48 protein-coding genes, 1 tRNA gene, 3 pseudogenes and 1 riboswitch are annotated in these 57,350 nt (G+C 70.0%); of the genes and pseudogenes, 22 read left to right on the top strand and 30 right to left on the bottom strand.

Translation table 11 applies throughout. From position 1 onward, the window contains the following. Positions 1 to 30 precede the first annotated feature (30 nt). The 5 genes from AB0915_RS09435 to AB0915_RS09415 form a co-directional block, all read right to left on the bottom strand. A complete protein-coding gene (locus AB0915_RS09435) occupies positions 31 to 1,740 on the bottom strand; it encodes a helix-turn-helix domain-containing protein (protein WP_366690511.1) in 1,710 nt (569 codons plus the stop codon). A 76-nt stretch (positions 1,741 to 1,816) separates the two neighbouring features. Next, complete coding sequence (menC, locus tag AB0915_RS09430; protein ID WP_366690510.1) at positions 1,817 to 2,920, bottom strand: o-succinylbenzoate synthase; 1,104 nt, start codon at positions 2,918 to 2,920, stop codon at positions 1,817 to 1,819. After that, positions 2,917 to 3,768, bottom strand: a complete 852-nt coding sequence (locus AB0915_RS09425; RefSeq protein WP_366690509.1) for a GNAT family N-acetyltransferase — start codon at positions 3,766 to 3,768, stop codon at positions 2,917 to 2,919. The genes menC and AB0915_RS09425 overlap by 4 nt, the downstream gene beginning before the upstream one ends. Before the next feature lie 130 nt (positions 3,769 to 3,898). Continuing rightward, positions 3,899 to 5,011: a M20 family metallopeptidase gene (locus tag AB0915_RS09420; RefSeq protein WP_366690508.1), complete on the bottom strand. Its 1,113-nt coding sequence runs from the start codon at positions 5,009 to 5,011 to the stop codon at positions 3,899 to 3,901. After that, positions 5,008 to 6,483, bottom strand: a complete 1,476-nt coding sequence (locus AB0915_RS09415) for an amidohydrolase family protein (protein ID WP_366690507.1) — start codon at positions 6,481 to 6,483, stop codon at positions 5,008 to 5,010. The genes AB0915_RS09420 and AB0915_RS09415 overlap by 4 nt, the downstream gene beginning before the upstream one ends. 501 nt (positions 6,484 to 6,984) lie before the next feature. Here AB0915_RS09415 and AB0915_RS09410 point away from each other — a divergent pair. Beyond that, positions 6,985 to 7,308, top strand: coding sequence for a hypothetical protein (locus AB0915_RS09410; protein WP_366690506.1), 324 nt, complete (start codon positions 6,985 to 6,987; stop codon positions 7,306 to 7,308). After that, entirely contained in the window at positions 7,305 to 8,690 is a 1,386-nt protein-coding gene (locus tag AB0915_RS09405; protein ID WP_366690505.1) for a serine hydrolase domain-containing protein, read from the top strand. Before AB0915_RS09410 ends, AB0915_RS09405 begins: the two co-directional genes overlap by 4 nt. 116 nt (positions 8,691 to 8,806) lie before the next feature. Here the strand turns inward: AB0915_RS09405 and AB0915_RS09400 are convergent, their stop codons facing one another. Next, positions 8,807 to 9,760: a serine hydrolase gene (locus AB0915_RS09400; protein WP_366690504.1), complete on the bottom strand. Its 954-nt coding sequence runs from the start codon at positions 9,758 to 9,760 to the stop codon at positions 8,807 to 8,809. Positions 9,761 to 10,229: 469 nt separating this feature from the next. Beyond that, a tRNA-Pro gene (locus AB0915_RS09395) sits at positions 10,230 to 10,303 on the bottom strand. A gap of 127 nt (positions 10,304 to 10,430) precedes the next feature. Here AB0915_RS09395 and AB0915_RS09390 point away from each other — a divergent pair. The 4 genes from AB0915_RS09390 (at position 10,431) to AB0915_RS09375 (ending at position 16,731) form a co-directional block, all read left to right on the top strand. Further along, positions 10,431 to 11,132, top strand: a complete 702-nt coding sequence (locus AB0915_RS09390; RefSeq protein WP_366690503.1) for a transketolase — start codon at positions 10,431 to 10,433, stop codon at positions 11,130 to 11,132. A 57-nt stretch (positions 11,133 to 11,189) separates the two neighbouring features. After that, the gene (locus tag AB0915_RS09385; RefSeq protein ID WP_366690502.1) at positions 11,190 to 12,092 is read left to right on the top strand and encodes a transketolase; all 903 of its coding nucleotides are present in this window, start codon (positions 11,190 to 11,192) and stop codon (positions 12,090 to 12,092) included. Positions 12,093 to 12,355: 263 nt separating this feature from the next. Beyond that, positions 12,356 to 15,844: a ThuA domain-containing protein gene (locus tag AB0915_RS09380; RefSeq protein WP_366690501.1), complete on the top strand. Its 3,489-nt coding sequence runs from the start codon at positions 12,356 to 12,358 to the stop codon at positions 15,842 to 15,844. Between the two features lie 29 nt (positions 15,845 to 15,873). Next, positions 15,874 to 16,731 (top strand): sugar phosphate isomerase/epimerase, encoded by an 858-nt coding sequence (locus tag AB0915_RS09375; protein ID WP_366690500.1) that lies wholly within the window; start codon positions 15,874 to 15,876, stop codon positions 16,729 to 16,731. 324 nt (positions 16,732 to 17,055) lie between these two features. On the opposite strand, the gene AB0915_RS09370 is transcribed toward AB0915_RS09375, so the two are convergent. The 3 genes from AB0915_RS09370 to AB0915_RS09360 all read right to left on the bottom strand — a co-directional run bounded on the left by AB0915_RS09370 (position 17,056) and on the right by AB0915_RS09360 (position 19,845). Next, positions 17,056 to 17,892 carry an ABC transporter ATP-binding protein gene (locus AB0915_RS09370; protein ID WP_366690499.1) on the bottom strand — a complete coding sequence of 279 codons (837 nt, stop codon included), beginning with the start codon at positions 17,890 to 17,892 and terminating at the stop codon, positions 17,056 to 17,058. Continuing rightward, complete coding sequence (locus AB0915_RS09365) at positions 17,889 to 18,908, bottom strand: ABC transporter substrate-binding protein (RefSeq protein WP_366690498.1); 1,020 nt, start codon at positions 18,906 to 18,908, stop codon at positions 17,889 to 17,891. The genes AB0915_RS09370 and AB0915_RS09365 overlap by 4 nt, the downstream gene beginning before the upstream one ends. A 73-nt stretch (positions 18,909 to 18,981) precedes the next feature. Continuing rightward, on the bottom strand, positions 18,982 to 19,845 hold the full coding sequence (locus AB0915_RS09360; RefSeq protein ID WP_366690497.1) for an ABC transporter permease: 864 nt from the start codon (positions 19,843 to 19,845) through the stop codon (positions 18,982 to 18,984). Positions 19,846 to 20,107: 262 nt separating this feature from the next. Here AB0915_RS09360 and AB0915_RS09355 point away from each other — a divergent pair, with 262 nt between their 5' ends. Further along, positions 20,108 to 21,151, top strand: a complete 1,044-nt coding sequence (locus AB0915_RS09355; protein ID WP_366690534.1) for a LacI family DNA-binding transcriptional regulator — start codon at positions 20,108 to 20,110, stop codon at positions 21,149 to 21,151. 109 nt (positions 21,152 to 21,260) lie between these two features. Here AB0915_RS09355 and AB0915_RS09350 read toward each other — a convergent pair whose 3' ends face one another. From AB0915_RS09350 to AB0915_RS09320, 7 genes are all read right to left on the bottom strand, one after another. Continuing rightward, complete coding sequence (locus AB0915_RS09350) at positions 21,261 to 22,145, bottom strand: aminoglycoside phosphotransferase family protein (RefSeq protein ID WP_366690533.1); 885 nt, start codon at positions 22,143 to 22,145, stop codon at positions 21,261 to 21,263. Positions 22,146 to 22,362: 217 nt separating this feature from the next. Continuing rightward, positions 22,363 to 23,082, bottom strand: a complete 720-nt coding sequence (locus tag AB0915_RS09345) for a hypothetical protein (RefSeq protein WP_366690496.1) — start codon at positions 23,080 to 23,082, stop codon at positions 22,363 to 22,365. A 315-nt stretch (positions 23,083 to 23,397) separates the two neighbouring features. Then, a complete protein-coding gene (locus AB0915_RS09340; protein ID WP_366690495.1) occupies positions 23,398 to 24,012 on the bottom strand; it encodes a GAF domain-containing protein in 615 nt (204 codons plus the stop codon). Further along, positions 24,009 to 24,659 carry an ATP/GTP-binding protein gene (locus AB0915_RS09335; protein ID WP_366690494.1) on the bottom strand — a complete coding sequence of 217 codons (651 nt, stop codon included), beginning with the start codon at positions 24,657 to 24,659 and terminating at the stop codon, positions 24,009 to 24,011. Before AB0915_RS09335 ends, AB0915_RS09340 begins: the two co-directional genes overlap by 4 nt. Beyond that, positions 24,637 to 25,008, bottom strand: a complete 372-nt coding sequence (locus tag AB0915_RS09330; protein ID WP_366690493.1) for a DUF742 domain-containing protein — start codon at positions 25,006 to 25,008, stop codon at positions 24,637 to 24,639. Before AB0915_RS09330 ends, AB0915_RS09335 begins: the two co-directional genes overlap by 23 nt. Positions 25,009 to 25,010: 2 nt before the next feature. Then, a complete protein-coding gene (locus tag AB0915_RS09325; RefSeq protein WP_366137160.1) occupies positions 25,011 to 25,445 on the bottom strand; it encodes a roadblock/LC7 domain-containing protein in 435 nt (144 codons plus the stop codon). 7 nt (positions 25,446 to 25,452) lie between these two features. Beyond that, the gene (locus AB0915_RS09320; RefSeq protein WP_366690492.1) at positions 25,453 to 27,327 is read right to left on the bottom strand and encodes an ATP-binding protein; all 1,875 of its coding nucleotides are present in this window, start codon (positions 27,325 to 27,327) and stop codon (positions 25,453 to 25,455) included. 605 nt (positions 27,328 to 27,932) lie between these two features. On the opposite strand from AB0915_RS09320, the gene AB0915_RS09315 reads away from it, so the two are divergent. The 3 genes from AB0915_RS09315 (at position 27,933) to AB0915_RS09305 (ending at position 30,496) form a co-directional block, all read left to right on the top strand. Next, entirely contained in the window at positions 27,933 to 29,576 is a 1,644-nt protein-coding gene (locus AB0915_RS09315) for an alpha/beta hydrolase (RefSeq protein WP_366690491.1), read from the top strand. 243 nt (positions 29,577 to 29,819) lie between these two features. Further along, the gene (locus AB0915_RS09310; protein WP_366690490.1) at positions 29,820 to 30,068 is read left to right on the top strand and encodes a hypothetical protein; all 249 of its coding nucleotides are present in this window, start codon (positions 29,820 to 29,822) and stop codon (positions 30,066 to 30,068) included. Beyond that, complete coding sequence (locus AB0915_RS09305; RefSeq protein ID WP_366690489.1) at positions 30,068 to 30,496, top strand: hypothetical protein; 429 nt, start codon at positions 30,068 to 30,070, stop codon at positions 30,494 to 30,496. Before AB0915_RS09310 ends, AB0915_RS09305 begins: the two co-directional genes overlap by 1 nt. Before the next feature lie 267 nt (positions 30,497 to 30,763). On the opposite strand, the gene AB0915_RS09300 is transcribed toward AB0915_RS09305, so the two are convergent. After that, positions 30,764 to 32,722, bottom strand: a complete 1,959-nt coding sequence (locus AB0915_RS09300; RefSeq protein WP_366690488.1) for a hypothetical protein — start codon at positions 32,720 to 32,722, stop codon at positions 30,764 to 30,766. 286 nt (positions 32,723 to 33,008) lie between these two features. Here AB0915_RS09300 and AB0915_RS09295 point away from each other — a divergent pair. Beyond that, positions 33,009 to 33,481: pseudogene (locus AB0915_RS09295) on the top strand (carbon-nitrogen hydrolase family protein). Between the two features lie 16 nt (positions 33,482 to 33,497). Here the strand turns inward: AB0915_RS09295 and AB0915_RS09290 are convergent. Further along, positions 33,498 to 34,742 (bottom strand): MBL fold metallo-hydrolase, encoded by a 1,245-nt coding sequence (locus AB0915_RS09290; protein ID WP_366690487.1) that lies wholly within the window; start codon positions 34,740 to 34,742, stop codon positions 33,498 to 33,500. Positions 34,743 to 34,845: 103 nt separating this feature from the next. Continuing rightward, a complete protein-coding gene (locus AB0915_RS09285) occupies positions 34,846 to 35,286 on the bottom strand; it encodes a PPOX class F420-dependent oxidoreductase (protein ID WP_366690486.1) in 441 nt (146 codons plus the stop codon). A 113-nt stretch (positions 35,287 to 35,399) separates the two neighbouring features. Between AB0915_RS09285 and AB0915_RS09280 the strand changes: the two are divergent. The 4 genes and pseudogenes from AB0915_RS09280 to AB0915_RS09265 all read left to right on the top strand — a co-directional run. After that, positions 35,400 to 35,531 (top strand): annotated as a pseudogene (locus AB0915_RS09280) (carboxymuconolactone decarboxylase family protein); the annotation flags it as partial. 118 nt (positions 35,532 to 35,649) lie between these two features. Next, positions 35,650 to 37,293: a thiamine pyrophosphate-dependent enzyme gene (locus tag AB0915_RS09275; RefSeq protein WP_366690485.1), complete on the top strand. Its 1,644-nt coding sequence runs from the start codon at positions 35,650 to 35,652 to the stop codon at positions 37,291 to 37,293. Next, positions 37,290 to 38,513, top strand: a complete 1,224-nt coding sequence (locus AB0915_RS09270) for a Glu/Leu/Phe/Val dehydrogenase dimerization domain-containing protein (protein WP_366690484.1) — start codon at positions 37,290 to 37,292, stop codon at positions 38,511 to 38,513. The genes AB0915_RS09275 and AB0915_RS09270 overlap by 4 nt, the downstream gene beginning before the upstream one ends. A 429-nt stretch (positions 38,514 to 38,942) precedes the next feature. Further along, entirely contained in the window at positions 38,943 to 39,533 is a 591-nt protein-coding gene (locus tag AB0915_RS09265; RefSeq protein ID WP_366690483.1) for a TetR/AcrR family transcriptional regulator, read from the top strand. A gap of 49 nt (positions 39,534 to 39,582) precedes the next feature. Here the strand turns inward: AB0915_RS09265 and AB0915_RS09260 are convergent, their stop codons facing one another. After that, complete coding sequence (locus tag AB0915_RS09260; protein ID WP_366690482.1) at positions 39,583 to 40,584, bottom strand: DUF6745 domain-containing protein; 1,002 nt, start codon at positions 40,582 to 40,584, stop codon at positions 39,583 to 39,585. Positions 40,585 to 40,707: 123 nt separating this feature from the next. After that, positions 40,708 to 41,034, bottom strand: a complete 327-nt coding sequence (locus tag AB0915_RS09255) for a hypothetical protein (RefSeq protein WP_366690481.1) — start codon at positions 41,032 to 41,034, stop codon at positions 40,708 to 40,710. Between the two features lie 164 nt (positions 41,035 to 41,198). Between AB0915_RS09255 and AB0915_RS09250 the strand changes: the two genes are divergently transcribed. The 6 genes from AB0915_RS09250 (at position 41,199) to AB0915_RS09225 (ending at position 47,438) form a co-directional block, all read left to right on the top strand. Next, entirely contained in the window at positions 41,199 to 42,155 is a 957-nt protein-coding gene (locus AB0915_RS09250) for an STM4015 family protein (protein WP_366690480.1), read from the top strand. 6 nt (positions 42,156 to 42,161) lie between these two features. Further along, positions 42,162 to 43,133, top strand: coding sequence for an STM4015 family protein (locus AB0915_RS09245; protein ID WP_366690479.1), 972 nt, complete (start codon positions 42,162 to 42,164; stop codon positions 43,131 to 43,133). Beyond that, positions 43,114 to 44,268 carry an STM4014 family protein gene (locus AB0915_RS09240; protein ID WP_366690478.1) on the top strand — a complete coding sequence of 385 codons (1,155 nt, stop codon included), beginning with the start codon at positions 43,114 to 43,116 and terminating at the stop codon, positions 44,266 to 44,268. The genes AB0915_RS09245 and AB0915_RS09240 overlap by 20 nt, the downstream gene beginning before the upstream one ends. A 70-nt stretch (positions 44,269 to 44,338) precedes the next feature. After that, positions 44,339 to 45,154, top strand: coding sequence for an STM4013/SEN3800 family hydrolase (locus tag AB0915_RS09235; RefSeq protein ID WP_366690532.1), 816 nt, complete (start codon positions 44,339 to 44,341; stop codon positions 45,152 to 45,154). Then, on the top strand, positions 45,151 to 46,512 hold the full coding sequence (locus AB0915_RS09230; RefSeq protein ID WP_366690477.1) for an STM4012 family radical SAM protein: 1,362 nt from the start codon (positions 45,151 to 45,153) through the stop codon (positions 46,510 to 46,512). The genes AB0915_RS09235 and AB0915_RS09230 overlap by 4 nt, the downstream gene beginning before the upstream one ends. 8 nt (positions 46,513 to 46,520) lie before the next feature. Beyond that, entirely contained in the window at positions 46,521 to 47,438 is a 918-nt protein-coding gene (locus tag AB0915_RS09225) for an STM4011 family radical SAM protein (protein WP_366690476.1), read from the top strand. 50 nt (positions 47,439 to 47,488) lie between these two features. Here AB0915_RS09225 and AB0915_RS09220 read toward each other — a convergent pair whose 3' ends face one another. From AB0915_RS09220 to AB0915_RS09210, 3 genes are all read right to left on the bottom strand, one after another. Next, positions 47,489 to 48,334: an SGNH/GDSL hydrolase family protein gene (locus tag AB0915_RS09220; RefSeq protein ID WP_366690475.1), complete on the bottom strand. Its 846-nt coding sequence runs from the start codon at positions 48,332 to 48,334 to the stop codon at positions 47,489 to 47,491. Positions 48,335 to 48,500: 166 nt separating this feature from the next. Then, complete coding sequence (locus AB0915_RS09215; protein WP_366690474.1) at positions 48,501 to 49,421, bottom strand: LysM peptidoglycan-binding domain-containing M23 family metallopeptidase; 921 nt, start codon at positions 49,419 to 49,421, stop codon at positions 48,501 to 48,503. Between the two features lie 3 nt (positions 49,422 to 49,424). Next, positions 49,425 to 49,582, bottom strand: a riboswitch (cyclic di-AMP (ydaO/yuaA leader). A gap of 282 nt (positions 49,583 to 49,864) precedes the next feature. Then, entirely contained in the window at positions 49,865 to 51,970 is a 2,106-nt protein-coding gene (locus tag AB0915_RS09210; RefSeq protein ID WP_366690473.1) for an alpha-galactosidase, read from the bottom strand. 196 nt (positions 51,971 to 52,166) lie between these two features. Here AB0915_RS09210 and AB0915_RS09205 point away from each other — a divergent pair, with 196 nt between their 5' ends. After that, positions 52,167 to 52,979 (top strand): tyrosine-protein phosphatase, encoded by an 813-nt coding sequence (locus tag AB0915_RS09205; RefSeq protein WP_366690472.1) that lies wholly within the window; start codon positions 52,167 to 52,169, stop codon positions 52,977 to 52,979. Between the two features lie 22 nt (positions 52,980 to 53,001). Here the strand turns inward: AB0915_RS09205 and AB0915_RS09200 are convergent, their stop codons facing one another. The 5 genes and pseudogenes from AB0915_RS09200 to AB0915_RS09180 all read right to left on the bottom strand — a co-directional run. Beyond that, the gene (locus AB0915_RS09200) at positions 53,002 to 53,175 is read right to left on the bottom strand and encodes a DUF6126 family protein (protein WP_366690471.1); all 174 of its coding nucleotides are present in this window, start codon (positions 53,173 to 53,175) and stop codon (positions 53,002 to 53,004) included. A 33-nt stretch (positions 53,176 to 53,208) separates the two neighbouring features. Further along, on the bottom strand, positions 53,209 to 53,817 hold the full coding sequence (locus AB0915_RS09195; RefSeq protein ID WP_366690470.1) for an XRE family transcriptional regulator: 609 nt from the start codon (positions 53,815 to 53,817) through the stop codon (positions 53,209 to 53,211). Between the two features lie 62 nt (positions 53,818 to 53,879). Next, entirely contained in the window at positions 53,880 to 55,277 is a 1,398-nt protein-coding gene (locus tag AB0915_RS09190; protein WP_366690469.1) for an aspartate aminotransferase family protein, read from the bottom strand. Further along, the gene (gene dxs / locus AB0915_RS09185) at positions 55,274 to 57,175 is read right to left on the bottom strand and encodes a 1-deoxy-D-xylulose-5-phosphate synthase (RefSeq protein WP_366690468.1); all 1,902 of its coding nucleotides are present in this window, start codon (positions 57,173 to 57,175) and stop codon (positions 55,274 to 55,276) included. The genes AB0915_RS09190 and dxs overlap by 4 nt, the downstream gene beginning before the upstream one ends. Positions 57,176 to 57,201: 26 nt before the next feature. After that, a pseudogene (locus AB0915_RS09180) lies at positions 57,202 to 57,350 on the bottom strand (4-hydroxy-3-methylbut-2-en-1-yl diphosphate synthase); the annotation flags it as partial.

Genomic DNA, 57,350 nt, shown 5'->3' with positions numbered 1-57,350 from the left:
TGGAGCGGGTTCGTGGAGTTCCACAAACCTTCAGGTGAGGTTCGGGCGGTGCGGACGAACGTTGACTCGATGCGGTGTCCGGCTTCTGCTCATGGTGCCGGTTGGGTGGAGCCGGAGTTGCAGCATCGCCGCGAACCGCTCGCCAGGGTCGTCGAGGTTGATCTCACCGACCTCTGCGACCCGTCGCAGTCGGTACCGGAAGGTGTTGGGGTGCACATATGCCGCGGCGGACGCGGCGGCCACGTCGCCGAAGGCGTCCAGCCAATGCCTCAGCGTGTCGACGAGTTGCGACTGATGCCGGGCGTCGTAGTCGAGCAGGCGGGCGACGGGCCCGGTCGCCACGGCCCCGCGCGCGGCGGCCAGATCGGCGAGGTCCAGCATGAGCGCCTCGACGTGGACGTCCTCCGCTGTGGCCACCCGCCGGGCGCCCCCGTTGGTGAGCAGCACCCGCAGCGCCCGGTCCGCGCCGTCGCGCGAGCGGCTGAGTCCGGAGCCGTCGAGTGCGGGCGGGCCGATGCCGATCGCCGCGTCCGCGCGCTGCCCGATGCGCTCCAGGAAGGTCGACGCGACGCGGATCGACCGCTCCTGGCAGTCCGCCTGGACTCCCGGCATCGGCACGATGCCGTAGGCCACGTCGCCCACCAGCGCCACGGCCGAGCGCGCCTGGACCGCACTCAGGTGCATGGCCAGCGCGTCCGCGACCCGCTGACGATCCACGACCCGGCGCAGACCGTCCTCCGTCGACGGCTCGGCGTCCGGACCGCCGAACAGACCCAGTGCCAGCACGATCGCGGGCTGCCCCACCAGCCCGAGCCGCGCAATCGCCTCCGTTGCCCCCGCGCCGCCTTCGAGCGCGGTGCTCACCAGGTCGGCACGCAGGCGGCGTTCGACATCGGCGCCCGCACGCAGACGCAGCATGTGGAGTGCGACGAGCTTGCCCGCGTCGATCAGCGCCTGCGTCCGCTCTTTGGACAAGGGCCCGGGCACCGCCGCCCAGATCGAGCCAAGGATCTCGTCGCCGGCCCGCACAGCCAGCGCCACCCGGGGAACGGTCATCGTCTCGTCGTGAAGCGGATCGACGTACACGGGCTCATGGCCGCGATGGAGACGCTCGAAGACACCGTTGCGCGCCAGGTCGAGCGTGAACCGTTCCGGTACCTGGCGGCCCAGGATCGTCTCCACTCGGGACTGGTCGGCCTCGTCCTGGCGGCCGGAGAAGGCGAGCACCCGTGAGCTGCGGTCCTCGATGGTGACTGGTGCGTCCAGCAGCGCGGCCACGGCGTTGGCCAACGCGAACAGGTCGCCCGACGGCATGCCGCCCAGCGTCTGCGGTGAGATGTCGCCGATGTCTCCCTCGACGAGCAGGGTGCGGAGCATGGCGGCCACCTGCGCCCACGAGGCGCCTCGGGTGAGTCCGAGCAGTGCGACGCCGGACTCGTCGGCGGCCCGCCGGATTTCCGCGGTCACGGTGAAGGGTGACCGGACGACGAGCGCCGCAGCGCCCTTGCGGCCGAGTTCGTACAGGAGGCGGACCACGTCGTCCGGTTCGTGGACGCCCACCCCCAGGACGACGGTCTGGGCGAAGAACTGGGCCTCGTCGAGCGGGTCGTGGATGACTACGCCGCTCAGTTGCCGGCGCGTGCCCCCGCCGCCGGCGATCGACTCCAGCAACACGTCCCCGAGGTCTTCGAGAACGCGTGCCAGGCTTGTGTATGAGTTGCCAGACGTCGGTGTCAGCACCTCCCAAAGGTAACTCCGGTCACACCGGAACCTGTTGGTCCGATCCGACCGGATTTCACGGCGAGTTCGTCGCGTGCTACGAACCGAGCCACACCGTCGAGGTGGTGACCTCCGCCAGCAGGTCGGGAATCGGGGTGACACCGAGGCCCGGCCCCTGGGGCACGGACAGGTGTCCGTCCTTCAGGACGAACGGTTCCGTGATGTCGGTCCGGTAGAACCGGTCCGACGCCGAGGTGTCGCCGGGCAGGGTGAACCCCGGCAGCGAGGCGAGCGCGACGTTGGCCGCCCTCCCGAGCCCGGTCTCGATCATGCCACCGCACCACACGGGGATCCCGTGGGCGGCGCAGACGTCGTGCACCCGCCGTGCCTCGAGGTAACCACCGACCCGGCCGGGTTTGATGTTCACGATGCGACAGGCACCCAGCGTGATCGCGTCGGCAGCGGAACGGGCGGACACGATCGACTCGTCGAGGCAGATCGGCGTGCGGATGCGACGGGCCAGCTCGGCGTGGCCCAGGAGGTCCTCCTCGTCCAGGGGCTGCTCGATGAGGAGGAGCTCGAAGGGGTCCAGACGGGCGAGCTGGGACACGTCGGACAGCGTGTACGCCGTGTTGGCGTCGACCTGCAGCAGCACATCGTCGCCGAAGCGCTCCCTCACCGCTCGCACCGGCTCGACGTCCCAGCCGGGTTCGATCTTCAGCTTGATCCGCACGTAGCCGGCGTCGAGATAACCGCCTACGACGTCCAGGAGTTGTGGGACGGAGTCCATGATGCCCACCGAAACCCCGCAGGGCACGGAGTCCCGGGTGGACCCGAGCGCGGTGGCGAAGGACAGGTCGTGTGCTCGGAGTTCAGCGTCGAGCACGGCCATTTCAAGTGCGGCCTTCGCCATCCGATGACCCTTGAACCTGGCCAGGCGGGGCGCGACCAGGCTCCCGGTGACCTCGCCCTCCATCAGGGCCGGGACCAGGAAGTTCTGCAGCACGTGCTCAGCCCCGTCGACGTACTCCGAGGAGTAGAGCGGCTCCCCCATGGTGACGCACTCGCCCCAACCCTCGCCATTCGGTGTCACGACTCGTATGAGCAGCAGTTCCCGTACGTTCTGCGTACCGAACGACGTCCGGAACGGCGCCACCAAAGGCATCTGGACACGCAGAAGTTCCACACCACTGGGCTTCACGACGACTTCTCCCTCGAGACCACGTACCAGCCGGCACGATCGAATCCGATGACCCTGGCTTCCTCCGCCATCAGGCCTCCCAACACCTCACGCAGCGCGACGCGCCACGCCTGGCCCTTGTCCGGGTCCGTGCGCCGCAGTGTCTCGATGTCGGGCGGCACGGCGACGAGCACGACCGGCCCGTCGGCCACTGCGGTCAGCACCCCCCCGTCAGGGGCGACCGACAGGGCAGGAGCCGCACCGCGCCCTCGCAGCGCGTCGACTTCGACTCGGGCAGCCTCGCCGAGCGAAGCGGCGGACGCCGCCGGGCCGAAAAGCTCCCAACGGACCATCAGCCGGTCCGTGTCACCGGCGCCGTTGATGCCGTCGCGCATCGGCCCGTAGAAGTCGGGCAGGTAGCGCGCCGGGCCGGCGCCGAGTTTGGCCAGGTTGAAATACGCGTTCCGCCGCACCAGGGGATCGAATGTCCAAGTGATCAGCGAGACGTCCTGGCGCAACGCCCAGGCGCGCTGGTGCAGTTTGAGGGCGAATCCGATCCCCCGCCCGAGCCCTCGCGGTGCCACGCCGGCGATGTGGCTGTGCAGGCTCGCCTTGGCCGGGCTGCCGAAGAAGCCGAGGCAGGCTCCCAGCAGCTCCTCCCCTTCGTACGCGCCCGCGACATAGTTCCCCGCGGCGGCCATCGCCCGCAGCAGCTCTGTCGTCACCGGTTGGGCACCGGCACCCGGCTGCCAGATCGATGCGAAGAGCCGGCAGACCTCGGTCAGGTCGGACACCTCGGTCAGGTCCCGGATTTCCACACGTGAGGCGGCGGCAGCAGCGGCCGCGGCGGCCAGCGCAGCTGCGCTCACGGCCGGGGAAACCAGGCCTGACTCATATGCCGCAAGATCTGTCACGGGACTTTCCTTTCCGGGCTTACCGGGTGGGTCACCGTGGTGCCGCACCAGGGTTGCCCGCCACGTTCGTCGTAGCGCACAGAGTTCATTTCGCCAGCACGGCGTCGATCAGGGCGGTGAGCAGGGCGGTGCGCCGTGGCAGTTCGGCGACGACGACGTGTTCGTCGTCCGCGTGCGCACCGCCGCCCACGCCGCCGAGGCCGTCGAGGGTGGGGATCCCGAGGCCGGCGGTGAAGTTCCCGTCCGAGGCGCCACCGACAGCGGCGGCGGTGAGAGCTCCGAGGCCGAGTTCGGCAGCGGCCTTTGTAGCGAGGTCGAACAGCCCCGACGACGCGTCCGCCTGCAGCGGCGGGCGGTTGATGCCGCCCGAGATCCGGATCCGCGAGCCCTCGAGTACGGGGCGGAGGTCCCGCACGGCCCGGTCGACCCGCCACTGCTCCGCCTCGTCCCACACACGTACGTCGACCGCCAAGCTGGCGCCTGCGGGAACCGTGTTGGTCGTCGTGCCGGCGGAGAGTGCCGTCGGCACGACGGTGGTGCCCCGCCCGGCGTCGGCCAGTGCGGTGACGGCGAGGATCTGGTGTGCCGCCTCCACTCCGGCGTTCACGCCCTTCTCCGGTTCGAGCCCGGCGTGCGCGGCCCGGCCGTCCACTTCAATCCGGTACAGGGAGGCGCCTTTGCGGCGGCACTTCAACGCTCCGCCGCCTGCCGACGCCTCCAACACGAACACCGCGTCGCAGCCGCGAGCCTCTTCCTCGATCAGCCGCCGCGACGACAGCGAGCCGATCTCCTCGTCACCGGTGACCAGGATCGAAAGACCCGACCGGTTCCCGGCGGCAGCGGCGGCGTGCAGCGCCATCACGACACCCGCCTTCATGTCGAAGCAGCCCGGCCCGCGCAGCACTCCGTCCCGGACGGAATACGGGTGTGTCTCCAGCGATCCGATGGGCCACACCGTGTCGTGGTGTCCGAGCAGCAGCACACGCGGCGCCTCGCCGAACCGCCACCTCAGGTGCGTGCACCCGTCGATCACCACGCGATCCGGTTCCGTGTCCAGCAGCCTGCGCCCCAGTGCCGCCACGACGTCTGCGCTGCGGGCGACGGCTTCGTGATCGGACGACGGCGACTCGCACCGCACCAGGGTCTCGATGTCCGCGACGAGGGCCTCCACCGCCATGTCGGCGCGCGTCGCCGTCATCGCGGCTCACCTCGCAGCGGCTGTCCGGGAAGCGCGTCGACCTGCAGCTCCCCCGCACTGACCACCGGGACACCACCGACAAACAAGTGCCGCACGCCCACAGACGGCCGCGTGGGGTCGAAGTAGGTCGCGCAATCGGTGATCGCCGCGGGGTCGAGGACGACGATGTCGGCGTCCGCGCCGACCCCGAGGTGTCCCTTCGCCCGAGCGCCCGGCGCCACCTCCTCGAGGACCCGCGCCGGCAGGTGAGCACACCGCCGGAACGCCTCCGGCCAGTCCCAGGCACCGCTCTCCCGCACCATCACGCGCAGCGTCTTGGTGAACGTTCCCGCGGTGCGCGGGTGCGTCGTTCCCCCGGGCGGCAGTGGCCACTCGGTGCTGTCGCTGCTGCCGTCGGGCCAGTAGACGGGCATCGCGTCACTGGCGACAATCGCGTCCGGGAAGGCCAGCGCCTGGTGCAGCATCGCGAGCTCGCGCGGGTTGCCCTCGTCGAGAAACTCCAGAATGCAGGGCGCCCCGGGGTCGCTGTTCCGCAACTGCCGCAGGCGCCCCTCGTCGGCGATGCGCTCCCCCGATTCGAGCATCACGACACTCGACGGGGACAGGCCCTTCATCCGCAGGTGTTCGGCGTCGAGGAAGGCCGCTCCGATCGCCGTGCTGCCGGCCCCGTACGGGTAGGCCTCGACCGTCACCCGAGATCCCGACCGCCGTGAACCGTCCAACGCGCCGAGTACCCGGTCGATGTGGTGGCCCGAAGTACTGTTGACGTGGCAGTGGTGCATCGCTGCGCCGGTCTCGGCAGCGGCGATGACGATCTCCTCGGAGCCGTCTGCGGGAGTTCGGGGATCCACTTCGACCAGCTCGCGGACGTGGGTGTACGTCGGCACGCCGGCCTTCGCGGCAAGCCGGGCGACAGCAAGGAACTCGGCAGGCTCACTGTGGGGCGCGTACCCGAGGAGGACTCCGATGCCGAGCGCTCCGGCGCTCAGCTCACCCTCGATCAGGGCCAGCCACTCGGCGAGTTCACGATCGGTGGAGGAGCGCTGCCATGCGCGGTTTCCCAGCACCGCGAGGCCGCTCCCGATCTGGGCGTCGGGCTGGATTCCGGCGAGCACCTGGGCCCGGGCGCCACCCCACGAGGCGGAAAAGCCGTAGTGCAGCGGGCGTCCGGCCGCGGCGGCCTCGGCGTACGCACGCCCGATGGGCATGAGGCCCGCTTCCAGGTCGAGGGCCGTCGTCACGCCGTCCATGGCCTGCAGACGCTGCCCCGCGATGGAGTGCACGTGGCTGTGCAGGTCGACGAACCCCGGACCGACGACCAGACCCGTGACGTCAACCACCGCGCATCCCGGTGGCGCGTCGAGCCCTGCGGCGACGGCGCTGACCACGCCGCCGGACACGAGGACGTCGGCGATGCCGTCGAACCCTGTTCCCGGATCAATGACACGGCCGCCACGCAAAAGTGTCTGCATGCTTTCGTCTCCTCGTCGAGGACGCACTGGAGCACCTGCTGGTCTCCAGTACGACCCTAGGAGGGGGATCGGGCACCGCTGTTGGTCCAGGCCGACGAATCCGTGACGGCCTGTTCATACACCCCGACGAACCCGGCATGAAGTACTGCTTCTTCTCCAGGCTGGACATGCCCGGGCCGACCGAGGAGAACAGTGCCTGCCACCAAGGCGATTGCCGCGCCGGCGGGGGGTGCGGTGCGGCGCCTGTGAGGCCACGCGTTCCTGACCACCGATCTCGGAACGCTTCCGGGGCGCATTCGGCGGAGCTGGAGCGAAGAAGCCCGGATGGCCGGGATACGAGTGCTGTCGACGCCGTCCGCCCGTGGAACGCTGTGCCCCGGCGGGGCCGGAGGCCACCGTCCCGAGCCTCCGCCTGCAAATCCGGCCCGTTGGGAACCGGCGACGAACGCGAGGTGCCCATCTGGTGCTCAGCGACGAAGACGGCCGAGGCGTGCCGGCTGGATGCTCCTGGATGGCCCCGATCCCCACCATCCTCCGCAGGGCTGCCGTTTCCACCCCCGCTGCCTCGTCGGGCCGCGCACGAACGCCTCCCGTTCGGTGTGCCTGATCCTGGACCCGCAGCTCGGCGCGGCCGAGCGGCCCCACCGGGCCGCCTGCCACTTCGCCGACGACCTGGCGGCCGCCGGCGGCCTCATGGGGACCGGCCCGACCCTGGACGCCGCAGAAATTGCCGAAGAACCCGACGGCCCGTCGAACGGTGGGCACGCCTCGCTCGCCGCGGTGGCCGCCACCGATGAAGAGACCGCGATGAAGGAGCAACGTTGACACTGAACCAGACAGAACTGGGACGAAGGCTCGAAGAACTCGCCCGCGAGTACCGCGTACCCGGCGCCTCCCTGGCCGTCCACGCGGGCGGCCGGACCGTTCTCGCGGCGGCGGGCGTGCTCAACCAGGATACGGGAGTGGAGACCACGACCGACTCGCTGTTCCAGATCGGTTCCATCACCAAGACGCTGACCACCACCCTTGTGATGCAACTGGTGGACGAGGGGCTGCTCGACCTCGACGAGCCGGTGGTGAAGGTACTGCCGGAGTTCAAGGTGGCCGACCCGGACGTGACCGCGTCGGTGACGATGCGCCACCTGCTCACGCACACCAGCGGCATCCAGGGCGACGTCTTCACTGACGTCGGCCGCGGGGACGACGTGCTGGAGCGGTTCATGGCCCGGTGCGCGGATCTTGACCAGTCGCACCCCATCGGTGCCACCCAGTCGTACTGCAACACAGGCTTCGGTGTCGCCGGCCGGGTGATCGAGGTCCTGACCGGCAAGCTGTGGGACACCGCCCTGCGCGAGCGTCTCCTCGCCCCCCTGGGCATGGACCGCGCCTTCACCCTGCCCGAGGACGTGCTGCGCTTCCGGGCGGCCATGGGGCACCTGCCGGCGCCGGAGGGCGGAGCCGACGACTGGCCGCGACCCGCGCCGCGCTGGGACCTCCCACGCTCGGCCGGGCCGGCGGGCACCGTCGTCGCCACCGCCGAGGACCTCGTCACCTTCGCCCGTATGCACCTCGCTGACGGCGCCGCCGCGGACGGCACCCGTGTACTGTCCGCCACGTCCGCGCGCATGATGCGCGAGCCACAGGTGGCGGTGCCGGACCGCTGGACCCTCGCCGATCACTGGGGCCTGGGCTGGTTCCTGCCGACCTGGGAGGGCCGAACCCTTTACGGCCACGACGGCGGCACCATCGGCCAGAGCGCCTTCCTGCGCATCCTCCCCGACCGAGACGTCGTCATCGTCCTGCTCACCAACGGCGGACGCACCCGGGAGCTTTTCCGGGCGGTGGCGAACGAGGTACTCCCCGAGACCGCCGGGCTGCGCGTGCCCGGGCCGCCGCAGCCGCCCGCTGAGCCGATCCCCGTGGATCTCGCCGACTGGTACGGGAGCTACGAGCGGCACGGCGTGCGAATGGACCTCGCCCCGGGCGAGGACGGCACACCGGAACTCACCGTGACCATCATCGAGGGGCTGGCCGGTCTCGAGGAGCCACCGCACCGAATGCCGCTGACCGCCGTTGATCCGGATGTCGGCCTCTTCGTCACCCGGGAACAGGACTTCGGCGCGTGGACGCCCGTCGTCCTTCACACCCTGGGCGACGGCTCCCGCTACATCCACTTCCATGCTCGCGCCACGCCGAAGACCAGCTGAACAGGGAAGCGGGCCCGAACCGCCGGCAGCCGGATCCCAGGGGGTCCGGATGCCGGCGGTGCTTGGTACGGGTCGGCGTGCGGCCGCACCCGGACGCCGAGCGACGCGTCGGGACGTCAGCCAGTCGGCTGCGTCGCCCGGATGTGGTCGACGGCGGCGCGGGCCACGGTGCCGATGACGGCGTCGGCCGGAGGGTTCGCGTACGCCAGCGAATCGGGGCATGTGAAGACGGCGACGGCGTACCGGCCGCCGTCCGGGTACTCCACCACGCCGACCTCATTGCGGACGAACGGCATGGTCCCGGTCTTGCCCGCAACGGCCACCGTGTCGTCAGGGAAACCGCTGCGCAGCCGGTGCGGCCAGACCTGCAGCCCAAGGATGCGACGCATCGCCGCGCAGGCCTCGGCCGACGCCGCCTGGTCCCGCCAGATCATCGAAAGGAGGGTGGTGATCGAGCGAGGTGTCCCGCGAGTGGCAGACGGGATGTGCAGCACGCGGGAGGCTCGCAGCCGCTCGGCTTCCATGCCACTCAGGTGGAGGACGTCGGCGCCGCCGAGTTCTTCGTCGAATGCGTCGTAGATGTCCTGGCAATTCCCTTCCAGCCGAACCTCCTTCAGTCCCAGGCTGCTCATCCTGGTGTTGATGGCGTCGATGCCGAGCAGGTCGCACAGGACGTCCGTCGCCGCGTTGTCGCTCACGCTCATCATCCAGTAGGCCAGGTCGCGCAAGGAGACGTCGACCGGGTCGAGCATGACCGACAACCCGGTCGGACCTGGCGACCGGCCGGTCTCCTGCACCTGCAAGCGGCTGCTCAGGTCGACGGTGCCCTCGTCGGACCGGGCGTACAGCTCCACCAACACCGGGATTTTGAAGACACTGGCCAGGAGCACCGGGTTGTCCGCCCCGTACTCGAACTGCACACCGCTGTCGATGTCGACGGCGTGGACGAAGCCGCCGGATCCAGCCGCCGCGAACGCCTCGTCAATGGTGCGCCGGACCTGCTCAGGTTCGGCCTGCGCCCTGTCGCGGCCGCCGGGCGAACTGCCCGCCGTCGTCCTGCTCTCCTCCATGCCCCTGACCCCTTCCAGGATGTCGTGTTCACGCCGGGGCGCCCACCCATGTCATCCGTACCGGAAACGAGCAGAAGGTGGGCGCGGGAACAGCATGGGCACCAGGAAGGGCCGCGTCTTCATCGGCGGCGACGAAGACGGCAGTTGCGATGCGGTGGGTGAGCCATGGCGCCGGAGGCATCCGCCAGGGCACGGTGGAGGGTGGAGGCAGCGTGGACCGGACCGTGCGCGCGGCCTGGCAGGTCGCGGCGCGATACGCGACAGCCTGAGCAGCACGGGCGCACTGCTGCGCCACCGCTCGGTCCGACGGCTGCTGTTCGCGCAGTGGCTCCGGAGCACGGCTTCACTGAGGGTGCCCCCACATGATCGTTGGCCGTGCGCGTCGCAGTCGACCGCCGCCCGCTCTCACCAACGCATCAGGGACCCTCCGAAGAGAGCCCCTGATCTGCGTAAACTTCCGACATCACTGTCGGGACGACAGGATTTGAACCTGCGACCCCTTGACCCCCAGTCAAGTGCGCTACCAAGCTGCGCCACGTCCCGATGCTCGCCTGACCTGGGCTTTCCCCCTGGCCGAACGCGCATGAGAACAATACCGCACTTGAGCGGGTGCTCACGAACCCCTTTCCATGCTTGACCTCAACCATCCTTGAGGTTGAATGCTGGACGCATGACGATCAAGACCGGCGCTCCGGCGCACACATACCGTGACCTGAACCGTCTGATGAGCCTGATGACCGGCGACGAGAAGCACGGGCCCGCCGCCACCTCCACCCTCGACGCCCTCTGGGTTCTGTACGACCAGGTGCTGCGCGTCACCCCCGACACCGTCGACGCCCCGGACCGGGACCGGTTCCTGCTCTCCAAGGGGCACGGTCCGATGGCGTACTACGCCGTCCTCGCCGCACACGGCTTCCTCGACGAGGAGTTGCTGCCCGGGTTCGGGGGGTACGACTCACCGCTGGGGCATCACCCGGACCGCGTGCTCGTCCCCGGCGCCGAGATCGGCAGCGGTTCGCTGGGACACGGATTGCCGCTGGCTGTCGGCAGCGTGCTCGGGCTCCGGGCACAGGGGCTGACCCGCCCCCGGGTCTGGGTGTTGATCGGGGACGCCGAGCTGGACGAGGGCAGCAACCACGAGGCGATCGCCTACGCCGGACCGGCCGGACTCGAGCAGCTGCACACCCTGGTGATCGACAACGCCTCGGCAACCTTCGGGTGGCCCGGCGGCATCGCGTCCCGGTTCGAGGCGGCCGGCTGGTCGGCCGCGACCGTGGACGGCCGCGACCACGAGGCGCTGTACGCGGCATACACGGCACCGCATCCCGGGCAGCCACGGGCCGTGGTCGCCCGCGTCTCCCCCAAGAACTGACCCCCGCACCACCGCACACCAACGACTCAGCGATTCAGAACGAGGGAGAACCGACCCATGGACACCATGCGTGACCGCTTCATCACCACCGCGTCGCGGCTGCTGGACGATGACCCCAGGCTGGCCGTGGTACTGGCCGAGATCAGCCGGGACGGCTTCGACCGCGCCGCGCGCGCCCATCCGGACCGGGTGATCAATGTCGGCATCCGGGAGCAGCTGCTGGTCGGCGCGGGGGCCGGACTGGCACTGACCGGGATGCGACCCATCATGCATACGTTCGCCCCGTTCCTGGTGGAGCGGCCCTTCGAGCAGGTGAAGCTCGACTTCGGGCATCAGGGCGTGTCCGGGGTGCTGGTCAGCGCCGGAGGTTCGTACGACTGGCCCGCCGGCGGCGTCACCCACATGGCCCCCGGCGATGTCGCACTGATGGACACCCTCGACGGCTGGACGGTGCAGGTGCCGGGCCACCCCGACGAGGCGGAGGCCCTGCTGCGGCAGGCTGCCGCCGGGGAGGAAAAGGTCTACCTGCGGCTCTCACTCCAGCAGAACGAGCGGGCCCGGGCGGTCGGCGTCGGTACCGGGTTCACGCCGGTGCGGGAGGGGAGCAACGGGGCGGTGATCGCCGTCGGCCCCATGCTCGACAACGTCCTGGCAGCGACGGACGGCCTGGACGTGACGGTGCTGTACGCGACAACCGTGCGCCCCTTCGACGCGGCGGGACTCCGGCGCGCGGCCGGTGGCCGGAAGACGGCGGATGTGGTGATCGTCGAGCCGTACCTGGCGGGCACGTCGACGGGCGCCGCCAACGACGCGCTCGCCGATCTGCCGCACCGGGTGCTGGGGCTCGGGGTGGGCAAGGCGGAGCTTCGCCGGTACGGACAGATGGACGAACACCTCGCCGCACACGGCCTCGATCCGCACGGGCTGCGGGAGCGGATCACCGGCTTCCTGGGCGGCTGACCGGGGCGTGGGCGGCCGCGGCCGGTCGTATCCGCCGCCGGCGTGCGGTCGGAATCGACCGTAGCGCCCAGCACCGACAATCGCCCGGGGCCCGGCCGCCGCCCCGGGCCGTCGGCAGCCGGGCCGCACTTGCCTCACAGCAGAGTCACAGAGGGCCCTGCCGACCCATTGACCCCGTGGAAGACGTGAACCTAGTCTGAACGGCGTACTCCAGAAAGCGCTTTCTATACCCCGCAGTCGACACTACCGCACAGGGAGCGCCCATGAGTCACCATCCGTTCAGCAGAGATCCGTCGCGAGGATTACCCTCACCCGTCCTCGCCCTCACCGCACTTCTCGCCCTGGTCCTCGGCCTGTTGGTGGCCTCGCCGCCTCGCGCCCAGGCGGCCCCGTTCCGGGTCCTGGTCTACTCCGAGGTCACCAACTTCAGGCACGACTCGATCCCGGCGGGGATCGAAGCGATCAAGAAGCTCGGTGCCGAGAACGGCTTCGACGTGGAGGCCACCGACGACTCGGCCGTCTTCAATGACACCGATCTCGCCCGCTTCCAGGCCATCGTCTTCAACAACACCAACTCCACTCCGCAGACTGGTGACTTGCTGAATGCCGACGAGCGGGCCGCCCTGCAGAAGTACATCCGTGCGGGCGGCGGCTGGGTCGGGCTGCATGCCGCCTCGGCGAGTGAGCGCGACTGGGACTGGTACGAGGGCCTGGTCGGCGCGATCTTCGATCAGCATCCCGCCGTGCAGACCGGCCGGGTCAAGGTGCTCGACCATGCGCACCCCTCCACCAAGGGCCTTCCGGACCTCTGGGAACGTACGGAGGAGTGGTACAACTGGCGTACCAATCCGACCTCCAAGGTGCACACGCTCGCGCAGATCAAGGTGCGCGACGGCATCACCGGTCTGAACGAGGGCGTGGACCATCCGTGGTCCTGGTGCCAGAACTACGACGGCGGCCGCTCCTGGTTCACCGCCGGCGGCCATGCCTCGTCTGCCTTCCAGGAGGAGGGCTTCGTCAAGCATCTGCTGGGCGGCATCGAGTGGGCCGCAGGCGCCAAGTCCGGTGACTGCACAGCGACTCGGACCGGTTCGTTCCAGCGCACGGCACTGGCCACCAGCGACCTCGCCGACCCGTTCGAGCTGGCGGTCGCCCCGGACCGCCGGGTGTTCTTCGCCCAGCGCACCGGGAAGCTCAAAGTCATCGACCAGCAGACCATGAAGGTCACGACGGCGCTGGACTTCGCGTACACGCCGGAGATGACCAGCCAGTCCGACGGATTGCTCGGTCTCGCGCTCGATCCGGGCTTCGCCACGAACAACTGGCTCTATCTGCTGCATTCCGACAAGACCGAGAAACGGCTCAACCTCTCCCGCTTCACGGCCACCGGCAACACGGTCGACCCCGCCTCGGAGAAAAGGCTGCTGACCATTCCGACCTGGCGCGGCGAGGGCCGGGCCAACTCCCATATGGCCGGTTCGCTCGCCTTCGACAAGGACGGGAATCTGTACGCGGCGACGGGTGACAACACCGACCCGTTCGCCTCGGACGGTTTCAGCCCGATCGACGAGGGCGAGGGCCGCCGCGCCTGGGACGCCCAGGGCACGGCGGGCAATACGAACGATCTGCGTGGCAAGATCCTGCGCATCACCCCGAAGGACGACGGCACATACACCGTCCCCGAGGGCAATCTCTTCGCACCCGGTACGGAGAAGACCCGTCCGGAGATCTATGCGATGGGGATGCGCAACCCGTTCCGGATCACCACGGATCCGGTGAGCGGCGCGCTGATGGTCGCCGACTACGGCCCGGACGCCAAGGCCGCGGTCGCCGATCGCGGGCCGGAAGGCACGGTCGAGTACACCCGGATCACCAAGGCGGGGAATTTCGGCTGGCCGTACTGCATCGGCAACAACACCCCCTTCAACGACTACGACTTCACAACGAGGACGTCCGGTCCGAAGTTCGACTGCGCGGCGCTCGTCAATGATTCGCCGAACAACACCGGGTTGCGGAATCTGCCGCCCGCGCAGCCCGCGACGGTCTGGTACGCCTACTCCGCATCCGCCGAGTTCCCGGAGCTCGGGACCGGCGGCGGTGGCCCGATGAGCGGTCCGGTCTACGACTACGACCCCGAGAACTCGTACCGCACCAAGTTCCCCGAGTACTTCGAGGGGAAGTGGTTCACCTACGAGCTGACCCGGCAGTGGTTCAAGACGTTCTCCTTCCAGCAGAAGGACCAGACGTTCACCAATCCGCGGTTCGCTCCCGTCAAGGCCGGTGAACTCCAGTCGATCAACGGCGTCTTCGCGGACATGAAGTGGAACCAGCCGTTCGATGCCGACTTCGGTCCCGACGGGGCGCTGTACGTCATCGACTTCGGGCTCGGCAGCGGCACCGGCCGCGGCGGCAGCAACGAGGGGGCGGGCATCTACCGGATCGACTACGTCGGTGACGGACGGCTGCCCGACGCGAAGATCACCGCGAGCCGGGACAACGGTCCGGCGCCGCTCACCGTCGCGTTCTCCAGCGCCGGCTCCGGGCTTCCGGACGGCCGGCCGGTCACGTATGCCTGGGACTTCGACGGCAACGGCACCACGGACTCGACGGAGCCGAACCCCTCGTACACATACCACACCAAGGGGCTCACCACGGCACGGCTGACCGTCACCGGGCCCGGTGGTCTGACCGCGCAGGCGGTGCGGGACATCACCGTCGGCAATACCCGGCCCGAAGTGACGATCAAACAGCCGCCGAACGGGGGGATGTTCAGCTTCGGCGACACCATCCCGTTCACGGTGAAGGTGAAGGACAAGGAGGACGGGAGGAACGGACTGCCGATCGACTGCTCGCGGGTGGTCGTGCAGTCGCAGCTCGGCCATGACACGCATCTGCATCCGCTCGACAACTACACCGGCTGTGTGGGCGAGATCGTCACGGATGCCGGGGACAGCCACGGTCCGGGCCAGAATCTGTACTACGGGATCACCGCCCGCTACGAGGACAAGGGCGCCCCGGACGCCCCGGCGCTCACCGGCTCGACCTCATTGACGCTGCGCACCGCGTTCCGTGAGGCGGAGCACTTCACGACGACGGGCGGAGCGCACGGCGGGGTGGTGGTCGGCAACAGGGCCGACGCCTCCGGCGGGAAGCGGCTGACGGAGATCGAGGACGGTGACTGGATCAGCTTCGATCCGGTGCATCTGAAGAACATCGACTCGGTGACGGTCGGCGCGGCCTCCGGCGGGATCGGTGGCAGTGTCGAGTTCCGGGCCGGTTCCCCGACGGGGCAGCTGCTCGGGAAGGTGACCGTGCCGAACACCGGGGACTGGGGCAAGGTCGTCTCACCGACCACGGACCTGGAGGACCCTGGGAGCAGCGTGAAGCTGTACGCGGTGTTCACCAACCCGCAGTGGTCGAGCGACAAGGCCGACCTGTTCGCCGTGGACTGGCTGCACTTCAACGGGTCCGGCGTCGAGAAGAAACCCGGTACGCAGGTCACGGTGAAGGCGGACCCAGCCACAGGCAGCTCGCCACTCGCCGTCGCGCTGAGCAGTGCGGTCAAGCCGGCGGCCGGGCGCACGATCACCTCCTACCACTGGGACTTCGGCGACAACGTCAAGCCCGCAGGGCCCGAGGGCGCCATGGCGACACACACCTACGGCCGCAAGGGTGCCTACACCGCGCATCTGACGGTCACCGACGACAAGGGCGACACAAGCACCGGTTCCATCCGCATCGACGTGAGCTGAGCGACGTCGGCTGAGAGGAGAGAGACGATATGAACGGCACACGACGTGCGTTTCTCGGTACGGCCCTGGGTGTCGCCGCGACCGCCGGGCTCGGTACAGCCCCGGCGTCCGCCATGGAATCCGGGCGCAGCCGCCGCATCCCGCCGTCCGGGATCGGCATGCACCTGTACACCATGCGGACCCGTCTGGCGACGGACTTCCGGGGCACACTGGAGCGGCTGGCAGAGATCGGGTACGCGACGGTCGGGGTGAGCGGCCGGCACGGCAACAGCGCGGCCGACATCCGGCGGATGCTGGACGAGACACGGCTCAAGGCGGTCCTCGAACATGTCGCGTACGACATCGTGAAGGGCGCCGGGCTGCCGCAGGCACTGGAGGACATCCATACGCTGGGCGGCAAGTGGATCGTCGTACCCAGTCTGCCCGGATCGCTGCACAGTCCGGCCGGATACCGGGAGGCGGCCCGGGAGTTCAACAAGGCGGGACTGGCCGCCCGCGAGTCCGGACTGAAGCTGCTCTACCACAATCACGGCACGGACCATCAGGTGGTGGACGGGGTCAGCCTGTACGACATCCTGCTCGCCGAGACCGATCCGGAACTCGTCGGCTTCGAACTGGATCTGTACTGGGCGGCCAACGGTGGCGCCTCGGCACCGGGCGAGCTGTTCGTACGCCACCCCCGGCGCTTCCCGGCGCTGCATGTGAAGGACATGGCGCCGAACGGGGACTTCGCCGATGTCGGGTCGGGGGTGCTGGACTTCCCGGCGATGTTCGACACGGCGCGGCGGGGCGGGGTGAAGCAGTGGCTGGTGGAGCACGACTCACCGGCTGATCCGTTCGCCTCGGCGCTCACCAGCTATACGTATCTGTCGCGGCTGCGGTACTGAGCGGACCGGCGCGCAGCGGCCCCGGAGAGCGTTCCGCCTCCCCGGGGCCGCTGTGTGGCTCAGTGGGCGGCGAGCAGCTTCCCGTACCAGGCGAGGGTCGGGCGCGGCGGGTGCGGTGCTCGCCCGGGCGCAGCTGCACGGCTCGGCCGGTCTTGAGGCGGCCGGTCAGCTCGCGGCCATGGGGCGCACCGGCGCCACGCTGCCGGCCGTGCAGGCCGGGATGCCGACGGACGCGTCCGCGCCGGTGCGACGCCCGGGGCCGCACCGGCGTCACACCGTGCGGGCCCGGGCGCCCCCGCGTGGTGGCGGGGCGGACCGCCCCGATCAGTCGTGGGCGGACGCCGCGCCGAGCAGATCGCGGATGCGGGCCGCCGCATCCCGGAATTCCGGGCGGCCCAGCGTCTCGCCGTACTCGCGTTCCGCGTCCAGCCCCACCTCGATGATCTCGGTGATGGTGCCGGGCCGTGGGCTCATCACCACCACCCGGTCGGCCAGATAGACCGCTTCCGAGATCGAGTGGGTGACCAGCAGCACGGTGGTGCCGGTCTCCCGCCAGATGCGGTTCAGTTCCATGTTCATCTGCTCACGCGTGAGGGCGTCGAGCGCGCCGAACGGCTCGTCCATCAGCAGCACCGGCGGTTCGTGCAGCAACGCGCGGCACAGCGCGACGCGTTGCTGCATCCCGCCGGACAGCTCGTGCGGATACGCGTCCTCGAAGCCGCCGAGCCCGGTCATCCGAATCAGCTCGTCGGCCCGGTCGCGCGCCCTGGCCGCGGGCATCTTCCGGATCTCCGCCTGCAGCAGGATGTTGCGGCGCGCGGAACGCCACTCCAGGAGGGCGGCTCGCTGGAACACGTAACCGATGTCGTGCCGTGGGCCCTTGACCCGCTCGCCGCCGAGCCGGACCTCGCCCGAGGACGGCTTCAGCAGTCCGGCGACCAGCTTCAGCAGCGTCGACTTTCCGCATCCGGACGGTCCGACCAGGGCGACGAACTCGCCCGGCGCCACGTCGAGCGAGACCTCGCGCAGGGCGGTGACATCGCGGTTCTTGCCGCGGAACCGGACCGAGACGTCCGACACGCCGACGGCCGGGGTGACGGCGCGACGGTCGCTCGCACCGAGCGGGTCCCGGGGCTTCGCGTCCTGCTTCGGCATCGTCATCCCTTCAGCGCCGTCTTCGCGTCCCAGTACTCCGCCACGGACTTGGGCTTGCTGACCATGCCGGCCTCGGCGAAGACATCGATGGTCTGCTGCCAGTCCGCCTCGTCGTTGACCCCGGGCGCCTTGCCCTCGGTCGACGTGGTGTGCAGCAGCGTGAGCGTCGTCCTGAACTGCTCCGCCAGCACGGTCTTCGGCGGCAGCTGCTCCGACGCCCCGTCCATGGCCGCGACCGCAGGCTCGGGCGCCTTCGCCGCGGCGGCCCACGCCTCGCTGACCGCCTGCACCATGCGTCCTGCCAGCTCGGACCTGGAGGCGAGAAGCTTCTGCCCGGCGAGCAGACCGTTGGAGTAGAAGTTCAGCCCGTTCTCTGAGAAGCGCAGATACGAGACGGTTTTCTTGGCCTTCTCCTGCATGGTCGGGCCCTGGTCGCTGGCGTAGCCGAGCAGTCCGTCGGTCTTCCCGGAGATCACCGCGGCGATCTTGCCCGCCGGGTCGGTGTTCTGGACCTTCACCTCCGACGCGTCGATGTTGTTCTTCTTCAGGAAGATCGGGAACGTCTTGGAGAGCGCGTCGCCGGCCGTCCCGGCGATCGTCCTCCCCTTCAGATCGGCGGGTGACCCGATGCCCTTGGAGTCGAAGGACTGCACGGACGCGGGGGTGGTCTGCAGGAACACGCCGAGGCTCTTGACCTGCACCCCCTGGTCTACCGCGGCCAGCAGCGCCGGGGTGTCGGCCCAGCCGAAGTCGGTCTGCCCGGCGGCGGTCGCCTGCACCGTCTTCTGCGAGCCCTGGCCCGCCTGGATCGTCAGGTCGATGCCGTGCTTCTCGAAGATCTTCTGCTGCTTGCCGTAGTAGAACGGCGCGTGTTCGCCGTACGGATACCAGTTGAGCGTCAGCGTGACCTTGTCCAGCTTCTTGCCCGAGTCACTGGTGGAGGTCGACGGGTCGTTCCCGCCGCAGGCCGTGGCCAGCAGGACAAGAGGTACAACACCGATCAGGAGTCTGCGCGCGTGCATGGGCTGGCCCTTCTCGCAACGGGGTCCGTGACAGCAATCAATGGGTGGTGCTCGGTACGGGACGGGGTGGCGTTCAGTACGAGGTGGTGGCCGGCGCGTCGCGGCGGCTGGCGTGCCAGGGAAGCAGGAGCCGCTCGGCGATCTCGACGGCAACGAAGAGGACGACGCCGATCAGGGACATCACCAGCAGTCCGGCGAACAGCATCGGTGTGTCGAGGTTGCCGTTGGCCTGCAGGATCACATAGCCCAGCCCCTCGTTGGCGCCCACGAACTCGCCGACGACGGCGCCGGTGACGGCCAGGGTGACCGCGACCTTGAGACCGGAGAAGAGATGCGGAAGGGATGCCGGGAAACGGATCTTGAGGAAGGTCTGCCAGGGCTTCGCACCCATCGTCGCCGACAGCTGGAGCATCTCCGGGTCGACCGCTTTGAGTCCCGTGACCATGGAGATCACCACCGGGAAGAAGGCGATCAGGACGGCGATGAGGATCTTCGGCGCGATGCCGAAGCCGAGCCAGACCACGAACAGCGGCGCGATCGCGATCTTCGGTACGACCTGGGCGAACAGCAGAATGGGGTAGAGCGTGCGCTCGACGGTCGAGGAGTACACCATGACCACGGCCGCCAGCACGCCGACGGCCACGGCGATCACGAAGCCGAGCAGCGTCTCGTACGTGGTCACCCAACTGTGCTGCCAGAGATAACTCGTCTTGCCGGTGAGGACATCGAGCGTCGCACCGGGCGACGGCACGAGATACGGCTCCACCAACTCGGCTGCTGAGATCACCCACCAGACGACGAAGCAGACCAGCAGCAGGGCGACCGGGCGCCAGCTCTGCTCGGCCGCCCACGCCAGTCGCTCCCCCGCGGACGGCCCAGCCCTCCGGGCAACACCCGCCACTTCGGCGGGATTTCTGGTCAACGCGCTCTGGCTCACGGTTAACTCCATGCACTTCGGTGGTAGTTGTGGAGAGCTGTGCGATCCTGCGATGACGGAGAAGGCGCTTTCAGAAAGCGCTTTCTTGTAAGGTGCCGCCACGCTAATGACTGTCTGCACGCACGGTCAATAGGTCGTCCTGAAGTTTCGGGACCCTGCCGCCACCGCGCCTTTGGGGGTCGAGTTGAGTGAACGCGTGACCAGTGAACGGGCGACGCGGGACCGTCCGGGAGCGCGCCGTACCGTCGCGACCACGGCCCATGTGACGCTCGACGCCGTGGCCCGGGAGGCCGGCGTCTCACCGGCCACCGCTTCGCGGGCGCTCAACGGTACGGCCACGGTCCGCGACGACCTGCGACAGCGGGTGCACGCGGCGGCGGAACGGCTCGGCTACATCCCCAACGCACATGCACAGGCACTCGCCAGTGCCGCCAGCAACCGTACGGTGGGCGTCATCTGTCATGACGTCAGCGACCCGTACTTCGCCGCGATCTCCAGCGGTGTGATGCGGGCGGCTGCGGAACGAGGGCTGCTCGTCATGCTGGCCTCCACGTTCCGGGAGCCGGCGCGGGAGATCAGTTACGTCTCCATGCTGCGGGCTCAGCGCGCGCGGGCGATCCTGCTGATCGGCTCGGGCTTCCAGGACCGCGCATGGGAGCGGGCCATGGATACCGAGCTGGAGCCGTATGTCAGGGCGGGCGGGCGGGTGGCGGTCGTCAGTCGGCACCGCAGCCTGCGGGTGGACACCGTGCAGCCGGAGAACCGGGCGGGGGCGGCTGCACTGGCCCGGGCACTGGTGGGGCTGGGGCATCGGAGGTTCGCGGTTCTCAGCGGGCCGCCCGAGCTGACGACGGTCTCGGACCGGTTGGCAGGGTTCCGGGAGGGGCTTGCCGAGGCAGGCATCGGGCTCGACCATGTGATGGAGGGGGCGTTCACCCGTGACGGCGGGTACGAGGCGGCGCGGCGGCTGCTGCTCGCCACGGCGCAGGTGCCGTCCCGCGCCCGGCCGACGTGTGTCTTTGCGGTGACCGATGTGATGGCGGTCGGGGCGTTGGCGGCGCTGCGGGAGGCGGGGGCGCGGGTGCCGGAGGATGTGTCGCTGGCCGGGTTCGACGACATCCCGCTGGTACGGGAGTTGTCGCCGCCGCTCACGACAGTGGCGCTGCCCCTGACATCGATGGGCGAGAACGCGATCGCGCTGGCGCTGCGGGAGGTGGAGGTCGGGAGGCGGGCCCGAGTGGTGCGGGTGGAGGGTGAGGTGGTGTTGCGGGACAGTACGGGAGTGCCGGGGAGTGGGGTGCGGTGACCGGGGACGACCGGGGGCCGCTGCGTCCTCCAACACCGGACGGGCTTGATGATGCGGGGGCGACGGACGGGGCTGCACACCGCGCCCGGCGCGTCGTCCCTGATCTCCCCTATGCGGAGGTCCCGAGGATCTCCCGGATGACGTGCCGGGCGTTGGCTGAAATGATCGAATTGGTCGTTCGGTAGTACGGCAGCTGGATGACCGCCATGGACAGCGCCCAGCCCCGGCTGCGGGCCCAGGTCGCATCGTCCACATCCACCGCCTCGCGGTACACCCGCCGCGCCGAGGCGGGCAGCAGGTTCCAGGCCGGGATGAGGTCGGTGGCCGGTTCACCCATGCCCACGGTGCCGAAATCGATGACTGCCGAGACGCGGTCGCCGGCGAGCAGCAGATTGCTCGGCATGAGGTCGGAGTGGGTCCAGCAGGCCGGGCCCGTCCACGCTGGTGCCGCGAGCGCCTCCTCCCAGGCCGCGGTGATCTCGTCGGCGTCGAAGGGTTCGTCGGTGCGGCGCAGCGCCTCGGTCGCCGCCCGCATCTCCTGATCTTCGGCGATCAGCGGCTCGCCCCGGTGCGCGGGCGGGAAGCCGAGGAGATCGACCTTGCGGATGGCGACCGCGAACTCCGCGAGGTCACGGGCCACGAGCTCGGGCTCGGCCAGGTCACCCTCGACCGGATTGCGGCCCTCGATCCATCGGTGCACCGACCAGGCCAGGGCGTACCCCTCACCCGGGGCGCCGGTCGCCACCACATCCGGGATCGGCAGCGGCAGCAGCGGCGCCAGCCTGGGGAGCAGCCGTGCCTCCATCGCGATGGCTTCGGCGCCGCCGGGGCGCAGTGGCAGCCGGACGGTCAGGTCCTCGCCGAGCCGGTAGATCGCGTTGCACGTGCCTCCGGAGGCGAGCCGGGTGATCGGCAGGTCCGCCCACTGGGGGAACTGAGCGCGCAGCAGCCGCCGGACCAGGTCGGCGTCGGTCGCCGCTTCGTCCGCGTGCATCTTGCCCATGTACCCACCAAGTTTCTCGGTTCCGGCCGGACTGTCGCATAGTCAACCATCGCCCATACCTCATATCCGTCAGCCGCTCACCAGGGCCGACGTCATCTCAGCGCACTGTCTGACGCACGAATGTTCCTCCCCCTGTCAGTTACGAGAGGGCGGGAGTCGTCACAGTGCGTGCCTGTTTCCCGCCACTCGGGCGGGGGACAGTTGCCGATCAGGAGTCGTGCAGCCAGATGCGAAGGGTGCCCAGTGTGTCGAATCCGCTGGCCTGTGCGTGCGCGAGATCGTCCCCGTGTTCGTATCCGACGAGGGGAAGGCCGGGGAAATGGGTGGCGACTGCGGCGATCGCTGATGCCCAGATGGCCTCGACGTCGCTGCTGTTGACGGCGAAGAGGTTGGAGAGGCCGATCAGCCCCGTGCTGCGATTCAGGATGGCACCGCCGGAAAGGCCTTCGCCGTCGTGGACGGCGAGCACCATCACGGACGGGTCGTCCAGTAGCGATGGTCGGAAGACGTCCGGGGTTCCGTCACCGCCGTGCCAAGCGGCCTGCCAGTCGCGAAGCTGGGCTGCCGTGGAGACCCGTTCGGTGCGCAGGGCCGGCGTTGCTGGTGCCGAGAGTTCCGCTGGGCGGTGGATCCACTGGGCATGGAAGAGCTCGACGAAGCCGCTGGAGGTGAGGTCGAGCGTGGCGAAACTGTCCTTGATCGAGCACCCGGGGGACGCGGTGTCGATCTCAGCAAGGAAGTCGGCCGGCACCGCGTCGTGGTGCAGAGTGACGGCGTCGGGGTAGTACGGCGGAGTGCGGCGGGAACTCCACCAGGCCGTCTTGCCGAAGGTCCCCGGAATGCCGTGGGACCGGCAGACCGAAGCACACCAGTCGGCATTGTTTCGAGCTGCGGCGGCCTGGATGGAGGTCATCTCGATTGAGGTCACCCGGGACAGGGTGACACTTCTGAGGCCCGATCGCACGTCAGTTTCCCACTTGGCTTGCTCGGTTGTCGTCAGTGGCCTCGGGGGCGTATCGGCTCCAGGGAGTTCCGGCTTCGGTGGCGATGCGGGTGGTGCTCTTGTCGTGGCAGCCGGTGCTTGAGTGATGGCGGAGGGACCGGGGCTTGGAGGACGAGTTCGCGGATGGCCGGGGTGTGGCCTTTCCTGGCCGGGATTCCGAGGCGCCGTAGCGCGTCGCACAGGGTGCCGAGGCTCAAGGGCCGGTTTGCGCGGCGTCCGGGGCCGAGCCATGCGGAATCATCAGCGCCTACCGCTGTTTTCCGTTCCGATACTTCCCCGGGCCCTGTCCTCCCGTCGGTGGATGTGGCCGATGAGTTCCTGCGCCAGGGACTTGATCGTGTCGAGACCGGCCCGACCCCAGGGGCGGGGCACGGTGTCGACGGCGCAGACCGCCCCCAGCGCGATGCCCGTACGGTCGATGAGCGGAGCCCCGAGATAGGAACGGATGCCTATGTCGTCGACGACCGGATTGCCGGCGAATCTCGGGTAGTCGCAGACGTCGTCCAGGACGAGCGCCTTCCGCCGTGCGACGACGTGCGGGCAGTAGCCGTGATCGAGGGCCACATATCGCCCGCCAGGGCCACTGCCCGCGGCCATGGCGCCCAGGTCGGAACCGGTGTGCGTACCGGCCGGCGTGTGCAGTCCGGCGAAGAACTGCCGGTTCCCGTCGATGAAGTTGACCATCGAGAAAGGAACATCGGTCATTTCGGCCACCTTGTCCGCGAACGCGTCGAAACTGTCGAACGATCCGCCGGCCCGTCCCCCGAGTCCGAGCGTCCGCAGCCGCTGGGCTCGGACGGGGGCATCGCGGTCGACGGGGGTCAGCAGCAGCCGGCCATGGGTGCGTCCGTTCACGGGTGGGCTCCGAAGGTGGAGAGCGGGGCAGGGTCGGAGGTGGCGTTGATCAGATGCTGGACCAGTGTGATCAGCGCTCCGGTGCCTGAGTTCGCGATCCTGGCGTCGCAGAGGACGACCGGTACCTCGGGCGGAAGGTCGAGCGCGGCCCGTACCTCGTCGGGGCCGTAGCGGTAGGCGCCGTCGAACTCGTTGATCGCGACGATGAATCCGATGCCTCGCCGCTCGAAGAAGTCGACCGCCGGGAAGCACTCCTCGAGCCGCCGGGTGTCGGCGAGCACGACCGCTCCCAGCGCGCCCTGGGAGAGCTCGTCCCACATGAACCAGAAGCGCTCCTGGCCCGGGGTGCCGAACAGATAGAGCACGTGCTGCTCGTCGAGGGTGATGCGGCCGAAGTCCATGGCGACCGTCGTGGCGGTCTTCGACTCGATACCCTTCAGGCTGTCGGTCGCCACGCTGACCTGGGTCAGCAGCTCCTCCGTGCTCAGCGGTGCGATCTCGCTGACGGCGCCCACGAACGTCGTCTTGCCGACGCCGAAGCCGCCCGCCACCAGCACCTTGAGCGCGACGGGGAAGCACTCGGGGCCCCCGGGGACGTCCCCTCCGCCCGAGGTGCCGAAGCCGTCAGAGCTGTCGTCGTAAGCCATCGAGCACTGCCTCCAGCAGAGATCGGTCGGTGGGCATGTCATGGAAGGCGGGCGGATGCGCGGTGACTGCGCCGCAGTCGACCAGATCGGAGACGAGCACCTTGGTGACGACTGCGGGCAGCCGCAGATGCGCGGCGATCTCGGCCACCGAAGTGGGTCCGCCGCACAGCCCGAGCGCTACGGAGTGCTCGGGGCCGAGATGCGTCTGCGGATCGGTGCCGGTGGCCCTCACCAGGGAGAGCAGATCGAGCACGGCGGTCGGACGGGTACGGCCGTTGCTCACGGTGTACGGACGGATGAGCCGGCCCGCGGCGTCGTCGAGCAACGGCCCGTCCTGCGTGGCCGGCACTCTCACAGCCCCGTGGTGCTCGGTGCCCCGGCCGCTTGTCTGGCCGGGGTCGTCAGATACGGTCGGACGCTCTTGACCAGCATCGTCATCTCGTAGCCGAGCACTGCGGCATCTGCCTCGCGTCCGGCGAGGACAGCGAGACAGGTGCCGGAACCGGCGGTGGAGACGAAGAGCAGGGTCGAGTCGAGCTCCACCACCACCTGCCGGACCTCCCCGTTGTCCCCGAAGCGCGCCCCGGCGCTGCGGCCGAGGGAGTACAGACCGGCGGCCAGCGCCGCCATGTGGTCGGCGCTGTCCGCGTCCATGCCGTGGAGGGACTTCACCAGCCCGTCGGCGGAGAGCAGGACCGCGCTGCGCGTGTACGGCACACGCTGTACCAGCCCGCTCAGCAGCCAGTCGAGGTCGGCGACCTGGCCGGACGGCATATCGGTCGTCATGGTGCATCTACTCCTTCAAGGTATTCGTTTCGAGGGGGTCCGGTTCGGGAGGGAGCGGGGAGGTGGTCGCGGTGCCTCCGCGGACGGGCAGCGGTTCGAGGGACGGCCGGGCCGGCGGCCCGGACGCGTCGAGGGCGCCGACCGGGTGCTGTGCGGTATCGGCGTCCGCTTCGCTCCGGGCGTCGGCGAGCTCGATGCCCCGCCGGAATGACGCCATCAGCCCCGGGTCGTGCACAGGGGGTTCTTCGTCCTCGGCACGGGGGGCGGGGGCTTCGCGCAGCTGCGGGACCAGGTGTTCCTGGTGGGCGCGCCTGGGGAGTTGGGGCCGGCCCATGGTGCCGCGCACGGTTCCGGGCTCTGGCTGGAGGGCCGGAAGTGCGTCGTCCGGGCGCTGGATGCCAGGTCGGGCGTCGGCGGGGGTGGGCCGGGTGACACGCTCGGCGCGCAACGGCAGTGGTGGCCCCTCACCCTGCCTTCGCGGCTGCTGGGACGTTTGGTGGAGGCGGAGCGGCTGACTGGGCACCGGGGCCTGCCAGTTCGGGGCCGGGCTCAGTTTCCGCTGGTGCGCGGTGGCGTCCTGGGCGGGCGGGCGGTGTACGGGCCCGGGCGGCGGGACCGGGACGGCGTCAGCCGTGGTGGGTGCCTCGGTGTCGGCGCCGAGCAGGGACTGCGGGAGTACCAGTACGGCCTGGGTGCCACCGTAGATGTTGCTCTGCAGCCGGACCGCGATGCCATGCCTGCGGGCCAGCGATGCGACGACGAAGAGCCCGATCCGGCCGTCCTGGAGCAGATGGGCGACGTTCACCAGGTCGGGGTCGGCGAGCAGGGCGTTCATCCGCTTCTGCTCGTTGCCCGGCATGCCGAGCCCCCGGTCCTCGACCTCCAGGGCCAGTCCGGCGGTGACGTGCTGGGCTCGCAGCAGCACCTGGGTGTGCGGGGCGGAGAACACGGTGGCGTTCTCGACGAGTTCGGCCAGCAGATGGATCACATCAGCCACGGCGTGACCGCGCAGGGTGCCGTCGATCGGCGGCACCAGTTTGACCCGCGGATACTGCTCGACCTCGGCGATCGCGGAGCGCAGCACCTCGGTCATGGTGACCGGGTTGCTCCACTGGCGCCGGGAGACGGCCCCGCCGAGGACGGCGAGGTTCTCGGCGTGCCTGCGGATGCGGGTGGCGAGGTGATCGACCTGGAAGAGGCCCTTGAGGAGATCGGGGTCCTCGACCTCGTGCTCCAGCTCGTCGAGCAGCTGGATCTCCCGGTGGACGAGGGACTGGAGGCGGCGGGCGAGATTGACGAAGACCTCGACCCGCTGTTCCTCGCCGGAGTTGTTGCTGAGCTGTGCTGCCTGGACGACGGCGGCGATGGCCCCTTCGTGCGACCGGCCCATTTCCTGTGCGAGCAGGTCGAAGGCGTCACTGCCGGGGGCGACGGGCCGCGGGGGGCGCCGCGCGGGCGCCGGTTCTCCATTGCGGAGCTTCTCCACCAGCCGCTGCAGGTCGGCCTGGCCCTGGGCACTGGCACGGCGCAGGGCCAGGCAGCGGCCGAGGACGGTGGTCGTGACCCGGTTGGCGCCGAGGAATGCCGCGACCACGGCGGCGACGGCCAGCGCCCCGGATCCGCCCAGCGCGGTCCAGAGTTGGGTGGTCGGGCGGGCACCTGTGGAACGGATGGTGAAGATGACGGCTGCGGCACCGCTCAGCACCACGGCGATGGCCGGGAGCAGGGCGGTTCGCAGGATCTGGGGGCGCAGGCGGGCGTCAGGAGATGGCTGTGCGGGGCGCGGCCTGGCCGCGGCCGAGTGGGCATGGGCGCCCGGCCGGCCGTGCCGCGCGCCCTCTCGGCGTTCCGGTCGCGCTTCAGGTGCGCGAAGTTGAGACATCAGCGTCCTCGGTACAGGGGGCACCAGGAATCGGCGTTCGTGCGGTGGCACCTACGGTGGTCGGTCAGGCTCGGGTCAGCGCTCGGCCATGCTCGAACGATATGAGCCCAGCGTTGATCACCGGCCACACACAGTAGTCGCCAATCGAGCTCCCGCGACGGGCAGTTGTCAAACTTGCCCGCCATCCGTCCCGCTCTGGTATGAGCTCTCGCACAAGAGACCGATAACACCGCATTGATATGGGTAACCCGGCAGCCGGACCGCCGGGCGGGTTCGTAGCGCTCAGTGAGACGGAACGACAGGTCCAGTTCGGTGGTCCGCGTGGGCAGGTCGAGGCGGGTGGTGCGCAAGCCCAGGAGTTCCCAGGGGCCCCACGGTTCGGCGACCCGTGTCCCGCCCCCAACCGACGTCCAGCACCAGGCGTTGACACTGCTCCCTCTCCGCCATCGGTCAGCCCGCCGCACGGCGCGTACCACATGAATCCGGCACAGGCGACAGGGCGCCACGATGCGCAACGGCCACCGGCCCGACGCCTGACACGCAATCTTTACCACCCCCTCAAGTACTGCCATGCTGACCGGGTTTGAGAAATCGAAGGAGGTTCCTTGTCTCGCATATCAACTCTGGCGGCGGCACTCACCAGCGCTTTCGCCCTCATTTCCGGCAGCGCCGTCACAGCGTCGGCCGCGCCCGCGATGCCCGCCGGAGCAACGGCCCCCGCGACCGCCCCGGCCACCGCCGGGCAGCAGGTCGACCCGGTGGTCTGGACGCCCTGCAACCCGGACCCGTCCAAGCCCGATCCCAAGATCTACGACTGTGCCGTGTACCCGGTGCCACTGGACTATGCGAACCCGTCAGGCGAGAAGATCGGTATCGCCATGATGCGGCGGCGCGCCGGCGACCCTGCCAAGCGCATCGGTTCGCTCTTCCTCAACCCCGGCGGCCCGGGCGGCAGTGGTTACCTGTGGGCCACCACGACCCGGTTCGAGCCCCGCGTACAGGAGCACTTCGACCTGATCGGCTTCGATCCCCGCGGCGTGGCCCGGAGCAACCCGCTACGGTGCTTCAAGACCGACGAAGAGGCCGACGCGGTCTTCGGCCGAATGACCGGTGTGCCTGTCACGCCGGCCGAGGTGGACGGCACGCTCGCGGCCACCAAGGACTACACCGACGCGTGCGCCCGTAACGCGGGTGCGCTCATCCAGCACATGTCCACCATGAACGTGGTGCGCGACCTCGACCGCATGCGTCAAGCCGTCGGTGACGCCCAGCTCAACTTCGCCGGGTTCTCCTACGGCACGTTGATCGGCGCCACCTACGCCAACATGTACCCGGACAAGGTGCGCGCCCTCATCATCGACGGCAACGTCGACCCGCAGCTGCGCCTGCACAACGGCCTGGAGTACGACCGGCAGCGCGCCGCAGGCGGCTTCGAACTCTCCCTGGACGAGTTCCTCAAGCGCTGCAAGGCCGCCGGTGCGCCGCGCTGTGCGTTCGCCGAGGGCGACACTCGCGCCAAGTTCGACGCGATCCGCGACCACCTTCGCACCAGCCCGGTGACCCTGCCGAGCGGTTCGCAGGTCACCCTGAGCAGCTTCACCAGTCAGGTCGCCGACGCCCTGTACGCGCAGACCCGACTGGCACCGCTGGCCCGCTCGTTGCAGGCACTGCACGAGGCGATCAACCCGCAGCAGGGCTTCGGCGCGGGGGCATGGACGGTATCCACGGACGAGGCGGACCGGCTGGCCAAGGTTGTCCCGGCGGCGCTGCGTGAGGCCCCCGCCGACTCCCCGTACACCGCCGACGACTCCTACTACGGCGTCAACTGCCAGGACAAGCCGTACCCGACGAACCCCAAGGTGTTTGCGAACCTGGCCCGCCCCTGGGAGCATGACGCCCCCACCTTCGGCCGGTACCAGGCCTACGACGCGCCCGCATGCGCGACCTGGCCGTCGCCCGCACGTGCCGCTGAGCAGTACCCCGGCCCGTGGAACAAGCAGACCGCCAACCCGGTCATGGTCATCGGCAACACCTTCGACCCGGCCACCCAGTACAAGTTCTCCCAGAACATGCAGCGGGAGCTCGGCAACGCCGTGCTGGTCACGGTCGACGTGATCGAGCACTGCGCGGTCGGCCGGAGCAAGGCGCTCAACGGGCTGGTGACCTCCTACCTGGTGGACCAGGTCACGCCGAAGCCCAGCCAGGTCCTCAAGCCGGACCTCGACCCGTTCCCGGTGCCGAGCGCCTGACATATCGTCTGAGAACGGGAAGCACGTACACCACCGCGGGCGCGATGACGGCCGAACCGCCGGTCAGCGCGCCCGCGGCCCTCCTCCGCCGAGCGCAGCTACTGCTTCTGGAACCCGTACGACTGCTCCAAGGCACGTGACCAGGCGGAGGTCGCTCTCAAGTACGCCAAGGAGCTCTACCCCGACGAGACCCTCTTCCAGGGCACCGGAGATGCCTTCCGGCACTGCTACTGGAACGCTCTGATGGAGGTCTTCGTCGACCACGAGACGGCGTACGAGGTGGCGACCCGCCACGAATCCCAGTCCCGGGGCGTCGACAAGGAGATGGACCTAACGAACAACAAGAAGGGGCGCGAAATCGGCCGCTACTACAAGGCCCGCTACTCCAAGGCCGAGGCGTACAAGAAAACCCGGAGTTGGTGCAAGAGCCATGTCTCAACGGGCAAGCTCTGGATCATCAAGAACGGTCGTCTGGTAAGGAGCAACGCGTGATGACCGTGTTCCACCGCCGAGTCGTGCCGGTGCTGCTGCTCGGCCAGGTCGCGTACGTCGCCCTGCTGGAGCTGGCGTTCACTTTGGTGCCCGACACGGCGGAGATCGACCACACCGATCCCAGCACCTCCTCCGCCGTGCTGTACGCGCTGCTGGTCGCTGTGGCCCTCCTGGCCATGATCGGCGGAGCCGCCCTGCTGGGCTCGGCACGGGCCAGGGAGAGGACACCTCGTGCGCTGCACGTGGGCTGGCTCTCCCTGCTCGGACTCGGTGAGCTGGCCATCGCCGTGATGTTCCTGAGAACGGTCGCCACCGGGGCCTCGGGCCCGGACGCACTGATCGGCGTGCTGGCAAGCGTGGCGAGCTGCGCAGTCGCATGGTCGTGTCTGACCGAAACGGGCGCGGTGCTGCGACGCACTCCCGCCTGAGCCGGGTCGGGCGGAGGCCTGCACAGGCTCCGCCCGACCTGCTTGCTCCCAGAGGGCGGCGAAGTCGGCGTGGGCCTGCTCGACGGCTTCGGGAGCCGACGCTCTCTCAGCCGCAGCCGCTCGGCAGGCGCCCAGCCTCGAACCGCAGGGTCTTGCGCTCGCTGAGGGCGGCTTTCATAGGTGAGTTGAAGGCCGGCCACCACCACCTCTGAGTCGACCGGGTCCCGGATCGGCAGACGCGGGCCGGTGGTACCGGCCCGCGTCGGGTCAGCGCACGGTGACGGGCTTTGTGGTGGCCGTGCCGTTGGTCCAGCCGTTGCGGTGGGCAGTGATCTTGACCGTGATCTTCTGGCCACGGTCGGCCTTCACCGGGACGTAGGTGGACTTGGTCGCGCCGCTGATGGACTTGCCGTTGCGCTTCCACTGGTACGCGTAGGAAGTGGCGGACGGCGACCAAGTACCGCGGGCAGCCGTCAGCTTGTAGCCGACCTTGGCGGAGCCGGAGATCGACGGCGCGGTGGTGGCCTTCAGGGCGGGGCCGACCGCGACCTTCAGCGCAGGTGAGGTGGAAGCGACGGAGCCCGCGCCGTTGCTGACCGTGACCCGGCAGGACACCTTGTGGGCGTAGTCGGCAGAGGTGAGGGCGCGGGTCTTGGCGGTGGCGCCGGAGATGACCGCGCCGTCGCGCAGCCAGGACCAGGTGGCCTTGGTGTTGGTGCCGTTCCAGGCGGCGGAGCAGGTGAGGGTGGAGCCGGTTCGGGCCGTTCCGCTCATCGCAGCGTTGGTGGTGATCTGTGGCTTGATCAGCAGGGTCTGCGACTGGGACCACACCTGGGAGGTGTAGCCGCCGCTGCCGGTGTACTCGGCCTTGCGCCACAGCACCGTGGCCCGGCCGTCCGGTCCGGCAGCCACCTCGCCCGCGAGGGCGTCGGTGTTGGAGACGGCGGCAACGGGCGTGCTGTTCAGAGAGGTGGCCTTGCTCCAGGTGCCGTCGGCGCGCACCGCCCACTCAAGGTAGTTGTCGTCGCCGTTGTCGATGCTCGGCACCTGCGGCCACACGACCTGCACGGTTCCGTCAGCGCCGATGGAGGCGTCCACCTGCCAGTTGACGTAGCCGGTGGACAGCGTCTTCGGCGCGGACCACGTCCCGGTGCTCGCGGTGCGGGTCACGGTCTGCACAACGGGGGTACCGGCGGTGCGGCTCCAGCCCGTCCACACGTAGGTGACGTCACCGTTGGGCGCGGCCAGCGGTTCGCTTCCGTCGCTGTAGTTGATGGCGGAAACGGCGGTCTGAGCGGCACCCCAGCTGCCCGAAGGAGCGGTACGGGTGGCGGATTTGAGGTCGTCGGCGCCGTTGCGCCACAGCACGGTGGTGGCGTTCTTGGCGTCCATCGCCACCTGTACGTTGCTGGACGTGGCGTCGGTGCCGGGCAGCACGGAGGCGCTGCTCCAACTGGGCTGGGCCGAGGTGCGGGTGGCAGTGGAGACCGCGTGCTCGTCGGTGAAACGGTTGAGTTCGTCCCAGACCGCGGTGGCGGCGCCGCCGGGGGCCACCGCGAGGTCGATGCTCCAGATGGATCCGGTAGTGGTGGAGCCCAGCGTCCGGGGTGCGGACCACGCCCGGTCGCCGGGGGCAAGGGCGGCGGTCCTCACATCGTAGTTCCGGTACCCGTCGCCCTGGTCCCATACGGCGGTGAAGGTGCCGTCGGCCGCCGCGGCCAGGCGGGGCGTGGACATGTCCAGGCCGTCCCAGGCGGCGAGCGTGGCCGGGGCGGACCAGGCTGCTGTGGCCGGGTTCCAGCCGGCGGCCAGGGCGACCAGCGAACCGTCTGCACCACTGCCGTCCAGCCAGGTCACCACGGCCCGCCCGCTGGCGCTCACGGCAAGGACGGCCGCGGAATTCTTATCACGCCCGGTCGCCAGGGTGTGCGGCGCACTCCACGTCGCGCTGCCGGAAGGCCGGACGGCGGTCCGGAAGTCCCAACCGGTGGCCCCGGCGGCCTTGTCCCGCCACAGCGCGAACGCGGCGCCGTCACCGGCCACCTGGACATCGATGAGAGTTTGCTGGCCGTCCGCTCCGGTCAGGGCGACGGCTGTGCTCCACGGCCCCGCCGACGCGGTGTACCCGGCGGCGGCCGAGGGAAGGGCGGTGCCCAACGAGACCGCGGCCACGGTGGTGGCGAGCGCCACGGCGGCAGTCTTCGGTCTGCGTATCTTCAGTGCCATGACGGCTCCTGTCTCAGGCGAGCGCGTCTTGCGCCCGGCATGCTCGCGCACATCGGAGCGAGCGGGCGCAGCACCGGCGGAAGGCACATGGCGTAGATGCCCTCATGCGGATCACGACGCCGCCGCTCCCGCGCCGTGGCCATGATGACAGGACGGAGTAACGGACCATGATGCCAGGTGCTGGCAATCCTGTACGGACCACGATGCCGGGTTTGATAGTGGTGGGCTCGCGTATTCAACTGTCACCAGTGCCGTTGTCGGCGCCGCGTTCGACGATCAGGGTGATCTGTACGTCTCGGCACTGGTCATCAATACGAACGGGGAGCTCGTCACCCGCTACGACAAGCAGCACCTGTTCACGTCGGAACGCGAGATCTATTGCAACGGTGCGGCCGGATGCACCCTTCAGCTCGAGGGCTGGCGCCTGGGACTGGGTACCTGCTACGACTCCGGCTTTCCCGAGCACGCGCGTGCGGCGGCGCTGGACGGCTGCCACGCCTACGTCGTCGACGCCCTGTTCAGCGTCGGCAATGGTTACCACGAGTCGCGCACATGGTTCCCGGCACGGGCCCTGAACAACACCTGCTACGCCGTGCCGGCCAATCACATCGGCACTACGGGGGCTGGAAGGCCTGCGGCTCCAGCACCATCTGGGGCCCGGACGGGCGGCCGCTCGCCGAGGCCGGCACGGATCAACCGGAGCTGATCACCGCCGACCTCGACCCGCAGGTCTGGGCCTTCTTGAGCCCTGGCTGTTGACCGGCCGGCGGGCCGGTCAGCGTTCGCCGGCCAGGTCGAGATCACCCTGGAGGGTGTCGGCCGAGGGCACGTCCACGGGCTTCGGGCGGCGCCAGGGGCGGGCAATCGGCGGGGAGACCGCGCGCCACCACCGATCGACCGGCAGAACGCCAGCGGGCTCGAAGGGCTCACCCGGGCACGGGACCGCCACGGGCTGGCCGACTTCCTCGGCCGCGTCCATCGTCCACTCCCCCGGCTCCGCCCAGGGATGGAGCGCAAGGTTGAAGGTGCCCCAGTGGATCGGTAGCAGCACACCATGCGGCCTCGATCCCTGCAGGTCAAGGTGCGCCTGCACCCCCTGCGCAGGCGTCATGTGAATGTCCGGCCACGCGCCAGGCAGCGGCCTGTAGTCCGTGTGGTTCCTGGGCCAGTACTCGGAGTAGGCGCCGATCTGGATCATCGTGGCGTCGAACGGGCCGTGCTCGGCGCCGATGTCCTTGAAACCGGGGAAGTAGCCGGTGTCCCCGCTGTGGTAGATCCGGTGCTCCGGGCCCGCGACGGCCCAGGACGCCCAGAGGGTGTGCTGCTGGTTGCGCAGGCCGCGCCCGCAGAAGTGCCGGGCGGGGGTCGCGGTCAGGCTGATCCCGGCGATGCGCGTGGTCTCGTTCCAGTCGAGCTCGCGCACCCGGTCGGCGGACACGCCCCAGCGCTCCAGGTGGGCTCCGACGCCGAGCGGCACGGCGAAGACTGTGTCCGAACCCGCCAGGGACTGAATCGTCGGCAGGTCGAGGTGGTCGTAGTGGTCGTGGGAGATGACGACCGCGTCGACCGGGCCGAGCGCGGCGAGCGGCAGAGGAACGGGGTGCAGCCGCTTGGGCCCGGCAAACGCGAAGGGCGAGCAACGCTCGCCCCACACCGGGTCGAACAGCACCCGGCGGCCGTCGATCTCGGCCAGCACGCTCGAATGACCCATCCAGGTGAGCCGCAGCCCCGTGGCGGGCGGCGCGGCGAGGTCGGCGAGCGTGGTGGCGTGGACGGGTACCGTGCCGGTCGGTGTCCTGCGGGCCCGCTCCTCCTTGTGGAAGAAGACCTTCGCGAACTCCGGCATGGAGCCGGACGGCATGGTCCGCGCCCCCATGGGGTTCTGGAAGACGCCGTCGGCGAAGTTGGGTGAGCGCCGGATGCGCTCCATGCGGTCGCCGTCGGGGTCGGCGCCGAATGCGGCAGGTCGCAGCGTACGGAGCCGGGTGCGGAGCGGCTGCAGGGAGTCAGCGCCAGTCACAACATCTCCTGAGGGAGTCGGTGTCGCTTCATTATGAGCAGGGGGTACGACCGTGCGAGTAGGAGACGGCCAGGGGAATGAATGACGGCCGGACCTCGCAGCCTCAGCCACGCGGCTGCCCGTACACATGCTCCACGTGCAGTCGCAGGACGATCCGCCGGTCGCGGACCATGGCACTGCGGTAGTCGTCCCAGTCGGGGTGCTCGCCCTGCACGTCGCGGTAGAGCGTGATCAGCTCCTCCACGGTCGCGTCGTGCGGATCGGCGGCGACCGGCGACAGCTCGGCGGTCCCGTCCGCGACCGTCCAGGCCCAGCGGTCCTTGCTGGTGACGTGGTAGCTCGCCCTGGGATCGCGCCGGAGGTTCCGCGTCTTCGCCCTGTCCTCGGTGATCGAGACGCGGATGATGCGCTCCTCGGGCCGGTAGAAGTGATTGACATTGGACAGCTGGGGCCGGCCGTCCCGCTTCAGCGTCACGAGCACCCCGTCGTTCTCCTCGGCGATCAGCCGGAGGAGCGCGTCCTGCTCTGCATCGAATCCCGTCATGCCGGAACCAACGTCCGTACCCGTCACAGGATTCCGCGATCCACCGCTCTGCGATGTCACATCCGGCAGCGCCCGGCCGTCGCAACCGTGACAGCAGCCGTCGGCATCCCCAGGAGAGCGCCCTGGTGGAGCTGACGACCATGGTCGCCGTGGAGAACATGCGCTCGCGGACGAACTCCGCACTGGGTCTGACCAGCCAGGGCTTCAAGGACCCGTGCGAGGTGCCGCGCCCCGCCGCCCTCTGACGGTCGCACTTCCGCCACTGAACACCGATTCAGCAAAGATCGGATTGACAGGGGCGCTCCCGCCTCTCAATACTGACTGGCGATTCAGTAAATCGACCTGTGGGTGGAGGGAGGCGGCATGCCCGAGCAGCCGAGGCCGACCTCATTGACCGGTGGCGAAGCCGTGGTTCGCGCACTGGCGGAGCACGGTGTGACGCAGGCGTTCGGGATTCCGGGAACGCACAACCTGGAGATCTACCGGCATCTAAACCCGTACGGCATCGCACATGTCACCCCGCGCCACGAGCAGGGCGCGGGGTACGCCGCCGATGCGTACGCGCGGGTCACCGGACGCCCCGGTGTGGCCATCACCACCACCGGTCCGGCGCTGCTGAACATCGCGGCGGCGGTCGGCCAGGCGTACTCGGACAGCGTGCCGCTGCTGGTCGTCTCGCCCGGCATGCCGCTGCGTCACCCGCGCCAGTCGACCGGCCTGCTGCACGAGATGCGCAGCCAGACCGAGGCGCTCCGGGGGGTCTCGGCCTTCAGCCACCGGGTGTCGACGGTCGAGGAGATCTTCTCCGCGGTGGCGCGCGCCTTCACACTCTTCCGCACCGGGCGCCCGCGCCCGGCCCACATCGAGGTGCCGCTCGATCTGCTGGAGACAAGGGAACCGGCGGGTCCGGTGCGGCTCGCCCCGCCGACGCCCGCGACCTGCCCGTCCGGGCCCGCGCTGCGGGACGCGGCGCGGGCGCTGCGGTCGGCCCGGCAGCCCGCACTGGTCCTCGGCGGCGGTGCCAGGAACGCCGCGGCGCAGTGCCTGACGCTGGCCGAGGAGCTGGGTGCGCCGGTGGTCACCACCGCCAACGGCAAGGGGATCGTCGACGAGACGCACCCGCTGTCGCTCGGGGTGTCGCTGCACAGCCCGTCCGTACAGCAGTGGCTGGCCGGGTGCGATGCGGTGCTGGCCGTGGGCACGGAACTGGCCGAGTCCGATCTCTGGTCCGCGCCGCCCGTGCTGCGCGCCACCCTGATCCGGATCGATGTCGACCCGGATCAGATGTACGCGGGACTGCCCGCGCAGCTGCCGCTCGTCGGCGACGCCCGCACGACCCTGGAAGCCCTGCGGCAGCAACTCGCCGAGACCCACGGCGCCCCGGCCTCCGGGGCTCTGGCCTCCGGGGTTCCGGACCGGCCCGGTGCCCTACGGGCGCTGCGCGGCAGGCGGGACGCGGAGACCGCGGAGCGCGATGCCCGCTGGCTGCCGTATCTGCAGGCCGTACGAACCGTCCTGGACGCGGACGCGATCCTGACCTCGGACAGTGCGCAGTGCTGCTACTACGGCGCGATCCCGCATCTGCCGGTGGGTCCGGCGGGGCGCTATCTCCATCCGACCGGCTTCGGCACGCTCGGCTATGCCCTGCCCGCCGCAATCGGTGCGAAGACCGCCTATCCCGCCCGTCAGGTGGTGGCGCTGAGCGGTGACGGCGGGCTGCAGTTCTCCGTGCAGGAACTCGCCACCGCCGCCCAGCTGCGACTGCCGCTGCCCGTCGTGGTGTTCGACAACGGCGGTTACGGCGAGATCCGCGACGAAATGGCGGCGCGCGGCGACACCCCCACGGCGGTCGATCTGCCGTCCGTCGACCTCCCGGCGCTGGCCCGCGCGTACGGCGGCCACGGTGTCCACGCCGATTCACCCGAGGCGCTCACCCCCGCCCTGTCCCGGGCCCTGACCACCCCTGGGCCCACCCTGATCACTGTGACCGAGGAGACCCCCCGATGACGACGTCGACGATGCCCGCGTCCCCGACCACCCCGCCGGCTCCGCTGATCTCACTGACCTGGACGGACCATGTCACCGGACGCCAGGGTCATCTGGTCGTCGACCGGCTGGTGCGCGGTGTGTCCAGCGGCGGGCTGCGGATGCGGGAGGGCTGCACGCTCGACGAGGTGGCCGGACTCGCCCGTGGTATGACGATGAAGGAGGCTCTGCACTTCGACGCAGACGACGCACAGGCCCGCTACATACCGCTCGGCGGCGCCAAAGGCGGCATCGACTGCGACCCGCGCGCCCCGGAGGCGTACGGGGTACTGGTGCGGTATCTGCGGGCCGTGCGCCCGTACATCGAGAACATCTGGACGACCGGTGAGGATCTCGGGCTGACGCAGGACCTCGTCGACCGGGCGGCCGCCGAGGCCGGGCTCGTCTCCTCGGTCCAGGCCGTCTATCCGCTGCTCGACGACGAGACGGCGGCGCGGCAGCGACTCGCCGATGCGTTCGCCGTCGAGGTGGACGGCATCGGGCTCGACGAGCTGGTCGGCGGCTGCGGGGTCGCCGAGTCGGCGCTCGCCGCGCTGGACCGGGCGGGCGTGGCGTACCCGGAGGTGCGCGTGTCCGTGCAGGGGCTCGGCACGATGGGCGGGGCGACTGCGCGGTTCCTGGCGCGGGCCGGGCTGAAGGTCGTCGCCGTGGCGGACATCAAGGGCACCATCGCCAACCCGGCGGGCCTCGACGTCGAGGCGCTGCTCACCGCCCGCGACGCGTACGGAACGGTGGACCGCGGTGCGCTGCGGGACGGGGACCACGAGCTGCCCGCCGACGCCTGGCTGGCCCAGGAGGCGGAGGTGCTCGTCCCGGCAGCGGTCTCGTACGCCATCGATGCCACGAACCAGGCTCTGATCACCGCCCGTTGGGTGGTCGAGGCGGCGAACATGCCGGTGCTGCCGGAGGCGGAGGCGCTGCTCGCCGGGCGCGGGATCACCGTGCTGCCCGATGTGGTCGTCAACTCCGGTACGAACGCCTGGTGGTGGTGGACCCTGTTCGGCGACATCGGCGCCGACGCCGAGGAGGCGTTCGGGCACACCCGTCGCTCGATGCGCGCCCTGATCGACCGGATGCTGGCCCGCGCCGAGGCCGACGGCTCCACGCCCCGTGCGGCGGCCCATGCGCTCGTCGCCGAACGGCTGCCGGTGATGGCCGAACGGTTCGGCTGGTACCGGTGACGCTCCACGGGTCTTCTCTCAACTCCCCCTGATCGAAAGGGCTTACGGCGAACAGCTGCCATGGCAGCTTCCCGGGGGATCGCGTCACGGGTCGGTTTCGGCACGGATGCCGGGAACACCGGGCTGGTCGCACCGAGCTCCCCGCGGCGGCACGCACGGCCGACGGCAGGGGGAAGGTGACGGTGCCCGCGGTGGGCACCGCGAAGGTCGCCCTGCGCACCGCCGTCACGGACACCTCGGGTGCCTCGCTGACGGAGACCCTGATCGACGCGTACAACTCCGGCTGCGCCGATATCTGGTGCTGACCGGCGCCGAAGCCCCCAGGTGACAGGTGGTGAGCAGGGGGCGGGGCCGGTGCGGTCCCGCCCCCCACCCGTCCGGGACCGGCGCATTGGTTAGGGTGACGCCGTGGCAAGAGTGCGATTGAGCGTGGCTGAACGACGCGAGGAGTTGCTGCGCGCTGCCGTCGAACAGATCGAGGTGCGCGGTGTCGCGGCGGTACGGATCGCCGATGTGGCCTCCGTGCTCGGCGTGAGCAACGCCCTGGTGCTCTACCACTTCTCGACGAAGGAGAAGCTGGTCGCAGCCGCCTTCGCGCATGCGGCCGAGGCGGACCTCGCCCATCTGCGCAAGCTCCTGAGCCGCCGCACGAGTGCGGTACGGCGGTTGCGCGCCGCCGTCCGCTGGTACGCACCGACCGGGCAGGCCAAAGGCTGGCGGCTGTGGATCGAGGGCTGGGCTGCCTCGCTCCGGGACCCGGCGCTGCGCAATGTGGCCGGCGATCTCGACCAGCAGTGGAAGGCGGAGCTGGCCGAGGTCATCGAAGAGGGCGCCGCCGCGGGTGAGTTCCATTGCGACGACCCGATGTCCGTGGCCTGGCGACTGACCGCCCTGCTGGACGGCCTGGCCGTCCAGATGACGTCGTACGCCGGTCCGCTCTCCCGGGCCACGATGCTGGCGTGGACCGACGAGGCACTCGCCCGCGAACTGGGCATCGACCACGCGGCGCTGACGGCCTGACCCGGCCGGCCGCTCCGCCTCCTTCGCTGCCTTCCGCCCTGTCGGCCGATCAGGTCTGACGCAGAGGCGCGTACACCTCTGCGTCCAGGCCGAAGGTCCAGGCGACGCCGTCCTTCGCGGTGCGGGTCGCAGGCGGTACCCGCAGCCAGTACGTACGATGGGTCCCGTCGGGCTCCGGGGTGGAGTTGACCACCTCGACCATCACCACGTCCTCGTCGCCGTCCAGTGCGATCCGCCACAGGACGCCCGTCTCGTCCCGGTGCACCGGGACGGCGCCCGACTCGGTGAGGTAGCGGTCGTAGCCGTAGAACTCCAGCATGATGCGGCGCAGCTCCGCGTTCTCCTCCTCACGTATCCGCTCCGGGGTCAGCGCCGTCAGTTCCGCGAGGAATTCGGCAGGAACGGGCATGCCGCGCCAGGCGTACAGCGCGAACCCGTCGCGGTACGAAAGGGCAGGGCCGTCCCCGCGGTCGAGCCGGCCCGCCTCGTCGCGGTGGAGCGTCGCCGGGCGTTCGCTGATCACCACGGTGCGCTCGTACGGCCACCACCAGCCCGCGTGCCGGGCCACCTTCGCCAGGCCGACGAGCCGGTCCCCGCGACCGTCGAACGCGGCGAGCCACGCCGCGTCGTGCTGGCCGAGGACCGCGTCGAGCAGCACCAGGCGTACCTCCGACTCGTCCTCGGGGCTTTCGGCGAGGGCCGAGACGACACCGGTCCGTATCCGCTCGGCGAGCGCGGCCGTGGTCTCCCAGAGCTGGGCGCCCGTGGCCGACCAGAGAGAGGACCAGCCTGCCGGGCCCAACTCGTCGTACATCCGGCGCCGTTCCTCCGCCCATGGGCGGGTCCGCACCTCGTCGCGCACCGAGCGGCCCGCGTCGACGAGCTTCCCGACCGCCTCGACGGCCGCCTTCGGCGAGTCGGCCCAGACAATCTGCTCCGGCTCGGCCAGTCCCGCGCTGCGGTAGGCGAGGCGGACCCCGTCCTCGGCCGCCCCCCGGTCCGCCGCACCGGTCGCCGCTGCCACGGTCCGCCATGAGTCCACGTACTGCATCGGTTGTCCCCGTCCCCTGTTCACTCTCTTGATCTCTGCTGTTCGCTGCCTGCCCGGCGTGTTCGCCGTGCCGCCCGGTGCCTGTCCGCTCCGTCGCGCGCTGCCTGCCCGGACCCGGTCGGCTCAGTCCGCGACGATGCGGACCGCACCCGGTGCGTACTCCCGCTGGCGCACAACGCGGTACCAGCCCTTCGGCAGGGGTATCGCCGCATGCTCCTCGTGCACCACCCTCCCGCCGTCGGGGAGATGGAGCAGCATCGGGCCGAAGGCGCCCGCCTCGCGCATCAGCCGACCGGGCCCCTGGACTGCGTGCGCATGACCGGTGACCTCGCCCAGCGCGAGCACCATCCGCCCGCGGGCGTCCCTCGGCTCCCCCGGCGCGTCGGCCAGGTGCGCGGGCACCTCGGACTCGTCCAACGACACGATCAGTACATCGCCCTGCCGGTACACAGACGTCTCCCTTCCAGAGTGGCACCCGCTGTGCCGACCCTGGAGAAAACGCTAAGGGGAGGGTCTGACAATCGGTCACAACCGATCCCGCCCGCCGCGTTGTCAGTGGGGCTTGATAAACCTTGCGGACATCAGCCGTCCCCCAGTCTCAGGAGCTCAGGGTCATGTCCGGTGTGGATCATCTGCACGAGTTGCTCGGCCTGCCGGCCGTCGACTTCCGGCACGCGACGAACGAAGCCCCGGCGCAGGCCGCCGATGCCGCGGCCTGGCGTATCGCGGTCGACCCGTACGACGACGAGTCCGAGATGACCTGGGAGCAGGCGTTCCAGGCATTTCTCGCTGCTGTCGACCCTGCCGGCGTGCGGGCCCTGATCATCGGCCAGTGGGGCGAGTCGTACGAGGAGACGTCGTCCTACCCGATCGATCTCGTGATCGCCGCCGCCGACCGGCTGACCTCGCTGGAAGCCGTCTTCGTCGGCGACATGACGGCCGAGGAGAACGAGATCTCCTGGATCGAGCAGTCCGACGTCACCGCGCTGCTGGGGGCGTTCCCCGGTCTGCTGGAACTGGGCGTGCGCGGCGGTACGGGCCTGGAGTTCTCCCCGACGAAGCACGAGCGGCTGCGTTCGCTGACCATCGAGACGGGCGGGCTGCCGGCCGGAGTGATCCGCGGCATTCTGGACAGCGAGCTGCCCGCGTTGGAACGGCTCGATCTCTGGCTCGGTGTCTCCGCGTACGGCGGCGACGCCGAAGTCGCGGACCTGGCCCCGCTGCTCTCCGGCTCGCGCTTCCCCCGCCTGCACCACCTCGGTCTGCGCAACAGCGAGGTGCAGAACGAGATCGCGACGGCCGTCGCGGGCGCCCCGGTCGTCGCCCAGCTGCGCACCCTCGATCTGTCGCACGGGACGCTGGGCGACGAGGGTGCGGCCGTGCTGCTCGAAGGCCAGCCGCTGACCCATCTCGAACGGCTCGATCTGCACCATCACTTCCTCACCGCGCCGATGGAGCGCCGGATCAAGGAGGCGCTGGAACCGCACGGTGTGCAGGTCGATGTGTCCGAACGCGAGGAACCCTGGGACGACAACGGGGCCGAGGGCCGCTACACCGCGGTTTCGGAGTGACGCCCCATGACTGACATCGACCATCCCGAGACCTTCCACGGCCTGCCGGTCCTCACGCTGCCCGGCCCCGGCCTGCCGCGCACCGGTCCGCTTCCGGCGGCGGACGCGGTCGCCTGGCGGCTGGAGAGCGCCTGGCAGGGCAGTCTGACGTTCGCCACTCTGTGGCACCACTTCCTCGACACGGTCGACACCACCCAGGTGCGAGCCCTGCTGATCGGCCCGTGGTGGCAGGAGGAGTACGAGCCGTTCGCCCCCGTTGTCGACCTGCTGGCGGACCACGCGGACCGGTTCCCATCCCTGCGGGCGCTCTTCCTCGCCGATGTCGTCAGCGAGGAGTGCGAGCTCTCGTGGCTGGAGATGGCCGACATCACCCCAGTGTTCGAGGCGTTCGGACAGCTTCAGGAGCTGACGGTGCGCGGCTGCGGTGAGCCGATGGCCGACCGGCAGACCCTTGATCTGCGACCGGTGCGGCACGAGGCGCTCACCTCGCTGCGGTTCGAGTCCGGCGGCCTTCCGTCGGCCGTCGTGCGGGCGGTCGGGGCGTCGGAGCTGCCCACGCTGGAGCACCTCGAACTCTGGCTCGGCGTCGCCGAGTACGGCGGGGACGCGACGGTCAAGGACCTTGCGCCGCTGCTCTCCGGTGCCGCGCTCCCGAGCCTGCGCCATCTGGGTCTGCAGAACAGTGAGATACAGGACGAGATCGCGGCCGCGGTGGCGTCCGCCCCGGTTGTCGCCCAGCTGGAGTCGCTCTCCCTGGCGATGGGCACGCTCGGGGACCTCGGAGCCGAGGCGCTACTCGCGGGCCAGCCGCTCACCCACCTGACCTCGCTGGATCTGCACCACCACTACATCAGTGCCCCCTTGGTGGACCGCCTCGAAGGACTGCTCGGTGCCGACCGGGTCCATGGCGAACCGAACGAGGTGGAGTACTGGGATCCGGATGAGGACGACGAGCGCTATGTCGCAGTCACCGAGTAGGGCGGGCGGCCCGGCGGTGCGCTTCGCCGTTGTGGGAGTTCCCGGCAACCGCCGGGTCACACTCTTCCGGGACGCCGTACGCGCCGCCGGGCTACCGGCCGCGCGCGTGGTGCCCTGGCTCGACGTCCTGGGCGGCAAGGCCGTTTTCCGGCCGGGCGAGACCGTACGGATGGACTCGCCCGGTGAGGACGCCGAGGTCGAGCGGTTGCTGCGCTCGGTGGACGATCCGACGAGGGTCGAGGGCACCGCCCTCTGGTACACCCGGTTCACCGGAGCGGTGCGGACGGTCGCGCGGGCGGCCGGAGCGGTCGGAGCGGAACTGCTCGACGCCCCGGGCGATATCGCGGTGCTGTTCGACAAGCGGCTGTGCCATGCCGTGCTGGACGGCGCCGGGGTCCCTGTACCGGCTTCGCCGACCTCCGGCTCCGCGGCGCCCGTGGTGCGCGACTGGGCGGATGTGCGCGAGCGGATGGCTCAACACCGCATGCCACGGGCCTTCGTGAAGCTGGCGCACGGCTCGTCCGCCTCGGGGGTGCTGGCCGTGGAGACGGCAGGTCCCGGCCGGGTGCGGGCGACCACGTCGGTGGAACGCGACACGTCCGGACGGCTCTTCAACTCGTTGCGGGTGCGCCGCTGCACGACGGAGCGCGAGGTGGCGGCGGTCGTCGACGCGCTCGCACCGGACGGACTGCACATCGAGCGCTGGCTGCCCAAGGCATCGCAGCGAGGGCGCTCGGCCGACCTTCGGGTCCTGGTGGTGGCGGGCCGCGCCACCCATGCCGTCGTACGGACCAGCCACTCCCCCATGACCAATCTTCACCTCGGCGGCGAGCGCGGAAGCCTCGACGAGGTCCGCGCGGCCGTCGAGGCGGCGGGCGGCAGCTGGGCCGAGGCCCTGGCCGTGTCCGAGCGCGCCGCTGCCTGCTTCCCGGACACGCTGTGTGTGGCCGTCGATCTGCTGCCCGCGACCGGCTGGCGGCGGTTCGCCGTCGGCGAGGTCAACGCCTTCGGCGACCTGCTGCCACGCCTGACCGGGCTGCCCGGCAGCGGCTTCGAGGGCCTGGACACCTATGCGACGCAGGTCGTCGCCGTACTGAACAGAGCAAGGAACCACCGTGCAAGCGCCACCCCCTGACACCGGACGGGCCGTCGCCGACATCCGCGAAGCGGACGCCGCTCCCTCGGAACACGCCGGGAATCCGGACATGAGCGAGATCGTGGGCAGTCACGATCTGCTGCTCATCACCCTCGACACCCTGCGCTACGACGTGGCGGCGGAGCTGGCCGCCGCCGGACGCATCCCGCATCTGGCCCGCCATCTGCCGGGCGGAGTCTGGGAGAAGCGGCATGCCCCAGGCAGCTTCACCTATGCTTCGCACCAGGCGATCTTCGCGGGATTCCTGCCGACGCCCGCCGCCCCCGGCCCGCATCCCCGGCTGTTCGCGGCACGCTTCGCGGGCAGTGAGACCACCGCTTCCCGGACCTTCGTCTTCGACACCCCCGATCTGGTGTCCGCTCTCGCCGGAGCCGGTTACCGCACGGTGTGCATCGGAGGCGTCGGCTTCTTCAACCGGCAGGGCCCGCTCGGTTCCGTGCTGCCGGCCATGTTCCAGGAGAGCCACTGGGAACCCGAGTTCGGCGTCGCGTCACCCACCTCCTTCGAAGCCCAGGTGGCGCGGGCGGAGCAGGTCGTCGCGGGGCTGCCCGCCGAACAACGGCTGTTCCTCTTCGTCAACGTGTCGGCGCTGCACCAGCCCAACTGGTTCCACCAACCCGGCGCCACCCGCGAGTCGGGTGACTCCCGCGCCACGCACGCCGCCGCCCTGGAGTACGTCGACGCACACATCGGCCGGCTCCTTGCCGCCGCGAGCAGCCGCCGGCGCTGCTTCGCCATCGTCTGCTCCGACCACGGCACGGCGTACGGGGACGACGGCTACACCGGTCACCGGCTCGGCCACGAGTCCGTCTGGACCGTTCCGTACGCGCACTTCTTCCTGGAACCGGGGGCCACCGCACGATGACCAGTCCGCGCACCGCCCGCCCGTACCAGAGCTACGTCTACGCCTATCCGCACAAGACTGCGTACCGCCCGCTCACCGACCACCCCGTCGGCCGGCCCGCGCTGCGCGAGCTGTGGGCGGGAGAGCGCAAGGACGCGCTCTCGCTCTATCTCCACATACCGTTCTGCGAAGTCCGCTGCGGTTTCTGCAACCTCTTCACCCGGATCGGCGCCCCCGACGAGCTGACGACCCGCTATCTCGACGCACTGGACCGGCAGGCCACCGCCGTGCGTGACGCACTGGGTGACGACGAGCCGGTGCGGTTCGCCGCGGCGGCGTTCGGCGGCGGCACCCCCACCTTCCTGACGGCCGCCGAGCTGGAGCGGCTCTGCGACATCGCGGAGAAGCGGATGGGCGCCGACCTGCGGTCCGTGCCGCTGTCGGTCGAGACCTCGCCGTCGACCGCAACGACCGACCGGCTGGCCGTCCTCGCCGACCGCGGGACGACCCGGATCAGCATCGGCGTACAGAGCTTCGTCGACGCCGAGGCACGCGCGGCGGTCCGCCCGCAGCGCCGCGCCGATGTGGAGGCGGCGCTCGGCCGGATCCGGGACGCACGCATCCCGGTCCTCAACATCGACCTGCTCTATGGCATCGACGGACAGACCGAGATCAGCTGGCGTTCCTCTCTGGACGCGGCACTCGCCTGGCAGCCGGAGGAGCTGTATCTCTATCCGCTGTACGTGCGCCCGCTGACCGGACTTGGCCGGCTCGGCGCCGACGCCGAAGCAGCGGCGGACGCGGCCTGGGACGAGGAGCGGCTGCGGCTGTACCGGGCGGGCCGGGACCATCTCCTCGCCCACGGCTACGAGCAGGTGTCGATGCGGATGTTCCGCCGCGCCGACGCCCCGCAGCAGGGCCCCGCCGACTACGCGTGTCAGACGGACGGCATGATCGGGCTGGGCTGCGGCGCACGCTCGTACACCAGTCGGCTGCACTACTCCTTCGACTACGCGGTGGAGATGCGGGAAGTGCGGGCGATCATCGACGGCTACACCGTCACCGAGGACTTCTCCCGCGCGGAAGTGGGGCGGTATGTCGACGGCGACGAGGCGCGCAGGCGCCACCTTCTGCAGTCCCTCCTTCAGGCCGGGGGGCTGCAACTGGCTGAATACCGCGAGCGGTTCGGCACCGCTCCCGGTGACGACTTCCCAGATGAGCTGGACCGGTTCGAGGCGCGCGGCTGGCTGGACGGGTCTGCCGTGGCGTCCGGGCTGCTACGGCTCTCGCCCGAGGGGCTCGCCCACTCCGACGCGCTGGGTCCCGAACTGTTCTCCCCCGCTGTACGGGCCGCGATGGCCGCGTACGAACCGAAGTGAGCACTCCCATGGATCTGACGATCCTCTATCGGGGTCCCCTGGCGTCGTGCGACTACGACTGCCCGTACTGTCCGTTCGCCAAGCGGCGCGACAGTCCGGAGCAGCTCCGTGCCGACCGCGCCGCGCTGGAGCGGTTCACCGCGTGGGCGGCGGCGCAGACCAGGGACAGAGTCTCCGTGCTGTTCACGCCATGGGGCGAGGGGCTGGTCCGTTCCTGGTACCGCCGCGCGTTGGTGGAACTGGCGCAGCTGCCGCACATCGGCCGGGTCGCGATCCAGACCAATCTCAGCGGTCGTACACGGTGGCTGGCCGAAGCCGGTGGAGCCGACCGCGACAAGATCGCGCTGTGGTGCACGTACCACCCGGGGCAGACACCGTACGACCGTTTCCTCGCCAGGTGCCGGGAGCTGTCCGCCCTCGGTGTCCGGTACAGCGTCGGTGTCGTCGGTCTCGAGGAGCATTTCGACGAGGCGCGGCGGCTCCGTACCGACCTGCCCGACGAGGTCTATCTCTGGGTCAATGCCGCTGAGGGGCAGAGCTACACGGACGAGGATGCGGACCGCTGGACGGCCCTCGACCCCCTCTTCCCGTACAGCCGTCACCCGCACCGCTCGGCAGGCATGCCCTGCCGGACCGGCGAGTCCGTCATCTCGGTGGACGGCGACGGCACGGTGCGCCGCTGCCACTTCGTCCCGGCCGAGCTCGGCAACCTGTACGACGGCAGCTACCGGCGTGCGCTCGGCCCGCGGGCCTGTCCGCTCACCGTCTGCGACTGCCACATCGGCTATGTGCATCTGGAGACGCTGCCGTTGTACGACGTCTTCGCGGGTGGCGTCCTGGAGCGCATACCGGCCCGACGCCCCGGCATACCGGCGCCCTCGGGGCGCCGGTTCCTGCCGGTTTCCCCCGTCGCCGGACAGGCCTGAGAGGCAGAAAGGGAACGGGCCCGTCCGGCCGATGAGGCCGAAGCGAGGACCTAAAGCGGCAGGAGGTCCGGCCGCTTCGCCTCGACGTTGTCGCCGGAGGACTCGCCACGCAGCCGCCGCCCTATCCACGGAACCAGGTACTCACGCGCCCAGTGGATGTCGTCGCGCCGGACCTCCAGCGTGCCGCGCTGTGCCTGCGGGGGCCACTCCTGGTCGGGGTCGGCCGGCACATCGAGGCCGAGGACCTGGGCGGCGCGCAGCGCGACCCGGGTGTGCCCCTCGGGCGACAGATGGAGCCGGTCGTCGTCCCAGGCGCGCCGGTCCTGCACGGACTTCAGCGACCACAGGTCGAGGACCGGGCAGTCGTAGCGATCGGCGATGGAGCGCACATGGGCGGTGTACGTGGCGATCTTGCCGCGCAGATGGCGCAGGACGGGAACGCCGCGGGTGTCGAAGCCGGTGGTCACCAGGACGGTGCCGACCGAGTCGGTGAGCTCGGCGACCGCGCGCTCGAAGCGCTCGGCCACGTCGTCGGGGTCGGTGCCGGGCCGGATGATGTCGTTGCCGCCCGCGCAGAAGCTCACCAGATCGGGGGCGAGCTCCTTGGCGCGCGGTACCTGCTCCTCGACGATCTGGTCGAGGAGGCGTCCGCGTACGGCGAGATTGGCGTACCGGAAGTTTCCGTGCGCGGAGCCCTCGGGGCTCGTCGCCGCGTCGGGGTCCGGGAGCTGGTCCGCGAGAAGTACCGCGAAACGGTCCGCCCAGCCGACGAAGGTTCCGTCCGGGCCGGGGTCTCCGACTCCCTCGGTGAAGCTGTCGCCAATCGCTGCGTACGACCCGATGGCGCCATGCCGGTTGATGACGCCACGTTGATTGTTTCTCGAATCGTCTGCCACAAGCGCACATCCTGCACCGCCGAATGTGACCTACGCGACCGTAATAAGGGGTTGACGGGTGGTGAGATAGACCACCCGGTCAGGTTTTGGTAAACGGGGAATAAGCGAAGGGGCGGCGCGCCGCTGCGCACCGCCCCTTCACCGAGCCGACCGGATCAGCCGTGGATCAGACGTAGATCCCGTGCGAGGCCAGGTAGGCGATCGGGTCGATGTCCGACCCGTACGCCGGGCCGGTGCGGATCTCGAAGTGCAGGTGCGGGCCGGTGGCGTTGCCGGTGGCACCGGAGAGGCCGACCTGCTGGCCTGCGGTCACGGTCTGGCCCGCAGAGACGGAGAGCGAGGACATGTGGCCGTACTGCGAGTAGTGGCCGTCGGCGTGCTTGATGACGACCTGGTTGCCGTACGCGCCACCCCAGCCGGCGGTGACGACCGTGCCGGAGGTGATCGCCTTCACGCTGGTGCCGGTGGCGACCGGGAAGTCGATGCCCGTGTGGCTGCCGCTGGACCAGTTGGAGCCGGAGGCGCGGTAGGCGGTGGTGTGGTTGCCCGGGACCGGGTGGACGTAGCCGGAGCTGTTGCTCTGGCCGGCCGAGGCGGAGGCCGGGGTGGTCTTGACGGAGTCCGAAGCCTTGGACTGCGACGCGGACTTGTCGGCCGAGGAGGTCGACGGAGCCGGGGCGGACTGCGTGGTGTCCGTCGTCGCGGCGGAGCCGGCCGCCTTGCCGCCGAGCGTCAGCTTCATGTCCGGGAGGATCAGGCTCGGGTTCTCGCCGACGACCGCGCGGTTGTCCTGGTACAGCTTCTGCCAGCCGCCCTCGACCTGCTGCTCGGCGGCGATCTTCGACAGGTTGTCACCGGCGACGACGGAGTACGTCCGGGTCTCGACCTGCTTCTTCGCGACCGGAGCGGCCTCGACGGCGGCGTGCGTGGCTGCCGACTGCGCGGTGGGCGCGGCCTGCTCCGCGGCGTGGGCACCGGTGGCGCCGAGCAGCGGAAGGGCGATGACGGCCCCACCGGCACCGATGGCGGCGACGCCACGGGCGATCGTGCTGGACTTGGTACGGCGATGCTTACCCGATGCGGGCATGAAGAATTTCCTCTCCGGCGCCTACGAGGTGAGCTGTCGGGTTCGGGCTGGAGATGCCCGGTCGCAGTTCGCGACTTCACCCCGAGCCGGCCGGATCTCTCCGGGCGGCGGCTTACCTGGTTCCCCCGCTCCTGCCACACGTGAGTGGGTGCGAATTCCGGGCGGCGGCAGGATTAGGCGGTCCGTCCGGATTGAGGGTGACCGTAGGCGAGCGAGGGCGACGGAAACAAGCCACCCATTACTCAACGGAATCCGCGCCGGGAAATCGGCGCGGAATCCTGGTCACCCTCCGTGGATTACGGATCTTGGCTTTCCGCGCGACGTCCGGAATACCCATCCGTGGCGCCACCACACACCGTCACGAATATGATCCCGCTCACGAGGAGGGCGTCATCTCCCGTAGAAATAGGCAATGTTCCACTAAAAGACGCAATACGGACATGTCACGAGCGTTCGCCACGTCGGAGCCTCAACACCTTCGCGTCCAGGTTCCCCCTCAGCCCGGTGTGCAGACCCTGATGCAGCAGCACGGCACCGTGGTGGACCGCCCCGGTGTCCAGGTCGGTGTAGGTCGCCGCGGGGTCGAGCCCGCGCAGCCGTAGGGCCGGCGGCCGCTCCCCGTACCGCTGTGCCTCCAGCCACATCAGCACCACGGCCTCGTTGCCGTGCACGTACTGCACGGCGCTGAGCCCACCGCGCGGGGCACGCAGCCGGTACAGCGCGCCGTGCTGCACCGCGGGACGGATCTCCTTGTAGAGATCCACCCAGCTCCGCGCCTCGGCCAGCTCCTCGTCACTCCACTCGGTGAGATCCCCGCCGACCCCGAGCACCCCGGCCATCGCGCTGACGAAGCGGAAGCGCAGCGAACTGACCCTGCTGTTGAGCTGGACATTCGGACTGTCGGTGACCCAGGCGGCCATCACCCGCGCCGGATGGATCTGTCCGAAGCCTTCCTGGATGGCGAGACGGTCGAGCGGGTCGGTGTTGTCGGAGGTCCACACCTGGTCGGTACGGGCGAGGATCCCCAGATCGATCCGGCCACCGCCGCCCGAGCAGGACTCGAAGGCGACGCCGGGGTGGGCGGCCCGCAGCCGGTCGATCAGGGCGTAGAGCGCGTCCACATGCGCGATCCAGAGCTTCTGCGGATAGCCCTCGCCCGGCCAGCCCACATCGGTGAAGCAGCGGTTGAAGTCCCATTTCACATAGTCGATCGGGGCGCTGGAGAGCAGCCTGTCGAGCTGCTCCCACAGATGGTTCTGCACATCGGTCCGGGCCAGATTGAGCACCAGCTGATGACGGAATTCGGTCCGGGTCCGCCCAGGGAAGTGCTGCACCCAGTCGGGGTGCGCGCGATACAGATCACTGTCGGCGTTCACCATCTCCGGCTCGACCCAGATGCCGAACTGCATGCCGAGTCCGCGCACTTCGTCTGCGAGCGGCTTCAGCCCGCCGGGGAATCGCGCGGGGTTGGGGGTCCAGTCACCGAGTCCGGCCCGGTCGCTGGTTCGCTGGCCGAACCATGCGTCGTCCACGACGAACAGCTCGACGCCCATCGCCGCGGCACGCTCGGCGAGGGCGCGCTGCTGGTCCTCCGCGATGTCGAAGCCGGTCGCCTCCCAGGAGTTGTAGAGCACCGGCCGCAGGCTCTCGGCGTCCGGGACGACATGGGCCAGTTGCCAGGCGTGCCAGGACCGGCTCGCCCCGCCGAACCCTTCGGCGCTCCACAGCCCGGCGAACACCGGTGTGGTGTACGTCTCCCCCGGTGCGAGCCGCAGCAGCCCGGAGTCGTCGTATCCGGCGCCTCCGGTGATCTGCACGAGCCCGTCGGGAAGCTGCGCCACCGCGATCCGCCACGAGCCGGACCAGCCGAGCGCGCAGCCGTACACCTCGCCGCCCTCCTCGGTGGCGGCGCCGTCCGCGTCGAGCGCGACCCAGGGCAGGAACTGGTGTCCGGTGTGGCCGCGCCTGCTGGAGAGGACCTTCTCGCCGTACGTCAGCTCCGACCGTACGAGCTGTGTCTCGGCCGCCCAGCGGCCGTGCAGCTGGCTCAGCCGCCAGCTGTCGCGGGCGGGCAGCGCCCAGGCCGCCGCGTCGGCGCGCAGCAGCTCCAGCGGCGGACCGTCAGGACCGGTGTGGGTGACGGTGGCCCAGCGCTCGATGACATCGGAGTCGTCCCGCATCCGGTAGTGCAGCGTGAGCGGGAGCCGCTGCACGGAGTCGGCGAACGCGATACGGAGTTCGTCGCCGTCCACGGCGGCCCCGGCGAACGCCCATTCGGTGCCACGGACTTCGGGGGTGCGTACGGAGAGAGCGGGCCGGACGAAGCGGGGGCCACCCTCGACCGGGTACTCCTCGCGGCCGTCCAGCTGCGACTCGAAGCCCCGCAAGGGCGGCTCGGGCGCGGCGGCGAGGGCCTCGGCGGCCGCGAGGGAGATCCGCGGCCCCCAGTGCAGATGGAGTAGTTCGTCCCGGCCGGTGAGGTGCAGCGCGTAGCTGCCGCTCGCGCCGGTCAGCAGCCAGGTCCGCCCCTGCTCACCTGTCTCGATCATGTCGTCCCCGCATTCCCACAGTTCCGCACATCATCGACCGCCGACCGACGGCCGGGCAACGCCCGTGCGAGGGGAATTCCATGGGGTGTTCAGCAGGAAACGGCCGAGATGACGGCCAGAGAATTCAATGTCGTATCGTCGCAGGAACTGACCTCGCCGGCGAGCCGCGCCGACGCCAGACACTCCAGGAGACACCGTGACGCAGCAGGTGCCGCAGGTCCCGTCGGCGGAACCCGAGCTGGCAGGTGTGCGCAACTTCCGCGATGTGGGCGGACTGCCGACCGTGGACGGCCGCCGGGTGCGGCATGGACGGCTCTTCCGCAGCGGTCACCTCGCGCATGCCACCGACGAGGACGCCGCGTTCCTCGGCGGCCTCGGGCTGCACACGATCTTCGACTTCCGCAATGCGGCGGACCACAGGCTCGAAGGCCCGGACGTGGACCTGCCGGGCGTGCGGAATGTGAACATTCCGCTCTCCGACCCGGCCGACGGCACCGAGTTCTGGCGGATGGTCCGCGACGGCGACATCGCACAGCTGCGCTCGGTCCTTGGCGACGGCAAGGGAGCGGCGCAGATGACCGCCTCGTACAAGTCGATCATCAGGGACCGTACCGCCGAGCACAGCCGGGTGCTGCACGCCCTGGCCGAGGACAGCGTTCCCGCTCTGATGCACTGTGCGGCCGGCAAGGACCGTGCCGGTCTCTCGATCGCGGTTTCGCTGCTGGCGGTCGGCGTCGAGCGCGAGGCCATCGAGGCCGACTACCTGAAGTCCAACGATCCTCACCGCCGGTACAAGGTCCGGCGCACCGACACCTCGGCGACCGGGATGTCGCCCGAGGTGATGGAACTGCTCAGCCCGCTCTTCGACGCCCGAGCCGAATACCTCGCCGAGGCCTTCAGCACCATCGAGGAGACCTGGGGCAGCACGGACCGCTATCTCGCCGAGGGCCTGAAGCTGACACCGGAGATCCTGGAGCGGCTGCGCGGACGGCTCCTCGAAGAGGCGTAGCCGGACCGCACACCGGCCGAGGTCAGCCCTTTCCGGCCACCGCGAAGAGCAGGTACAGGAAGGCGGCGAAGATGTGTCCGGCGATGAGATAGGCGAACAGCCTGATCACCACGCCGCGCGGAAACTTCCGCTCCTGCGCGTCGTAGTTCTTCCGGGACTTCGGGGTGAGCGGATCGAAGTTCTCTGAATCGGACATGACAGTCCTCTCTGGTGACCGGCCGGGCCGGTCTCAGCGGCGGTGGGTACCGCTACCGAGGCACAGCTCGGCGGCGGGGCTCTGCAACAGGGTGTGGACGAAGAGCAGCTCGGATCCGTCGCGGTCCACGGCGGCGATCCGGTGCGGGGTGAGCGAGTCGAAGTGGGCGCTGTCGCCCGGGTCGAGATCGTGCACGGTGTCGCCGAGGCTCACCCGCAACCGCCCGGCAAGGACGTACAGCCACTCCTCGCCGGGATGGACCCGCACGAGATCGCCCTGGGCGCCGTACGGGACCCGGACGCGCAGGGCCTGCATCGCCCGGCCGGACCCGCCGGCCTGCTGGTACATCCAGCCGTCGGCCTCGGCCCCCTCGAACCGGCCACCGCGGACGATTGCGTCACGTTCGGGGGCGATCTCGCCGAGCAGCTCGGAGACCGTCGTACCGTAGATCCTGGCAAGTCCGAGGAGCATGGGCAGCGACGGCTGCCTCCGGCCCGTTTCGAGCCGGGACAGATGGGCCGGGGACAGCCCGGCGTGCTGGGCGGCGGCCTCCAGGGTCAGACCACGGCGGCGGCGCAGATCGCGCAGGCGTGGCGCGACGCCGGGCAGCTCGTCGGCCACTCCTCCATCGGGAGAGTTCATATACCTATTGGGCCAGGATCCTGCCTCAGAGGCAAATGTTTTACCTCTGAGGCAAACCAGGCTCAGCGGTTGGCGACGGTCTGTCTGACCAGCGTTCTTCCGAAGTCCCACATCAGCCCGCCGCCGCTGTGCGCGTCATCCATCACCGCCGTGAACGCGGTCACGAACCGGTCCACCTCCGGCTCCCCGATGACCAGCGGCGGAATCAGCTTGATCACTTCCAGATGGTCGCCGGAGACCTGGGTGAGGATCCGGTGCTTCTGCAGGAGCGGCACGACGACCATCTGCGCGAAGAGACCCTTGCGGGCCGCCTGCAGCACGGTCCAGCGGCTGCGCAGCTTCAACGAACTCGGCCGGCCGAACTCGATGCCGATCATCAGCCCGCGGCCACGGACCTCGTGCAGCAGTTCGTAGCGGCCGGTGAGCGCGGCGAGCCGCTCACGCAGCAGATCACCGCTGCGGTGGGCGTTCGCGACGATCTCCTCGTCCTCCATCACCGCCAGGACCGCGAGCCCCGCCGCCATCGCCTGGGCATTGGAGCCGAAGCTCGCCGAGTGGACCAGCACCCGGTCCATCGAGGAATAGACGCGTTTGAAGATCCAGTCCTTCCCGAGGGTCGCCCCGACCGGCACATAGCCGCCGGAGAGCGCCTTGGCGACACAGACCAGGTCGGGTTCGACGCCTTCCTCGTGCTGGTACGCGTAGAACTCTCCGGTCCTGCCGAGACCGGTCTGCACCTCGTCGGCGATGAGCAGCGCCTTGTGCCGGTGCAGCAGCTCCTGTGCGGCGCGCAGGTAGCCGGGCGGCGCCTCGTGGACGCCCTTCCCCTGGATCGGCTCGACGACGAGCGCCGCCACATCGCCCCGTCTCAGTTCGCGCCGCAGTGCGTCGAGGTCGCCGAGCTCGACGGCGGTGTCGGGGAGCAGCGGTGCGAAACCGTCCCGGAAACCCGATTCGCCGTTGACCGAGAGCGAGCCGGCGGTCAGGCCGTGGAAGGCGTGGGTGCAGTAGAGAATGCGGGGCTTCCCGGTGGCGTACCGGGCGAACTTCAGCGCGGTCTCGACGGCTTCCGTACCGCTGTTGCCGAAGAAGACCCGGTCCAGATGCGGACTGTGGGTGAGCAGCTTCTCGGCCAGCAGCCCGGGCAGTGGCTGACAGTCGAAGCGGGTGAGGTCGGCGAGCGAGGCGTCCATGACGTCGTGCAGTGCCTTGCGGACGACTGGGTGGTGGCGGCCCAGACCCATGACGCCGAAGCCGGCGAGCATGTCGAGGTAGTCGTTGCCGTCCGCGTCCCAGAAGTGAGCGCCCTCGGCCCGCTCGTACACCTTGTCGAAGCCGATGGTGTGCAGCATCCGCGGGAGCTGGTGGTTGAGGTATTTCGTGTGCAGCTCGTACCGCTCGGCCCCGCGTTCCGCGAGGAGCTGCGCTAGATCGAAGCCCTTGGGCCCGTCGTCCTTCATTCCCCGCTCTCCTCAATCCCCCGGGCCGCTTCCTTGGCGGCGAGCGCGCCGCTGATCCGGCCGGCGATCTCGACCGGTGTGAGCCCGATGTCGGCCAGCACCTCCACACGCTTGCCGTGCGCGAGGAACTGCTCGGGGATACCGAAGGTCCGCAGCGGGACGTCGACCCCGGCATCGCGCAACGCCTGCCCGACCGCCGAACCGACGCCTCCCGCCCGGCTGTTGTCCTCGACGACGGCGACCATCCGATGGCGTGCGGCGAGTGGGGCGAGCTGTTCGTCGACCGGCTTCACCCAGCGCGGGTCGACGACCGTGCAGCGGATCCCGCCGCCCGAGAGCAGGTCGGCGGCCTGCAGGCAGACGGAGGCGAGCACACCGACCGCCACGATGAGCACGTGGGGGTCGTCGGCGCGGTGCAGTACGTCCATGGCGCCGACGCGGCCTGTCGCCGGTACCGGCTCCCCCACCGACTCCTTGGGGAAACGCAGCACGGTCGGTGCGTCGTCGACGGCAACGGCCTCGCGCAGCTCCTCACGGAGCCGTTCCGCGTCACGCGGGGCGGCGATCCGCAGCCCGGGCACGACCTGGAGCACGGACATGTCCCACATGCCGTTGTGCGAGGCGCCGTCGGGACCGGTGACCCCGGCCCGGTCGAGGACGAACGTCACCCCGCACCGGTGCAGGGCGACGTCCATCAGCAGCTGGTCGAAGGCGCGGTTGAGGAAGGTGGCGTAGACGGCGACGACCGGGTGCAGTCCCCCGGTGGCGAGCCCCGCCGCGGAGACCGCCGCGTGCTGCTCGGCGATGCCGACGTCCCAGATGCGCTCGGGGAACGCCTCGGCGAACTTCGTCAGCCCGACGGGGTGCAGCATCGCCGCGGTGATGGCGACGACATCCGGCCGCTCGGCGCCGATCGCGGCGACCTCGTCCCCGAACACCGAGGTCCACGACGGACTCACCAGCGGGGCGAGCGGTGCGCAGGTCAGCGGGTCCATCGCGCCGACGGTGTGGAACCGGTCGGCCTCGTCCCGCAGTGCGGGCGCGTAGCCGCGGCCCTTCTCGGTGAGGCAGTGCACCAGCACCGGGCCGTGGAAGCGTTTCGCGCGGCGCAGCGCGGATTCGACGGCTGCGATGTCGTGCCCGTCTATCGGCCCGACGTACTTGAGCCCCAGGTCCTCGAACATGCCCTGGGGGGCGAAGGTGTCCTTGAACCCCTTCTTCGCGCCGTGCAGCGACCCGTACAGCGGCTGTCCGACCACCGGGGTGCGCTGCAGGACGTCCTTGCCCCACGTCAGGAAGCGCTCGTACCCGTCGGTGGTACGGAGGGTGGCCAGGTGGTCGGCGAGCCCGCCGATCGTCGGGGCGTACGAGCGCTCGTTGTCGTTCACCACGATGATGAGCGGCCGGTCCGGGGCCGCCGCGATGTTGTTGAGCGCCTCCCAGGCCATGCCGCCGGTGAGCGCGCCGTCCCCGATGACGGCGACGACGTGGTCGGGGCGGCCGAGCACCTCGTTCGCCTTGGCCAGGCCGTCCGCCCAGCCGAGCACGGTCGAGGCGTGCGAGTTCTCGATGATGTCGTGCACGGACTCCTCGCGGGAGGGGTAGCCGGACAGGCCGCCCTTGCCGCGCAGCTTGGAGAAGTCCTGCCGCCCGGTGAGCAGTTTGTGCACGTAGCTCTGGTGCCCGGTGTCCCACAGGATGCGGTCCACCGGTGAGTCGAAGGCCCTGTGCAGAGCGATGGACAGCTCCACCACCCCGAGGTTGGGCCCCAGATGTCCACCGGTCCTGGCCACCGCCTCGACCAGGAACTTCCTGATGTCCTCGGCGAGTTCGTCGAGTTCCGGTCCGCTCAACGCCTTCAGGTCGCGCGGTCCCCGGATGGTCTCCAGAATGGTCACGCTCGGGCCCCCTCTCCGGTCCTGTCTCAGCTCACGGTGACGGCGGGGACGCCCGACGGTGTCCCCGCATCGTCCATGCCCTCGGCGATCTTCAGGGCTTCCTCGATGAGCGTCTCGACGATCTTCGACTCCGGAACGGTCTTGATGACCTCGCCCTTGACGAAGATCTGCCCCT

It is taken from the genome of Streptomyces sp. NPDC048411, assembly GCF_040704695.1.
Taxonomy (GTDB): Bacteria; Actinomycetota; Actinomycetes; order Streptomycetales; family Streptomycetaceae; genus Streptomyces.
Note: the sequence above shows the minus strand (reverse complement) of the source record. Positions and strands in the feature narration are given on the sequence as shown.

Bases quoted from the DNA above. Each gene is read 5' to 3' on its own strand.
- AB0915_RS09370 (WP_366690499.1), bottom strand. From the start codon at position 17,892: ATGACGATGCCGAAGCAGGACGCGAAGCCCCGGGACCCGCTCGGTGCG.
- AB0915_RS09410 (WP_366690506.1), top strand. From the start codon at position 6,985: ATGCTCCTGGATGGCCCCGATCCCCACCATCCTCCGCAGGGCTGCCGT.
- AB0915_RS09385 (WP_366690502.1), top strand. From the start codon at position 11,190: ATGGACACCATGCGTGACCGCTTCATCACCACCGCGTCGCGGCTGCTG.
- AB0915_RS09230 (WP_366690477.1), top strand. From the start codon at position 45,151: ATGACCAGTCCGCGCACCGCCCGCCCGTACCAGAGCTACGTCTACGCC.
- AB0915_RS09270 (WP_366690484.1), top strand. From the start codon at position 37,290: ATGACGACGTCGACGATGCCCGCGTCCCCGACCACCCCGCCGGCTCCG.
- AB0915_RS09245 (WP_366690479.1), top strand. From the start codon at position 42,162: ATGACTGACATCGACCATCCCGAGACCTTCCACGGCCTGCCGGTCCTC.
- AB0915_RS09420 (WP_366690508.1), bottom strand. From the start codon at position 5,011: ATGACGGCGACGCGCGCCGACATGGCGGTGGAGGCCCTCGTCGCGGAC.
- AB0915_RS09190 (WP_366690469.1), bottom strand. From the start codon at position 55,277: ATGAAGGACGACGGGCCCAAGGGCTTCGATCTAGCGCAGCTCCTCGCG.
- AB0915_RS09240 (WP_366690478.1), top strand. From the start codon at position 43,114: ATGTCGCAGTCACCGAGTAGGGCGGGCGGCCCGGCGGTGCGCTTCGCC.
- AB0915_RS09305 (WP_366690489.1), top strand. From the start codon at position 30,068: ATGACCGTGTTCCACCGCCGAGTCGTGCCGGTGCTGCTGCTCGGCCAG.
- AB0915_RS09195 (WP_366690470.1), bottom strand. From the start codon at position 53,817: ATGAACTCTCCCGATGGAGGAGTGGCCGACGAGCTGCCCGGCGTCGCG.
- AB0915_RS09320 (WP_366690492.1), bottom strand. From the start codon at position 27,327: ATGTCTCAACTTCGCGCACCTGAAGCGCGACCGGAACGCCGAGAGGGC.
- AB0915_RS09350 (WP_366690533.1), bottom strand. From the start codon at position 22,145: ATGCACGCGGACGAAGCGGCGACCGACGCCGACCTGGTCCGGCGGCTG.
- AB0915_RS09375 (WP_366690500.1), top strand. From the start codon at position 15,874: ATGAACGGCACACGACGTGCGTTTCTCGGTACGGCCCTGGGTGTCGCC.
- AB0915_RS09215 (WP_366690474.1), bottom strand. From the start codon at position 49,421: ATGCCCGCATCGGGTAAGCATCGCCGTACCAAGTCCAGCACGATCGCC.
- AB0915_RS09300 (WP_366690488.1), bottom strand. From the start codon at position 32,722: ATGGCACTGAAGATACGCAGACCGAAGACTGCCGCCGTGGCGCTCGCC.
- AB0915_RS09225 (WP_366690476.1), top strand. From the start codon at position 46,521: ATGGATCTGACGATCCTCTATCGGGGTCCCCTGGCGTCGTGCGACTAC.
- AB0915_RS09285 (WP_366690486.1), bottom strand. From the start codon at position 35,286: ATGACGGGATTCGATGCAGAGCAGGACGCGCTCCTCCGGCTGATCGCC.
- AB0915_RS09250 (WP_366690480.1), top strand. From the start codon at position 41,199: ATGTCCGGTGTGGATCATCTGCACGAGTTGCTCGGCCTGCCGGCCGTC.
- AB0915_RS09380 (WP_366690501.1), top strand. From the start codon at position 12,356: ATGAGTCACCATCCGTTCAGCAGAGATCCGTCGCGAGGATTACCCTCA.
- AB0915_RS09400 (WP_366690504.1), bottom strand. From the start codon at position 9,760: ATGGAGGAGAGCAGGACGACGGCGGGCAGTTCGCCCGGCGGCCGCGAC.
- AB0915_RS09325 (WP_366137160.1), bottom strand. From the start codon at position 25,445: ATGACGACCGATATGCCGTCCGGCCAGGTCGCCGACCTCGACTGGCTG.
- AB0915_RS09260 (WP_366690482.1), bottom strand. From the start codon at position 40,584: ATGCAGTACGTGGACTCATGGCGGACCGTGGCAGCGGCGACCGGTGCG.
- AB0915_RS09310 (WP_366690490.1), top strand. From the start codon at position 29,820: ATGGAGGTCTTCGTCGACCACGAGACGGCGTACGAGGTGGCGACCCGC.
- AB0915_RS09390 (WP_366690503.1), top strand. From the start codon at position 10,431: ATGACGATCAAGACCGGCGCTCCGGCGCACACATACCGTGACCTGAAC.
- AB0915_RS09235 (WP_366690532.1), top strand. From the start codon at position 44,339: ATGAGCGAGATCGTGGGCAGTCACGATCTGCTGCTCATCACCCTCGAC.
- AB0915_RS09275 (WP_366690485.1), top strand. From the start codon at position 35,650: ATGCCCGAGCAGCCGAGGCCGACCTCATTGACCGGTGGCGAAGCCGTG.
- AB0915_RS09210 (WP_366690473.1), bottom strand. From the start codon at position 51,970: ATGATCGAGACAGGTGAGCAGGGGCGGACCTGGCTGCTGACCGGCGCG.
- AB0915_RS09365 (WP_366690498.1), bottom strand. From the start codon at position 18,908: ATGCACGCGCGCAGACTCCTGATCGGTGTTGTACCTCTTGTCCTGCTG.
- AB0915_RS09200 (WP_366690471.1), bottom strand. From the start codon at position 53,175: ATGTCCGATTCAGAGAACTTCGATCCGCTCACCCCGAAGTCCCGGAAG.
- AB0915_RS09415 (WP_366690507.1), bottom strand. From the start codon at position 6,483: ATGCAGACACTTTTGCGTGGCGGCCGTGTCATTGATCCGGGAACAGGG.
- AB0915_RS09335 (WP_366690494.1), bottom strand. From the start codon at position 24,659: ATGGCTTACGACGACAGCTCTGACGGCTTCGGCACCTCGGGCGGAGGG.